The sequence below is a fragment of the Pseudomonas sp. NPDC089408 genome, assembly GCF_044749445.1.
Classification (GTDB): domain Bacteria; phylum Pseudomonadota; class Gammaproteobacteria; order Pseudomonadales; family Pseudomonadaceae; genus Aquipseudomonas.
The window spans coordinates 1-49,228 of the sequence record NZ_JBIVHY010000001.1; the positions used below are offsets into that span (position 1 = coordinate 1).

General features: G+C 62.1%; 46 protein-coding genes and 2 pseudogenes. 27 read left to right on the forward strand and 21 right to left on the reverse strand.

The window, feature by feature from the left end:
* Positions 1-232 precede the first annotated feature (232 nt).
* From ACIP02_RS00005 to ACIP02_RS00070, 14 genes are all read left to right on the forward strand, one after another.
* On the forward strand, positions 233-670 hold the full coding sequence (locus ACIP02_RS00005; protein WP_400612013.1) for an NfeD family protein: 438 nt from the start codon (positions 233-235) through the stop codon (positions 668-670).
* A 26-nt stretch (positions 671-696) separates the two neighbouring features.
* Positions 697-1,551 (forward strand): SPFH domain-containing protein, encoded by an 855-nt coding sequence (locus tag ACIP02_RS00010; protein ID WP_400612015.1) that lies wholly within the window; start codon positions 697-699, stop codon positions 1,549-1,551.
* Positions 1,552-1,774: 223 nt separating this feature from the next.
* Positions 1,775-2,164: a DUF2946 domain-containing protein gene (locus ACIP02_RS00015; protein ID WP_400612017.1), complete on the forward strand. Its 390-nt coding sequence runs from the start codon at positions 1,775-1,777 to the stop codon at positions 2,162-2,164.
* 46 nt (positions 2,165-2,210) lie between these two features.
* Positions 2,211-2,696: a copper chaperone PCu(A)C gene (locus tag ACIP02_RS00020; protein ID WP_400612019.1), complete on the forward strand. Its 486-nt coding sequence runs from the start codon at positions 2,211-2,213 to the stop codon at positions 2,694-2,696.
* Between the two features lie 22 nt (positions 2,697-2,718).
* The gene (locus ACIP02_RS00025; protein ID WP_400612021.1) at positions 2,719-3,150 is read left to right on the forward strand and encodes a DUF2946 domain-containing protein; all 432 of its coding nucleotides are present in this window, start codon (positions 2,719-2,721) and stop codon (positions 3,148-3,150) included.
* A 66-nt stretch (positions 3,151-3,216) separates the two neighbouring features.
* Positions 3,217-5,283 carry a TonB-dependent copper receptor gene (locus tag ACIP02_RS00030; RefSeq protein WP_400612023.1) on the forward strand — a complete coding sequence of 689 codons (2,067 nt, stop codon included), beginning with the start codon at positions 3,217-3,219 and terminating at the stop codon, positions 5,281-5,283.
* A gap of 58 nt (positions 5,284-5,341) precedes the next feature.
* The gene (locus ACIP02_RS00035; RefSeq protein ID WP_400612025.1) at positions 5,342-6,709 is read left to right on the forward strand and encodes a PepSY-associated TM helix domain-containing protein; all 1,368 of its coding nucleotides are present in this window, start codon (positions 5,342-5,344) and stop codon (positions 6,707-6,709) included.
* 217 nt (positions 6,710-6,926) lie between these two features.
* Complete coding sequence (gene cycA / locus ACIP02_RS00040; protein WP_400612027.1) at positions 6,927-8,333, forward strand: D-serine/D-alanine/glycine transporter; 1,407 nt, start codon at positions 6,927-6,929, stop codon at positions 8,331-8,333.
* Between the two features lie 287 nt (positions 8,334-8,620).
* The gene (gene urtA, locus ACIP02_RS00045) at positions 8,621-9,886 is read left to right on the forward strand and encodes an urea ABC transporter substrate-binding protein (protein WP_400612029.1); all 1,266 of its coding nucleotides are present in this window, start codon (positions 8,621-8,623) and stop codon (positions 9,884-9,886) included.
* A 140-nt stretch (positions 9,887-10,026) separates the two neighbouring features.
* Positions 10,027-11,514: an urea ABC transporter permease subunit UrtB gene (gene urtB, locus ACIP02_RS00050; RefSeq protein WP_400612031.1), complete on the forward strand. Its 1,488-nt coding sequence runs from the start codon at positions 10,027-10,029 to the stop codon at positions 11,512-11,514.
* The gene (gene urtC, locus ACIP02_RS00055) at positions 11,514-12,593 is read left to right on the forward strand and encodes an urea ABC transporter permease subunit UrtC (protein ID WP_400612033.1); all 1,080 of its coding nucleotides are present in this window, start codon (positions 11,514-11,516) and stop codon (positions 12,591-12,593) included. The genes urtB and urtC overlap by 1 nt, the downstream gene beginning before the upstream one ends.
* On the forward strand, positions 12,590-13,447 hold the full coding sequence (gene urtD / locus ACIP02_RS00060; RefSeq protein WP_400612035.1) for an urea ABC transporter ATP-binding protein UrtD: 858 nt from the start codon (positions 12,590-12,592) through the stop codon (positions 13,445-13,447). The genes urtC and urtD overlap by 4 nt, the downstream gene beginning before the upstream one ends.
* A gap of 146 nt (positions 13,448-13,593) precedes the next feature.
* Complete coding sequence (urtE, locus tag ACIP02_RS00065) at positions 13,594-14,292, forward strand: urea ABC transporter ATP-binding subunit UrtE (protein WP_400612037.1); 699 nt, start codon at positions 13,594-13,596, stop codon at positions 14,290-14,292.
* Between the two features lie 31 nt (positions 14,293-14,323).
* Entirely contained in the window at positions 14,324-14,839 is a 516-nt protein-coding gene (locus tag ACIP02_RS00070; RefSeq protein WP_400612039.1) for a GNAT family N-acetyltransferase, read from the forward strand.
* A 106-nt stretch (positions 14,840-14,945) separates the two neighbouring features.
* On the opposite strand, the gene ACIP02_RS00075 is transcribed toward ACIP02_RS00070, so the two are convergent.
* Positions 14,946-15,251 carry a chaperone modulator CbpM gene (locus tag ACIP02_RS00075; RefSeq protein ID WP_306379794.1) on the reverse strand — a complete coding sequence of 102 codons (306 nt, stop codon included), beginning with the start codon at positions 15,249-15,251 and terminating at the stop codon, positions 14,946-14,948.
* Positions 15,252-15,253: 2 nt separating this feature from the next.
* Positions 15,254-16,210: a curved DNA-binding protein gene (gene cbpA / locus ACIP02_RS00080; RefSeq protein ID WP_400612041.1), complete on the reverse strand. Its 957-nt coding sequence runs from the start codon at positions 16,208-16,210 to the stop codon at positions 15,254-15,256.
* A 176-nt stretch (positions 16,211-16,386) separates the two neighbouring features.
* Here cbpA and ACIP02_RS00085 point away from each other — a divergent pair, with 176 nt between their 5' ends.
* The gene (locus tag ACIP02_RS00085) at positions 16,387-17,658 is read left to right on the forward strand and encodes an Hsp70 family protein (protein WP_400612043.1); all 1,272 of its coding nucleotides are present in this window, start codon (positions 16,387-16,389) and stop codon (positions 17,656-17,658) included.
* Between the two features lie 137 nt (positions 17,659-17,795).
* Here ACIP02_RS00085 and ACIP02_RS00090 read toward each other — a convergent pair whose 3' ends face one another.
* From ACIP02_RS00090 to ACIP02_RS00100, 3 genes are all read right to left on the reverse strand, one after another.
* Positions 17,796-18,803 (reverse strand): AI-2E family transporter, encoded by a 1,008-nt coding sequence (locus ACIP02_RS00090; protein WP_400612045.1) that lies wholly within the window; start codon positions 18,801-18,803, stop codon positions 17,796-17,798.
* 70 nt (positions 18,804-18,873) lie between these two features.
* Entirely contained in the window at positions 18,874-19,161 is a 288-nt protein-coding gene (locus ACIP02_RS00095; RefSeq protein ID WP_400612047.1) for a PsiF family protein, read from the reverse strand.
* Between the two features lie 62 nt (positions 19,162-19,223).
* Complete coding sequence (locus tag ACIP02_RS00100; RefSeq protein ID WP_400612049.1) at positions 19,224-20,012, reverse strand: AraC family transcriptional regulator; 789 nt, start codon at positions 20,010-20,012, stop codon at positions 19,224-19,226.
* Positions 20,013-20,258: 246 nt separating this feature from the next.
* On the opposite strand from ACIP02_RS00100, the gene ACIP02_RS00105 reads away from it, so the two are divergent.
* On the forward strand, positions 20,259-21,131 hold the full coding sequence (locus tag ACIP02_RS00105) for a DMT family transporter (protein WP_400612051.1): 873 nt from the start codon (positions 20,259-20,261) through the stop codon (positions 21,129-21,131).
* Here ACIP02_RS00105 and ACIP02_RS00110 read toward each other — a convergent pair.
* Positions 21,128-22,018 (reverse strand): alpha/beta fold hydrolase, encoded by an 891-nt coding sequence (locus ACIP02_RS00110; protein ID WP_400612053.1) that lies wholly within the window; start codon positions 22,016-22,018, stop codon positions 21,128-21,130. The two genes, ACIP02_RS00105 and ACIP02_RS00110, sit on opposite strands and share 4 nt — an antisense overlap.
* Positions 22,019-22,155: 137 nt before the next feature.
* On the opposite strand from ACIP02_RS00110, the gene osmE reads away from it, so the two are divergent.
* Positions 22,156-22,497 carry an osmotically-inducible lipoprotein OsmE gene (gene osmE, locus ACIP02_RS00115; protein ID WP_400612055.1) on the forward strand — a complete coding sequence of 114 codons (342 nt, stop codon included), beginning with the start codon at positions 22,156-22,158 and terminating at the stop codon, positions 22,495-22,497.
* A gap of 47 nt (positions 22,498-22,544) precedes the next feature.
* On the forward strand, positions 22,545-23,075 hold the full coding sequence (locus ACIP02_RS00120; protein WP_400612057.1) for a bacterioferritin: 531 nt from the start codon (positions 22,545-22,547) through the stop codon (positions 23,073-23,075).
* A 30-nt stretch (positions 23,076-23,105) separates the two neighbouring features.
* On the opposite strand, the gene ACIP02_RS00125 is transcribed toward ACIP02_RS00120, so the two are convergent.
* Positions 23,106-25,172, reverse strand: coding sequence for an AsmA family protein (locus ACIP02_RS00125; protein ID WP_400612059.1), 2,067 nt, complete (start codon positions 25,170-25,172; stop codon positions 23,106-23,108).
* A gap of 340 nt (positions 25,173-25,512) precedes the next feature.
* Here ACIP02_RS00125 and ACIP02_RS00130 point away from each other — a divergent pair, with 340 nt between their 5' ends.
* The 3 genes from ACIP02_RS00130 to ACIP02_RS00140 all read left to right on the forward strand — a co-directional run bounded on the left by ACIP02_RS00130 (position 25,513) and on the right by ACIP02_RS00140 (position 27,976).
* Complete coding sequence (locus ACIP02_RS00130) at positions 25,513-25,965, forward strand: phage infection protein (RefSeq protein ID WP_400612061.1); 453 nt, start codon at positions 25,513-25,515, stop codon at positions 25,963-25,965.
* Positions 25,966-26,086: 121 nt separating this feature from the next.
* On the forward strand, positions 26,087-26,719 hold the full coding sequence (locus tag ACIP02_RS00135; RefSeq protein WP_400612063.1) for a TetR family transcriptional regulator: 633 nt from the start codon (positions 26,087-26,089) through the stop codon (positions 26,717-26,719).
* A 159-nt stretch (positions 26,720-26,878) separates the two neighbouring features.
* Positions 26,879-27,976 carry an AGE family epimerase/isomerase gene (locus ACIP02_RS00140; RefSeq protein ID WP_400612065.1) on the forward strand — a complete coding sequence of 366 codons (1,098 nt, stop codon included), beginning with the start codon at positions 26,879-26,881 and terminating at the stop codon, positions 27,974-27,976.
* Positions 27,977-28,177: 201 nt separating this feature from the next.
* On the opposite strand, the gene ACIP02_RS00145 is transcribed toward ACIP02_RS00140, so the two are convergent.
* The 6 genes from ACIP02_RS00145 to ACIP02_RS00170 all read right to left on the reverse strand — a co-directional run bounded on the left by ACIP02_RS00145 (position 28,178) and on the right by ACIP02_RS00170 (position 34,737).
* Positions 28,178-28,945 (reverse strand): SDR family oxidoreductase, encoded by a 768-nt coding sequence (locus ACIP02_RS00145; protein ID WP_400612067.1) that lies wholly within the window; start codon positions 28,943-28,945, stop codon positions 28,178-28,180.
* Between the two features lie 694 nt (positions 28,946-29,639).
* The gene (locus tag ACIP02_RS00150) at positions 29,640-30,356 is read right to left on the reverse strand and encodes an ABC transporter ATP-binding protein (RefSeq protein WP_400612069.1); all 717 of its coding nucleotides are present in this window, start codon (positions 30,354-30,356) and stop codon (positions 29,640-29,642) included.
* On the reverse strand, positions 30,353-31,228 hold the full coding sequence (locus ACIP02_RS00155; protein ID WP_400612071.1) for an ATP-binding cassette domain-containing protein: 876 nt from the start codon (positions 31,226-31,228) through the stop codon (positions 30,353-30,355). Before ACIP02_RS00155 ends, ACIP02_RS00150 begins: the two co-directional genes overlap by 4 nt.
* A complete protein-coding gene (gene livM, locus ACIP02_RS00160; RefSeq protein WP_400612073.1) occupies positions 31,225-32,529 on the reverse strand; it encodes a high-affinity branched-chain amino acid ABC transporter permease LivM in 1,305 nt (434 codons plus the stop codon). The genes ACIP02_RS00155 and livM overlap by 4 nt, the downstream gene beginning before the upstream one ends.
* Positions 32,530-32,531: 2 nt before the next feature.
* The gene (locus ACIP02_RS00165) at positions 32,532-33,446 is read right to left on the reverse strand and encodes an ABC transporter permease subunit (RefSeq protein WP_014592581.1); all 915 of its coding nucleotides are present in this window, start codon (positions 33,444-33,446) and stop codon (positions 32,532-32,534) included.
* A gap of 154 nt (positions 33,447-33,600) precedes the next feature.
* Complete coding sequence (locus ACIP02_RS00170; protein ID WP_400612076.1) at positions 33,601-34,737, reverse strand: branched-chain amino acid ABC transporter substrate-binding protein; 1,137 nt, start codon at positions 34,735-34,737, stop codon at positions 33,601-33,603.
* A 525-nt stretch (positions 34,738-35,262) separates the two neighbouring features.
* Between ACIP02_RS00170 and pncB the strand changes: the two genes are divergently transcribed.
* Positions 35,263-36,468 carry a nicotinate phosphoribosyltransferase gene (gene pncB, locus ACIP02_RS00175; RefSeq protein ID WP_400612078.1) on the forward strand — a complete coding sequence of 402 codons (1,206 nt, stop codon included), beginning with the start codon at positions 35,263-35,265 and terminating at the stop codon, positions 36,466-36,468.
* Positions 36,469-36,471: 3 nt separating this feature from the next.
* On the forward strand, positions 36,472-37,299 hold the full coding sequence (gene nadE / locus ACIP02_RS00180; protein ID WP_400612080.1) for an ammonia-dependent NAD(+) synthetase: 828 nt from the start codon (positions 36,472-36,474) through the stop codon (positions 37,297-37,299).
* A gap of 120 nt (positions 37,300-37,419) precedes the next feature.
* Here nadE and azu read toward each other — a convergent pair whose 3' ends face one another.
* The gene (azu, locus tag ACIP02_RS00185) at positions 37,420-37,869 is read right to left on the reverse strand and encodes an azurin (protein WP_025752457.1); all 450 of its coding nucleotides are present in this window, start codon (positions 37,867-37,869) and stop codon (positions 37,420-37,422) included.
* Between the two features lie 349 nt (positions 37,870-38,218).
* Between azu and ACIP02_RS00190 the strand changes: the two genes are divergently transcribed.
* Positions 38,219-38,806 (forward strand): TIGR00730 family Rossman fold protein, encoded by a 588-nt coding sequence (locus ACIP02_RS00190; RefSeq protein ID WP_400612082.1) that lies wholly within the window; start codon positions 38,219-38,221, stop codon positions 38,804-38,806.
* 153 nt (positions 38,807-38,959) lie between these two features.
* Here ACIP02_RS00190 and ACIP02_RS00195 read toward each other — a convergent pair whose 3' ends face one another.
* Together ACIP02_RS00195 and ACIP02_RS00200 are read right to left on the reverse strand one after the other, a co-directional pair.
* Complete coding sequence (locus ACIP02_RS00195) at positions 38,960-41,263, reverse strand: YgiQ family radical SAM protein (RefSeq protein WP_400612084.1); 2,304 nt, start codon at positions 41,261-41,263, stop codon at positions 38,960-38,962.
* A 238-nt stretch (positions 41,264-41,501) separates the two neighbouring features.
* Positions 41,502-41,681: pseudogene (locus tag ACIP02_RS00200) on the reverse strand (DUF3077 domain-containing protein); the annotation flags it as partial.
* Positions 41,682-42,693: 1,012 nt separating this feature from the next.
* Here ACIP02_RS00200 and ACIP02_RS00205 point away from each other — a divergent pair.
* Genes ACIP02_RS00205 through ACIP02_RS00215 form a run of 3 tightly spaced genes read left to right on the forward strand, consistent with a single transcriptional unit; the run spans position 42,694 to position 45,656 of the window.
* On the forward strand, positions 42,694-42,792 hold the full coding sequence (locus ACIP02_RS00205) for an alginate O-acetyltransferase (protein ID WP_400612086.1): 99 nt from the start codon (positions 42,694-42,696) through the stop codon (positions 42,790-42,792).
* A gap of 52 nt (positions 42,793-42,844) precedes the next feature.
* Complete coding sequence (locus tag ACIP02_RS00210; RefSeq protein WP_400612088.1) at positions 42,845-43,999, forward strand: YcaO-like family protein; 1,155 nt, start codon at positions 42,845-42,847, stop codon at positions 43,997-43,999.
* Between the two features lies 1 nt (position 44,000).
* Positions 44,001-45,656, forward strand: coding sequence for an ATP-binding cassette domain-containing protein (locus tag ACIP02_RS00215; protein WP_400612090.1), 1,656 nt, complete (start codon positions 44,001-44,003; stop codon positions 45,654-45,656).
* A gap of 133 nt (positions 45,657-45,789) precedes the next feature.
* On the opposite strand, the gene dnaB is transcribed toward ACIP02_RS00215, so the two are convergent.
* The 5 genes and pseudogenes from dnaB to ACIP02_RS00240 form a co-directional block, all read right to left on the reverse strand.
* A complete protein-coding gene (gene dnaB / locus ACIP02_RS00220) occupies positions 45,790-47,187 on the reverse strand; it encodes a replicative DNA helicase (protein ID WP_400612092.1) in 1,398 nt (465 codons plus the stop codon).
* A 113-nt stretch (positions 47,188-47,300) separates the two neighbouring features.
* A complete protein-coding gene (gene rplI, locus ACIP02_RS00225; RefSeq protein ID WP_400612094.1) occupies positions 47,301-47,747 on the reverse strand; it encodes a 50S ribosomal protein L9 in 447 nt (148 codons plus the stop codon).
* Between the two features lie 20 nt (positions 47,748-47,767).
* Complete coding sequence (locus ACIP02_RS00230; RefSeq protein WP_400612096.1) at positions 47,768-48,631, reverse strand: hypothetical protein; 864 nt, start codon at positions 48,629-48,631, stop codon at positions 47,768-47,770.
* Positions 48,632-48,664: 33 nt separating this feature from the next.
* Positions 48,665-48,895, reverse strand: a complete 231-nt coding sequence (gene rpsR, locus ACIP02_RS00235; protein WP_003249563.1) for a 30S ribosomal protein S18 — start codon at positions 48,893-48,895, stop codon at positions 48,665-48,667.
* 28 nt (positions 48,896-48,923) lie between these two features.
* Positions 48,924-49,163 (reverse strand): annotated as a pseudogene (locus ACIP02_RS00240) (30S ribosomal protein S6); the annotation flags it as partial.
* Between the last annotated feature and the right edge of the window lie 65 nt (positions 49,164-49,228).

Consider the following 49,228-nt stretch of genomic DNA (forward strand, 5'->3'; position numbering starts at 1 on the left):
CCCCCCCCCCCCCCCCCCCCCCCCCCCCCCCCCCCCCCCCCCCCCCCCCCCCCCCCCCCCCCCCCCCCCCCCCCCCCCCCCCCCGCTCCTACAGGAGACCGCGCCAGCCTTCAGAGAATGTGTCAGGCAGTCGCCCTACAACCCTTTCGGTTTTTTCTTTCAACCCGGCAAGTGGCCCCGTGCCGCTCCGCTGACATAAACTCAGATCCTCCCCCTGGAAGGCGCAACCCATATGGAAATGCAATGGTGGATCTGGCTGGTGTTCGGCATCGCGCTGATCCTGCTCGAACTGGTCCTGCCGACGTTCTTCATCCTCTGGTTCGGCATCGGTGCCGTGCTGGTCTCGCTCATTTCGCTGGCGGCCCCCAGCCTGCAGCTGGACATGCAGGTGCTGTTGTGGATGCTGCTGTCGTCGGCCACCACCGCGCTATGGTTCAAGCTGTTCCGGCGCAAGCAGCCAGATGTGCGCTGGACCGCTGACAGCGTGATCGGCGAAGTGGGCTTGCTGACCGCGGGCGTTTCGGAGTTCCAGAAAGGCCGTGTGCGTTTCCAGAAGCCGATCCTGGGCAACGAAGAATGGACCTGCGTCGCCGATAGCGAAATCCCGGCCGGCGAACGGGTGCGCCTCACCGCCATCGAGGGGAACACCGCCCGCGTCATCCGGGCCTGAATCCGCACTAAAAGGAATTTAGCACCATGACCAGCCTCATCGTCGTCGCCGCCATCGCCCTGTTCGTCCTGATCACCGTGTTCAAGGGGGTACGTATCGTGCCCCAGGGCGAAGAATGGATCGTGGAGCGCCTGGGCCGTTACAACACCACGCTCAAGCCCGGTTTGAACATCGTCATTCCTTACGTGGACGTGGTCGCCTATCGCCTGCCGACCAAGGACATCATCCTCGATGTGCAGCAGCAAGAGATCATCACCAAGGACAACGCGGTAATCGTCGCCAACGCCCTGTGTTTCGCCAAGGTGGTCGACCCGCAGAAGGCCTCGTATGGCGTGCAGAACTTCTCGTTCGCCGTCACCAGCCTGACCATGACCTCGCTGCGCGCCATCGTCGGTGCCATGGACCTCGACGAAGCACTGTCCAGCCGCGAGCAAATCAAGGCGCGCCTGCGCGAGGCGATGTCCGAGCAGACCGAAGACTGGGGCGTGACCGTACGCTCGGTGGAAATCCAGGACATCAAGCCCTCGGAGAACATGCAACTGGCCATGGAACGCCAGGCCGCCGCCGAGCGTGAGCGCAAGGCCGACGTGACCCGTGCCGAAGGCGCCAAGCAGGCGGCGATCCTGGAGGCAGAAGCGCGCCTGCAGGCGGCCAGGCTGGATGCCGAAGCGCAGATCAGCCTGGCCGAGGCTTCAGCGCGGGCGATTTCGCTGGTGAAGGAAGCGGTGGGTAACGAGACCGTGCCGGCCATGTATCTGCTGGGTGAGCGTTATATAGGCGCGATGGAGAACCTGGCCGGTAGCAACAATGCCAAGGTGGTGGTGTTGCCGGCGGACCTGCAGGAGACCGTGCGTGGCCTGATGGGGCGTGGCAAGGTTTGAGAATGCCGGGGGCGCTTTGCGCCCCTATCGCGACACAAGGCCGCTCCTACAAGGACCGCGCGTGCTGGCCATGATGCGATCCCCTGTAGGAGCGGCCTTGTGTCGCGATGGGCTGCGCAGCAGCCCCCAAACTCTGGCCACCTGCGTCACTTCACCGCACCCCGCCATTTTTACCTATACTCCGCCTTACAATACCCACCACGATTCCTGACCGGATCTCTCCATGCCCCCACGTCGGCACATTGCCTGGATAGCCTGCCTTGCAGTGCTGTTCAACCTGCTGGCCATGCCGCTGTCTTCTGCTGCGCCCAAAGGCCCGGCTGAACAGCTGCTGTGGGGGGCTTTCTGTTCCAGCATGGCCAACAAGGCCAAGGTCGATGTGCAGGCCCTGGCCAAGATCGACCTCGGCCCGCAAAGCGACGCCAGCGCCGGCATGATGAACTGCTGGTGCTGCTCGGGCGCCGCGCCGCTGCTGGCCCTGCCCGTCTACCCGCCACAGTTGCACAACCCGCCGACACTGCTCGCCGGGCTGTTGCCGCCACCTGCCGACTACCAACCCACGCCGCGCCAGCTCTGGCCTGCGTTAAACCCCCGTGCCTCTCCGCTGGCCTGAATGTTTCAAGCTGTCTGCCTGAACCTGAACAGAACGGAGATTCACCATGCTCAAGCATGCCCTCGTCATGGCCGCCCTGCTGCTGCCCGGCGCCTTTGCCAATGCCCACGAATACAGCGTGGGTGACCTGCACATTGCCCACCCCTGGTCGCTGCAACTGCCACCCAACGCGCCGAACGTAGCGGCGTATTTCGTGGTGCACAACAATGGCCAGGCCGATGACCGCTTGCTCAGCGTCGACAGCCCCATCACCGATGATGCACAGCTGCACGAACATGCCATGAGCGCCAGCGGCGCCATGAAGATGCAGCAGGTGCCCAGCGTGGTGGTGCCCGCCGGCAAGGACCTGACCTTCGCTCCCAGCGCCTACCACGTGATGCTGATGCAGCCCAAGGACCGCAGCCTGCTCGTCGACGGCAAGCGCTTCCCATTGACCCTGCACTTCGAAAAGGCCGGCGACATCACTGTCGACGTGGCCGTGCAGAAGCAGGCGCCAGCGGACCCGGCGCAAGCCCACGAACACGCGCACTGACACCCGCTGACAGGCACTCGCCATGAGCCTGCCGCGCACCAGCCGCCGCCGTACCACCCGCCCTGACCGCAGGCGCGCCGGTGGCGGATGGCTGAGCCTGTTCGCCATGTGGATGATCTTCATCGGCCCGCTGATTTCCCAGTCGATGCCGATGGACCACCACGCCGGCATGACTATGCCGATGGACATGCCGATGGCGGCTGCCCATCAGCATGGCGGCGACAGCCACCACGGCCACGGCGGCGATGGCCAACTGCACGTGATGTGGGAAAAGTGCGGTTATTGCAGCCTGTTGTTCAACTGCCCGGCCCTGCCCCAGGCCCTCAGCCCGCTCAGCGCCGGCAGCGTCGTCCCCACCAGCAACCTGTTTGCGCCAACGCACCAGGGCCATGCCCGGCAGGCAGTATTCCCCGGTGCGCGCAGCCGCGCCCCGCCTTGCTCGATCAACGTCTGAACACACAATTTGCGCACGAAGCCAGGAGGCTTCGGGCTGACTCATGACTGATCGACTGGAATCACTATGTCCGGCTGCACCCCTGTTTCTGCCTTGTCCCTGCGTGGGACCATCGCCGCCGTGTGCGGCTCGCTGCTCGCGCCCGTGGCGCTGGCCGCCGACCCTGGCCATGAAGGCCATGCGCACGACGCACCCGAGCTGAGCCCGACGGTGATCACCGCCGTGGCGCCGAGCTCGCCACTGACCGTGGTCACCAACCCGAAAGACCCGCGCCAGCCCGTACCGGCCAGCGACGGCGCCGACTACCTGAAGACCATCCCCGGCTTTTCGGCGATCCGCGCCGGTGGCACCAACGGTGACCCGGTCCTGCGCGGCATGTTCGGCTCACGCCTGAACATACTCACCAACGGCGGCCTGATGCTCGGCGCCTGCCCCAACCGCATGGACGCCCCGACCTCGTACATTTCCCCGGAAACCTACGACCGCCTGACCGTGATCAAAGGCCCGCAAAGCGTGGTCTGGGGCCCGGGCGGCTCGGCAGGCACCATTCTCTTCGAACGCGAACCGGAAAAGTTCGGCACCCTCGGCAGCCGGGTCAACGCCAGCCTGCTGGCGGGTTCCAACGGCCGCTTCGACAAGGTGCTGGACGCCGCTGCCGGCAACAGCCAAGCCTATGCGCGCTTTGTCGGCAACCAGTCGCGCTCGGATGACTACCACGATGGCAACAACGACACCGTGCCGTCCCGTTGGGACAAGTGGAACGGCGATGTCGCACTGGGCTGGACGCCCGACCAGGACACCCTGCTGGAACTGACCGCCGGCAAGGGCGATGGCGAGGCCCGCTACGCCGGGCGCGGCATGGACGGCTCGCAGTTCAAGCGCGAAAGCCTGGGCCTGCGCTTTGAAAAGTCCAACCTCGGCGAGGTGCTGGACAAGGTCGAGGCGCAGGTTTACTACAACTACGCCGACCACGTGATGGACAACTACAGCCTGCGCACGCCGTCAGGCAGCGGCATGATGGGCATGCCGATGGTCAGCAACGTCGACCGCCGCACGATGGGCGCACGCATCAAGGCCACCTGGCGCTGGGCCGACGTGCAGCTGGTCAGCGGCATCGACGCGCAAACCAACGAACATCGCCAGCGCGGCGGCATGGGCGTGGACGCACACAAGGGCCAGGCCTGGACCAAGGACGCCGACTTCCATAACTACGGCGCCTTCAGCGAACTGTCTTGGTACATGAGTGGCGAAGACCGGCTGATCAGCGGCGCCCGCCTGGACCGCGCCTCGGCCCGCGACTTTCGCCAAGGCAGCGCCACCGAAGGCGACACCCGCGCCGACACCCTGCCCAGCGGTTTCGTCCGCTACGAGCACGACCTGGCGGCCATCCCGGCCACCACCTACATTGGCCTGGGCCATGCCCAACGCTTCCCCGACTACTGGGAGCTGTTCTCGCCCAAGCTCGCGCCACCCGGTGCGGCCAATGCCTTCGAGGGCATCAAGCCAGAGAAGACCACCCAGCTCGACTTCGGCATCCAGTACCGCACCGAGCGCCTGGAAGCCTGGGCTTCGGGCTATGTCGGGCAGATCCGCGACTACATCCTGTTCGACTACCGCACCGGCATGATGGGCATGAGCACCTCGCAGGCGCAGAACATAGACGCCCGCATCATGGGTGGCGAACTGGGTGCGGCTTATAGGCTGACCGACCACTGGAAGGCCGACGCCACGCTGGCCTATGCCTGGGGCAAGAACAGCAGCGATGGCAAGGCCCTGCCGCAGATGCCTCCGCTGGAAAGCCGCCTGGGCCTGACCTACAGCCGCGACGTGTGGAGCGTCGGTGCCCTGTGGCGGCTGGTGGCGGCGCAGAACCGCATCGCCGAAAACCAGGGCAACGTGGTCGGCAAGGACTACGACAAGAGCGCCGGCTTTGGCGTGTTTTCGCTCAACGGTGCCTACAAGGTGAACAACAACCTCAAGCTCAGCGCAGGGGTCGACAACCTGTTCGACAAGACCTACGCCGAGCATTTGAACCTGGCCGGGAATGCCGGGTTCGGCTACCCGGCAACAGATCCACAGCCGGTCAATGAGCCAGGCAGGACCTTCTGGACCAAGGTCGATTTCAGCTTCTGACAATAACCAAAGGCGCCACTTCGGTGGCGCCCATCCGCTGGTCAAACAGGAGGTTCCCATGAGAGGAACACGCATCAATTTCTATAACCTGGCCTGGCGTTGGCACTTCTATGCGGGGCTGTTCGTGGCCCCGTTCATGATCCTGCTGGCAATTACCGGGATTATCTACCTGTTCAAGCCGCAGCTCGACCCGCTGCTGTACCGCGACCTGATGGTGGTCGAAACCGGCCACCACCGACAGGGCGCGGATGCGTTGCTGGCAGAAGTAAGGAAGGCCTACCCCAAAGGCCACGTCGGCCAGTACCTGCCGCCGCTGAACGCCGAGCGCAGTGCGCAGTTCGTGGTGCATGACGGCGGCCGTGAACTGAACGTGTTCGTCGACCCGTACAGCGGCAAGGTGCTCGGCGAGCAGGACGGCAAGCAGAACCTGCAGGCCATTGCCCGCGCCCTGCATGGCGAGCTGATGGTCGGTACGGTAGGCGACCGCCTGGTGGAGCTGGCTGCAGGCTGGGGCATCGTGCTGGTGGTGTCGGGCCTTTACCTGTGGTGGCCACGCGGGCGCAATGGCGCGGGTGTGTTGTGGCCACGGCTGTCGGCGCGCGGCCGGCTGCTGTGGCGCGACCTGCACGCGGTAACCGGCTTCTGGGGTTCGGCCTTGCTGTTACTGATGCTGGTCAGCGGCATGACCTGGACCGGCCTGTGGGGCAAGCAGTACGCCGATTTGTGGAACCGCTTCCCAGCGGCCATGTGGAACGACGTGCCCAAGTCGGACCAGCAGGCGGGCGAGCTGAACAGCGCACACCGCCAGACCGTGCCCTGGGCCCTGGAGAACACGCCGATGCCGCAGTCCGGCGCACACGCCGAACATGCCGGGCACCACATGATGTCGGCCGCGCCCGCAGCGCCGCAGGTGAGCCTGCAGCAGGTCGAGGACATCGCCACCTCGCGCCAGGTCGAGCCGGGCTACAGCATTACCCTGCCCACCACCGCAGACGGGGTGTTCACCATTGCCGTGTTCGCCGACGACCCGCGCAATGACGCCACCCTGCATGTCGACCAATATACCGGCAAGGTGCTGGCCGACGTGCGCTGGCAGGACTACAGCCCGGTCGCCCGCGCCACCGAACTGGGGGTGATGCTGCATGAAGGCAAGATGTTCGGCGCGTTCAACCAGATCATCATCCTGCTGGTGTGCCTGATGATTCTGCTGGGCTCGGTGAGCGGGCTGGTGATGTGGTGGAAGCGCCGGCCCGAGGGTGGCCTGGGCGTGCCGCCGCTGCGCCACGACCTGCCGCGCTGGAAGACGGCGGTGGGGGTGATGCTGGCGTTGGGGGTGTTGTTCCCGCTGGTGGGGGTGTCGATGGTGGTGATGTGGGTGGTGGATAGTTTGGTGGTGAGGCGCCGTCGGGTGCTGGCCAGCGCCTGAGTGTTTGCCTGTACCGGCCTCTTCGCGGGTGAACCCGCTCCTACAACGAACTGCGTTGCCTTTGTAGGAGCGGGTTCACCCGCGAATAGGCCGGCACAGGCGAAACACTGCTACCCAAATGTAGAGTCGATCTGTCGCGCCCCGAACTGGAACGCGCGTGTTAGCCTACCCGGCTACCTCTGACAAGAAGACTGACCTCTACAAGGGAATGCAGCCTATGACGCAAACCTCACCCACCACAGCAGATGAACCGCACCTGCAACGCAACCTGACCAACCGCCACATCCAGCTGATCGCCATCGGCGGCGCGATCGGCACCGGCCTGTTCATGGGCTCGGGCAAGACCATCAGCCTGGCCGGTCCCTCGATCATTTTCGTCTACATGATCATCGGCTTCATGCTGTTCTTCGTCATGCGTGCCATGGGCGAACTGCTGCTGTCGAACCTCAACTACAAGTCATTCATCGACTTCTCCGCCGACCTGCTCGGCCCGTGGGCCGGCTATTTCACCGGCTGGACCTACTGGTTTTGCTGGGTGGTCACCGGCATCGCCGACGTGGTCGCCATCGCTGCCTACACGCAGTTCTGGTTCCCCGACCTGCCGCAGTGGATACCGGCGCTGACCTGCGTAGGCCTGTTGCTGTCGCTGAACCTGGTGACGGTGAAAATGTTCGGCGAGATGGAATTCTGGTTCGCCCTGGTCAAGATCGTCGCCATCCTCGGCCTGGTCGCCACCGGCCTGTATATGGTCATCACCGGTTTCACCTCGCCCAGCGGGCGCACTGCGCAACTGGCCAACCTGTGGAATGACGGCGGCATGTTCCCCAACGGCTTGATGGGCTTCTTCGCCGGCTTCCAGATCGCGGTATTCGCCTTCGTCGGCATCGAGTTGGTGGGCACCACCGCCGCCGAAGCGAAAAACCCGGAGCGCACCCTGCCACGGGCGATCAACTCGATCCCGATCCGCATCATCGTGTTCTACGTATTGGCGCTGATCGCGATCATGGCGGTGACCCCTTGGCGCGACGTGGTACCGGGCAAGAGCCCGTTCGTGGAACTGTTCGTGCTGGCCGGCCTGCCGGCAGCGGCGAGCATCATCAACTTCGTGGTGCTGACCTCGGCGGCCTCGTCGGCCAACAGCGGCGTGTTCTCCACCAGCCGCATGCTCTACGGCCTGTCGCAGGAAGGTGACGCGCCCAAGGCGTTCGAGAAACTGTCAAGCCGCTCGGTGCCGGCCAACGGCCTGTACTTCTCCTGCACCTGCCTGCTGCTGGGTGCGGTGCTGATCTACCTGGTGCCGAACGTGGTCGAGGCGTTCACCCTGGTCACCACCGTTTCGGCGGTGCTGTTCATGTTTGTCTGGACGCTGATCCTGCTGTCGTACCTGAAGTACCGCAAGCACCGCGCGGCGCTGCACCAGGCGTCGAAGTACAAAATGCCGGGCGGGCGCTTCATGTGCTACGTGTGCCTGGTGTTCTTTGCCTTCATCCTGGTGCTGCTGAGCCTGGAAGCGGATACACGCTCGGCGCTTGTGGTGACGCCGATCTGGTTCCTGTTGCTGGCGGTGACCTACCAGTTCGTGCGTAGCCGCCGTCATCCACGCACGGCTGTGCGTAACGGCTGATTCTGCCGGGGCTGCTTTGCAGCCCTTTCGCGACACAAGGCCGCTCCTACAACGACCGCGTCGGTCAAAAATTGACGCGAACCACTGTAGGAGCGGCCTTGCGTCGCGATGGGCCGCGCAGCGGCCCCAATCCTGTGCACACAAATCCCACAAGCACCAACCTGGCCCGCCCAAACGCCCCATCACCTCGCACACCCCCTCTATCCCGCCACTTCCGCCACTAGGCACACCCCTTGCAACACCCCTCCCCGCTTGCCCAACACATAAAAACTCAGCGGAGAGAGCACATGAAGCGTCGCAGTCTGATCAAGGCCTTTACCCTTAGCGCATCGATTGCCGCAATGGGCCTGAGCTGGAGCATCCAGGCGGCCGAGACCATCAAGGTCGGCATCCTGCATTCGCTGTCGGGGACCATGGCGATTTCCGAAACCTCGCTCAAGGACATGGCGCTGATGACCATCGAGCAGATCAACGCCAAGGGCGGGGTGAACGGCAAGATGCTCGAACCGGTGGTGGTCGACCCGGCCTCCAACTGGCCACTGTTCGCTGAAAAGAGCCGCCAGCTGCTGACCCAGGACAAGGTCGCAGTGGTGTTTGGCTGCTGGACCTCGGTGTCGCGCAAGTCGGTGCTGCCGGTATTCGAAGAGCTCAACGGCCTGCTGTTCTACCCGGTACAGTACGAGGGTGAAGAGATGTCGCCGAACGTGTTCTACACCGGCGCCGCGCCCAATCAGCAGGCCATCCCGGCCGTGGAATACCTGATGAGCGAAGACGGCGGCAGCGCCAAGCGCTTCTTCCTGCTGGGCACCGACTACGTCTACCCGCGTACCACCAACAAGATCCTGCGTGCGTTCCTGCACAGCAAGGGCGTGGCCGACAAGGACATCGAAGAAGTCTATACGCCGTTCGGCCATGCCGATTACCAGACCATCGTCGCCAACATCAAGAAGTTCTCCGCTGGCGGCAAGACGGCGGTCATTTCCACAGTCAATGGCGACTCCAACGTGCCGTTCTACAAGGAACTGGCCAACCAGGGCCTGAAGGCTACCGACGTACCGGTGGTGGCGTTCTCGGTGGGTGAAGAAGAGCTGCGCGGTATCGACACCAAGCCGCTGGTGGGCCACCTGGCGGCGTGGAACTACTTCGAGTCGGTGGATAACCCGGTCAACCAGCAGTTCGTTGCCGACTGGAAGGCCTATGCCAAGGCCAAGGGCCTGCCGGGCGCCGACAAGGCGGTGACCAACGACCCGATGGAGGCCACCTACGTAGGCATCCACATGTGGGCGCAGGCGGTGGAAAAAGCCAAGTCCACCGATGTCGACAAGGTGCGTGAGGCGCTGGCCGGGCAGAGCTTCAAGGCGCCTTCGGGCTTTACCCTGACCATGGACAAGACCAACCACCACCTGCACAAGCCGGTGATGATCGGCGAGATCCAGGATGACGGGCAGTTCAGTGTGGTATGGGAAACCGAGCAGCCGCTGCGGGCGCAGCCTTGGAGCCCGTTCATTCCGGGGAATGACAAGCGGCCTGATTACGCCGTGAAAGGTAACTGAGTACGGGGGCCGCTGTGCGGCCCATTCGCGGGTGAACCCGCTCCTACAAAGGGACTGCGCAGGTTTCAAACCTTGCACCGGCCTGTGTAGGAGCGGGTTTACCCGCGAAGAATCCAACCCCGACTTCCAGGATTGCCCGCATGCTCAGACTGCTGCTCACCCTGCTCCTGCTACTACCCCTGGCCACCCAGGCCAGCGAGGGCGAATTCTTCCTCAGCGCCAAACCCGCCGAACAGGCGCGCCTGCTCGAAGGCTGGGCGGCGCAACCGGATGCCGCACGCCTGCCGCTGCTGGACAACCTGCGCCAGGGCCGCCTCGCCGCCGACGACACGCGCAAGCTGCGCCTGAACAACCGCCTGCGCGGCCTGATCGACAACGCCCTGGCCAGCCACCAGTTGCTCAGCGACAACAGTGACACCCGCCTGGTCGCGGCCCAGCAACTGCAAAAAAGCGCACAACCGGCGCAAATGGCCTTCCTCGACCGGCGCTTCGCTATCGAAGTGGACCCCGCCGTACACGCCGCCCTCGGCCTGGCCCTGGCCAACCTGCAACTGGGCGCCAGCGAGCCGGCCGTGCGCCTGGCCGCCGTGCGCCTGCTGGGCGAAACCGGTGACCCACTGGCCCGCACGCGTCTCGAAGCCCTGCTACAACCCGACGCTGAAACCGATGCCGGCGTGCGCACCGCCGCCGAAACCAGCCTGGCCCAGGTGCAGCGCAAGCTGCTGGTCGGCGAGCTGCTCGGCCAGGCCTTCAGCGGCCTGTCGCTGGGTTCGATCCTGCTGCTGGCGGCGCTCGGCCTGGCGATCACCTTCGGCCTGCTCGGGGTGATCAACATGGCCCATGGCGAGATGCTGATGCTCGGCGCCTACAGCACCTACATGGTTCAGGTGCTGCTGCAGCGCTACGCGCCCGGCGCCATCGAGTTCTACCCGCTGATCGCCTTGCCGGTAGCCTTCGTTGTCAGTGCCGGGGTCGGCATGGCGCTGGAGCGCACGGTCATTCGTCACCTGTACGGCCGGCCGCTGGAAACCCTGCTGGCCACCTGGGGCATCAGCTTGATCCTGATCCAGGCCATCCGCCTGCTGTTCGGCGCGCAGAACGTCGAGGTCAGCAACCCGGCGTGGCTGTCGGGTGGCATCCAACTGCTGCCCAACCTGGTGCTGCCGTACAACCGCCTGGTCATCATCGGCTTCGCCCTGGCCGTGGTGCTGCTCACCTGGCTGCTGCTCAACCGCACGCGGCTGGGCCTGAACGTGCGTGCGGTCACCCAGAACCGCAACATGGCTGCCTGTTGCGGGGTCTCCACCGGGCGCGTCGACATGCTTGCCTTCGGCCTCGGCTCGGGCATCGCCGGGTTGGGTGGTGTGGCCCTGAGCCAAGTCGGCAACGTCGGCCCGGACCTGGGCCAGAGCTACATCATCGACTCGTTCCTGGTGGTGGTGCTCGGCGGTGTCGGCCAGCTGGCCGGCAGCCTTTGGGCGGCATTCGGCCTTGGCATCGCCAACAAACTGCTGGAGCCGCAGATCGGCGCCGTGCTCGGCAAGATCCTCATCCTTGCGTTGATCATTCTGTTCATCCAGAAGCGCCCGCAAGGCCTGTTCGCCCTCAAGGGACGGGTAATCGACTGATGAACCAGCCACTGCTTGTCACTGCTACGCAAAAGGCCGGGCCACGCCTGACGCTGGCCATCGGCGCCGTCGTCGTCCTGCTGCTGGTGGCCCTGCCGCTGCTGTCGCTGCTGCCGGCGGACCATGCCCTGCAGGTGTCGGCCTACACCCTGACCCTGGTTGGCAAGATCCTTTGCTACGCCATTGTTGCCCTGGCCCTGGACCTGGTCTGGGGCTATGCCGGGTTGCTGTCGCTGGGCCACGGCCTGTTCTTCGCCCTGGGCGGCTACGCCATGGGCATGTACCTGATGCGCCAGGCGGCCGGTGACGGCCTGCCGGGGTTCATGACCTTCCTGTCGTGGACCGAGCTGCCGTGGTACTGGGCCGGTACCCAGCATTTTGCCTGGGCCTTGTGCCTGGTGGTGCTGGCGCCCGGGCTGCTGGCGCTGGTATTCGGCTGGTTCGCCTTCCGTTCGCGGATCAAGGGCGTGTACTTCTCGATCATGACCCAGGCCCTGACCTTCGCCGGCATGCTGCTGTTTTTCCGCAACGAAACCGGCTTCGGCGGCAACAACGGCTTCACCAACTTCCGCACCATCCTTGGCTTCGACATTACCGCGCAAGGGACCCGGGCGGTGTTGTTCCTGCTCACCGTCGGCCTGCTGCTGGCCAGCCTGTACCTGTGCTGGCGCCTGACCCGCAGCAAGTTCGGCCGGCTGTTGACGGCGGTGCGCGACGCCGAGAACCGCCTGATGTTCTGCGGTTACGACCCGCGCGGCTTCAAGCTGCTGGTGTGGGTGCTGAGCGCTGTGTTGTGCGGCCTGGCCGGGGCGCTGTACGTGCCTCAGGTGGGCATCATCAACCCCAGCGAGATGTCGCCGACCAATTCCATCGAAGCCGCCGTGTGGGTAGCCCTGGGCGGGCGCGGCACACTGATCGGCCCGCTGCTCGGTGCCGGCCTGGTCAATGGCATGAAAAGCTGGTTCACCGTGGCCTTCCCGGAGTTCTGGCTGTTCTTCCTCGGCGCGCTGTTCATACTCGTGACCCTGTACCTGCCCAAGGGCGTGGTCGGCCTGTTGAAGAAAAGGAACCAGCCATGAGAGGCGTGCCCCCAGTCCACCCGGAATTCATGCTTGAGCCGGTGTTCGACCAACTCGGCGCCGGCCGCGATGCCATCGGCCTGGGCCACCGCCGCAAGGCTGGCCTGGACACCCGCCACGGCACGGTGCTGAGCCTGGAAGACATCAGTGTCAGTTTCGATGGTTTCAAGGCGCTGAACGCGCTGAACCTGTACATCGGCGTAGGCGAGTTGCGCTGCATCATCGGCCCCAACGGCGCCGGCAAGACCACCCTGATGGACGTAATCACCGGCAAGACCCGGCCCGACAGCGGCACGGCTTATTTCGGCGACACCCTCGACCTGACCCGCATGAGCGAATACCAGATCGCCCAGGCCGGCATCGGCCGCAAGTTCCAGAAGCCCACGGTGTTCGAGGCCCTGACGGTGTTCGAGAACCTGGAGCTGGCACTGAAGGCCGACAAGTCGGTGTGGGCCAGCCTGGCAGCGCGGCTGGGCGGTGTGCAGCGCCAGCGCATCGAGCAAGTGCTGACCACCTTGCGCCTGCTACCCCTGGCCCAGCGCCCGGCCGGGCTGCTGTCGCACGGTCAGAAGCAGTTTCTGGAGATCGGCATGCTGCTGGTGCAGGAGCCGCAATTGCTGTTGCTGGATGAACCGGTGGCGGGCATGACCGATGCCGAGACCGAGTTTACCGCCGAGCTGTTCAAGGGCCTGGCCGGCACGCATTCGCTGATGGTGGTGGAGCATGACATGGGCTTTGTCGGCAGTATTGCCGACCATGTGACCGTGCTGCACCAGGGCAGTGTGCTGGCGGAAGGGTCGCTGGAGCAGGTGCAGGCGGATGAGCGGGTGGTCGAGGTGTATCTGGGCCGCTAGACAGGGATACCTGTGCCGGCCTATTCGCGGGTAAACCCGCTCCTACAAAGGAAAGCCCCGCCCGTGACACTCCGCGGTCGATGTAGAAGCGGGTTCACCCGCAAAAGGGCCGGCACAGGCAAAGCAACAACTTCAGGAACACCAACATGCTCAAGATCGACACCCTGCACCAATACTACGGCGGCAGCCACATTCTCCGGGGCCTGTCCTTCGAAGCCAAAGTCGGCGAAGTCACCTGCCTGCTGGGCCGCAACGGCGTGGGCAAGACCACCCTGCTGCGCTGCCTGATGGGCCTGGTGCCGGCCCGCGACGGCAGCATCGAATGGGAAGGCAAGCCGATCACCACACTCAAACCCCAGCAACGGGTGCATGCCGGCATCGCCTACGTGCCCCAGGGCCGCGAGATCTTCCCGCGCCTGACCGTCGAAGAAAACCTGCTGATGGGCCTGTCACGCTTCCCGGCCCGCGAGGCCCGCGAAGTACCCGCCTTCATCTACGAACTGTTCCCGGTACTGGAACAGATGAAGCAACGCCGCGGCGGCGACCTGTCCGGTGGCCAGCAGCAACAACTGGCCATCGGCCGCGCCCTGGCCAGCCGCCCGCGCCTGCTGATCCTCGACGAGCCGACCGAAGGCATCCAGCCCTCGGTCATCAAGGAAATCGGTGCCGTCATCCGCCACCTGGCCGAACGCGGCGACATGGCCATCCTGTTGGTAGAGCAGTTCTACGACTTTGCCGAAGCGCTGGCCGACCAGTACCTGGTCATGGCCCGTGGCGAAATCGTCCAGCGCGGCCGCGGCGAAAACATGCAGGCCGAAGGTGTGCGCGGTCTGGTAACCATTTAATCTGCAAACAACGACCTTGCGAGACGCTGTCATGAGTTACGAAATCCGCGACGCCCTACCCGCCGACGTGCCGGGCATCCTCGACATCTACAACGACGCCGTGCGCAACACCACGGCGATCTGGAACGAAACGCCTGTCGACCTGGGCAACCGCCAAGCCTGGTTCGAGGCTCGGGCGCAGCAGGGCTACCCGATCCTGGTGGCGGTGGATGAGACCGGTGTGCTGGGTTATGCCTCGTTTGGCGACTGGCGGCCGTTCGAAGGCTTTCGCCTGACCGTGGAGCATTCGGTGTATGTGCGGGGTGACCAGCGTGGCAAGGGGCTGGGGCCGGTGTTGATGGCGGCGCTGATCGAGCGAGCGCGGGAATGCGGCAAGCACGTGATGGTGGCGGCCATCGAAAGTGGCAATGCGGCGTCGGTGCGCATCCATGAGCGTCTGGGCTTTGTGGTGACCGGGCAGATGCCGCAGGTGGGGGTGAAGTTTGGCCGCTGGCTGGATTTGACCTTCATGCAGCTGGTGTTGGATCCGGGGGCTGAGCCAAGCTGAATTTGATGTTTGCAGGCCTGGCCTCTTCGCGGGTAAACCCGCTCCTACAGGAAACGCGATCCATGTAGGAGCGGGTTTACCCGCGAAGAGGCCAGGCCTGCAAACTTTACATCTGGGTAAACCTGCCCAACCGCTGCCTCAACATACTGTTCTCACTGCGCAACTGCTGCACCTCCTGCAACAGCTCCAGCGCCAGCGCCACCCCTTCCCACTCCAGCTCCAATTCCTGATGCAGCTTCACCGCGCGTTTGGCCAATAACGGCGCCTGATCGTCAAACAGCCAGTCCTCCGGCGTTCGTCCGGAAGGTTCGACAATGCCGTGCTCGACGATTTCGATCACGCAGTCCGCCGTGACATCGGCTTCCTGACACAAGGTACGCATGTCCAGTTGAACGATCAGGGTGCTGCTCATGATCACTTACTCCATTGTGTCCTCGGGTCGAACGCAGCCTTCTCGGAAAGCTTTGTCCACAGTTCGCGGGCAGACTCGTCGGATGCCGGTGGCATGACCACTTTCAATTGCGCGTACAGGTTGCCGCGCTCGCCGTTCTTGTTGGCCAGGCCCATGCCCGGTACCCGCAGGCGCTGGCCGCTCTGGCTGTCGGGGCGGATGGTCAGGTTGATCTTGCCGGTCAGGGTCGGCACCGCCACCTTGGTGCCCAGCGCAGCCTCCCACGGTGCCAGTGGCACGGTGATGATCAGGTCATGACCTTCGACATCGAACAGCGGGTGCGGTGCCATGCGGATGGTCAGGAACAGGTCGCCATTGGCCCCACCGCCACTGCCCGGCGCGCCCTGGCCCTTGAGGCGGATGCGCTCGCCATCGGTCACCCCGGCCGGAATCTTCACATTCAGGGTCTTGGTGGTGAAGCCGGTGCGCTGGCCCATGGCATTGGTTTGCGGCACCTGGAAGCTGATCTGCTTGGACTCCTTGCTCAGGGTCTCTTCAAGGAATATTGCCAGTTCAAGCTCCACGTCCTGCCCCCGCCTGCCGGCACTGCGTTGCTGCTGCCGGGCGCCACCGAAGGGGTTGCCGCCGCGGTTGCCAAAGATCGAGCTGAAAAAGTCGGAAAAATCGCCGCCCTCGAAACCGCCACCCGCACCGCCACGGCTTTCCCAGCCCGGTGGCGCCTGGAATGGCCGGCCATGCTGGCCGCCATACTTGCGAATCTCGTCGAATTCGGCACGTTTCTGCGCGTCGCCCAGCACCTCGTAGGCCTCGTTGGCCTCTTTGAATTTGTCCTCGGCGTCGCGCTCCTTGCTGACATCGGGGTGATACTTGCGCGCCAGTTTGCGGTACGCGGCCTTGATCGCCTTATCGTCCGCCGTGGGCTCTACGCCAAGTATCTTGTAGTAGTCTTTGAAGTCCATCTGTGGATCACCAATGTGAATGTGCGCGTTGCAACTGAAGATGCAACTAAAGATAGGGGTCAAGCATAGCCTTTCAAGAGGGCCTTGGCTTTGCTCCATCGCAGACGACCGGTCTTGATTCTGTAGCCAACTGGCATACACTGCGCGGCCGTTTTGCCTCCGGAAGCTTTTTCCCCATGTCTGACGTATCCCCGGCCCGCGCCCTGGGCATCGACTTTGGCACCTCCAACTCCACGGTCGGCTGGCACCGCCCTGGCACGGAGTCGCTGATTGCCTTGGAAGACGGCAAGATCACCTTGCCTTCGGTGGTGTTCTTCAATATCGAGGAGCGGCGCCCGGTATATGGCCGCCTGGCCCTGCACGAGTACCTGGAAGGCTACGAAGGCCGCCTGATGCGCTCGCTGAAAAGCCTGCTGGGCTCCAAGCTGATCAAGCACGACACCAGCGTGCTGGGCAGCGCCCTGCCGTTCAAGGACTTGCTGGGCATGTTCATCGGCGAGCTGAAGAAACGCGCCGAGGCCGCCGCGGGTCGTGAATTCGACCAGGTGGTGCTGGGCCGCCCAGTGTTCTTTGTCGACGAAGACGCGGCCGCCGACCAGGAGGCCGAAGACACCCTGGCCGACGTGGCGCGCAAGATCGGCTTCAAGGACGTGTCGTTCCAGTACGAGCCGATTGCCGCTGCATTCGACTACGAGTCGGGCATCAGCCGCGAGGAGCTGGTACTGATCGTCGACATCGGCGGTGGTACCTCGGACTTCACACTGATCCGCCTGTCGCCCGAGCGCCACCTGGTCGCCGAGCGCCAGAGCGACATCCTCGCCACCGGTGGCGTGCACATCGGCGGGACCGACTTCGACAAACAGTTGAGCCTGCAGGGCGTGATGCCGCTGTTCGGCTACGGCAGCCGCATGAAGAGCGGCGCGCTGATGCCGACCAGCTACCACCTCAACCTGGCCACCTGGCACACCATCAACGCCCTGTACTCGCAGAAGTCGCAACTGGCGCTGGGCAGCATGCGTTACGACATCGAGGACAGCTTCGGTATCGACCGCCTGTTCAAACTGATCGAACAGCGCGCCGGGCACTGGTTGGCGATGGAAGTGGAAGCCAGCAAGATCGAGCTGACCGAGCAAGAGAGCCGCCGTATCGACCTGCGCCGGGTCGAGCCGGAGCTGACGGCAGAACTAACCCGTGTGCTGTTCGAAGAAGCGATCGAAGGGCTGCTGGAGCGTGTGCGCGGTAGCGTGACCGAGCTGCTGGCCAAGGCCGGGGTGAGCGAAAGCCAGGTCGACACGGTGTTCTTCACCGGCGGTTCCAGCGGGATTCCGGCGCTGCGCAACAGCGTGTCGGCGATGCTGCCGAATGCGCGGCATGTGGAAGGTAATATTTTTGGCAGCATTGGTAGCGGGTTGGCCATTGAGGCGCGCAAGCGGTACGGCGTGGCCTGATCTATTTTGGGGCTGCTTTGCAGCCCATCGCGACACAAGGCCGCTCCTACAGGGGACCGCGCAATCTTGGGTTTACGCGGTCGTCTGTAGGAGCGGCCTTGTGTCGCGATGGGCCGCAAAGCGGCCCCAGCAATCTGTCAGACCAGCTCCGCCCGCTTAAGCTCACTCTTCAGGTAGGCATAGTAGACCGGCCCCGCCACCACCCCAGGCAGCCCGAACGCCGCCTCGAACACCAGCATCGCCAGCAACAGCTCCCACGCCTTGGCACTGATCTGCCCGCCCACGATCTTCGCGTTGAGGAAATACTCGACCTTGTGGATGACGATCAGGTAACCCAGCGCCGCCGCCGCCACCCAGATCGACAGCGACAAACCGACGATGGTGATCAGCGTGTTGGACATCAGGTTGCCGATCACCGGCAGCAGGCCCAGCAGGAAGGTCAGCACGATCAGTGTCTTGGTCAGCGGCAGGTGCACGTCGAACAGCGGCAACACCACGGCCAGGAAGATGCCGGTGAAGGCGGTGTTGAGCAGCGAAATCTTGATCTGCGCAAAGACGATGTTGCGAAACGCCTTCACCAACAGGTTCAGCCGTTCGAACAGCGCCGCTGCCAGCGGTTTGCGCCGGGAAATGTCGGGGATGCGCTGCAGGGCGATGATGGCGCCGAGGATCATGCCGATCAACAGCGTCACGAACATGTGCGCCATGCCCTTGCCCACCAGTTGCAGGTCGCTGAGGTGGCTCTTGATCCAGTCACCGATGGCGACCTTGAACTCGGCAGCACTGGCCGGCAGATAGCCTTCGATAAACGGCGGCAGCTGGCCACGGGCGCGCTCCACCAGGGCCATGAACTTGTCCAGCGAGGCCCCGGGGTTTTCTGCCTCGTGCAGCAGAAAGCTGAAGGCGCCGGCAATCAGCAGGGCCAAGGTGGTCACCACCAGCGTGCCCAGCAGCGCCACAGCCAGCCAGCGGGCACGCTGACCGGCAATCAGCGGTTGCAAACGCGGGGTCAGCATGTTGACCAGTTCGAACACCAGCAGGCCGGCGAGCAGGCTGGGCAGCAACTTCAGGGGCAAAGCCAGCAGCAGCCCGGCCATGACGATGATCAGACTGGCCAGGGTGATTTGGCGGGGGGTGAAAGTCATACAGCCTCGACGGCAGACAGCAGGAATGCCCGCAGTCTGCCAGCCTTGGGCCTGCAGGCATAGGCGCAGGTCATTTCTTCTTCAGGCAGTCGCTCATGTACGCCTTGCGCTCGTCACCCTTCAGGGCTTTGGTGGTGGCATCGGCGTTGCAAGTTTTCATCTTTTCTTGCTGGGTTTGTGGCACCTCTTTCTTCAGGCAGGTGCTCATGAAGGCTTTGCGCTCATCGCCCTTGAGGGCCTTGGTGGTAGCGTCGGCATTGCAGGTTTTCATTTTTTCCTGCTGCGCGGTGTTGGCGGCGAAACCTTGGGCGCTGAAGAGTACCGCCAGCGCCAGTAAGGGGATTTGCAGCACTTTCATGGAGTGGTCTCCTTGTCGCCGCGCCCGATGCACGGGATCGAGCTGAGTGTAGCCAAGAATTTTCAACGCCCTGCCCGCGCCTGCCGGCGGTACTGCTCGGGTGTGCACTGGGCCTGGCGCTGGAACATGGCGATGAACGCCGACGCGCTGCTGTAGCCGAGGTCGAAGGCAATGGCCTGGATCGGCAGGCCGGCTTCCAGCGCTTCGATGGCATGCAGAAAACGCAGGCGCAGCCGCCATTCGCCAAAGCTGATGCCCAGCTCGCGCAGGAACTGGCGGGCCAGGGTGCGTTCGCTGACGTGCACGCGGGCGGCCCACTCGGCCAGCGGGCGGTTGTCGCCAGGTTCGGCACTGAGCGCGTCGAGCACCTGGCGCAGGCCTTCGCTGTGGGCGAACGGCAGGTAGCAGGCCTGGGTGGGCGCCAGCAGCAGCTGATCGAGCAACACCTGCACAAGGCGCTGGTCGCGCTCGCTTTCGGCCACCTTCAGGTCACGCCGGGCGAAGTCGGCGAGGACGGCCTTGAGGATGTCGCTGATCATCAAGCTGCACGGTTGCTGCGGCAGCGCGGCGCAGAGGCTGCGATCGAGGTAGATCGAGCGGTAGACGATGGCCTGCGGGTTGTAGCAGCCATGCGCGGTGTCGGGCGGCACCCACACCGCGTAGTGCGGCGGTGACAGGAAGCGCTGGCCGGCGGCCTCCAGGTGCATCACGCCGTGGGCGGTGTAGTTGAGCTGGCCCCAGGCATGCTGGTGCAGGGCGCTGTGGGTGTCGGCGCCGAACTCGTCATGGCGGAAGTACACCGGGGCCGGGAGTTGGCTGAATTGAGGGATGTCGAGGTATTTGCGCTGCATGCTGACTGTTTGGCGGGGTGGGTTGTCTGGATAGGAGTATAGGCTTGTGGACGGACAAACGATAATACGGGCCTATCGAGGGCCTGCTTTGCAGGCCTTCGCGGGTAAACCCGCTCCTACAACGGTCAGTATTGCCATGGGAAAGATCCGCGTTCCACCGGACTTGCGCGGTCCTTTGTAGGAGCGGGTTTACCCGCGAAGGGCTGCAAAGCAGCCCCAATCAGCCCAAAACGAGTACCCTGCTACATGAACTACCTGTTCCCCCTCACCGCCATCCTCATCTGGGCCGGCAACACCGTGGTCACCAAGATGTCCGCCGGTGCCATCCACCCCGCCGAGATCGGCTTCTACCGCTGGCTGCTGGCCGGGCTGCTGTTCACCCCGTTCCTGCTGCCCGCCGTGTGGCGCAACCGTGCCGCCATCCGCCCGCAGCTGGCCAAGGTGTTCGTGCTCGGCGTGCTGGGCATGGCGCTGTATCAAAGCCTGGCCTACTTCGCCGCCAGCATCACCAGTGCCACCAACATGGGCATCATCCTTTCGCTGATGCCGCTGATGTCACTGGCGCTGTCCATCGCCTGGCTGGGCCAGCGCCTGAGCTACGGTGCCCTGCTGGGCGCAGTGGTGTCGTTTTTCGGCGTGCTGGAAGTGGTCAGTGCCGGCCACCCCGCCAGCCTGCTGCAGCAAGGCCTGAACAGCGGTGACCTGCTGATGCTGGTGGCTACCCTGGCCTACGCGCTGTACAGCTTCCTGCTGAAGAGATGGCAGCTGCGCTTGCCGCCGATGCAGCTGCTGTACCTCCAGGTGCTGGTGGCCATCATCGTCTTGCTGCCGCTGTTTCTGCTTTCGGACAAGACCGGCCTGAACAGCCACAACATCGGCCTGGTGCTGTATGCCTGCGTGCTGGCCTCGATGATCGCACCGCTGGTATGGATGCAGGCCGTGCACCGCCTGGGCCCAAGCCGTACCACGCTGTTTTTCAACCTGCTGCCGCTGGTTACCGCGCTGATCGCCGCCGTGGTGCTCGACGAGCAACTGGCCAGCTACCACCTGGTCGGCGGCCTGCTGACCCTGGCCGGTGTGGTACTGGCCGAGCGCTGGACCACGCCGATCCGCCGCTAGAGCCCGGCTGCCTTTAGCCGCGCGGCATGTTCGGTGAACAGCCGCACCGGCTCGGCGCCTTTGCCAACGGCGCCCAGTGACTGGTTGACGATATCCAGATGATCCAGCGGGTAATCGTCGCCGATCACCTGCCCCAAGTGCGAACTGAAACGCCCGACCATGCCGTCGCAATGGCCCTTTTCCTTGACGAAACTGCGCGCGAACAGGCGGCAGAAGCGGTTGCTGCCGTCAAAGCGGTTGCGCCCCTGGTCGGTTAGGCCGGGCTGCAAGGTGCCGGACCACGAGTAGTAGCGCACGCCATTGACCTCATAGGCCCCTTCCCCGCCCCAGGTGTCTGGCAAGCCCTGTGGATAAGCCTGGTTGAACAGCGCCACGCCGGCACTGGTCAGCGACTGGTGCGAGGCATGCACATCCACCGGCAGCGGGTCACGCCGCCAGCCGGTTTCCAGCCACACCAGCAGCACTGCAAAGCCATGCAGCACGGCCTTGAGAATGCGCCCCTGGGGCGAATCGCCCGGTGCCGTGCGTTCCAGGTGGTCGGCCAGTTCCGAACCCTGGTTGGGCCCTGCCACCGAAGTGACCGACGCCACCCGCCCGGGCCGCTTGGCTGCGGCATAGCGCGCGCTCAGGGCACCTTGGCTGTGGCCGATGAGGTTGACCTTTGCTGCGCCGGTGCGCTGGCAGATGTCTTCGATGATCACCAATAACTGCTCGCCGCGCACCTCGCTGGAATGCAGCGGCGACACCTGCACCGGGAACACCTGCGCGCCGCCCTTGCGCAAGGCCGGAACAATGCCGAACCAGTAGGGGTAGAGCACTGCCCGGACAAAGCCGAGCATGCCGGGTACCAGCACCAACGGGTATCGCGTCGCAAGGTCCTGGCTCATCTGCGCTGCTCCTTAGCCGTATGCCTGCACAGACACTAGCGTGCAGACCCCATGCGGGCCAATGGCTATCGCAATCGAACTCCTGACGCGTCGTGCGGTTCCAATCGTGAACATAACCCTGTGCAAGGAGCGGGACCATGTACAAGCAGACCCTGGCAATCCTTCTGGCAAGCGCGACCCTGGCCGCCTGCGGCAGCCGCCCGGAAAACCCGGTCGACTACGTTACCTACCGCGACGAGCCGCTGGTCAAGCAGGTGGAGAACGGCATGACCATGCAGAAGGTCATTGCCATTGGCGGCAGCCCGTCCAATGTGATCGACCTGCCCCACGGTGGCACCTGCAACGATTACATCCTCAACCGCGATGGCAAGCAGCAGCCTTATTACGTGCGTTTCGACGCAACCGGGCATGTTGACGCCAAGGGCTTCAAAACCTGCAAACAACGCGAAGAAGACAGCAAGGCCGTACCTGGCGCGTAAGTCTTCCGCTTTACACCATGACCACCCTGATGCTTTCGGAGATGAACATGAACGCAACTGAACTGACCGACGTCCAGACCCTGCGCCAACGTGCCCGCCAGCACGTGGAAAACGGTGCAGTGACCGAGGGCTACCACGCCGACCGTGAGCGCATCATCAGCCTGCTGAACGAAGCCTTGGCCACCGAACTGGTGTGCACGCTGCGCTACAAGCGCCATTACTTCATGGCCTCTGGGGTCAAGGCCAGCGTGGCGGCCGAGGAGTTTCTCGAACACGCCAACCAGGAAGCCGAGCACGCCGACAAGCTGGCCGAGCGCATCGTGCAACTGGGCGGCGAGCCGGACTTCAACCCGGACAACCTGAGCAAGAACTCGCATGCGCAGTACGTGGCGGGTGCAACACTGAAGGAAATGGTGCTGGAGGATCTGGTGGCCGAGCGCATTGCCATCGACAGCTACCGTGAAATCATTCAGTACATTGGCGATAAAGACCCTACTACCCGGCGCATCTTCGAAGATATCCTGGCGCAGGAAGAAGAACATGCGGACGACATGTCCGACCTGTTGCAAGGGCTGTAAACGCAGGGGGCTGCTTTGCAGCCCCCTTTCTCATTTCTTGCCTTTCACCGCCGCTGGCGCCTTGCCCGCTTTCATCTGCTGCAACAACGGCGTGCACTGGTTGGGGTCATCCCCGCTGCTCGGTGCAATCAGCGCCAGCAACCCCGCAGCCGGCCCGGCGACCACCCCCAGCGCCACCATCCCAGCCCCACGCAGCGCCAGCGGCACCGCCTGTACACCCGCACTCGGCTTGGCAAACGGCCCCCGCACATACAGCGGCGAACGCAGCGAGAACAGCCGCAGCCCTTTTGATTCCGGGGTGATCTTCAGGTCCAGCTGCTCGCTGGCAAAATTGGCCGTGCCGTTGATGTAGATGATCGCGTTCTCGGTATCGAAGATGAACAGCCGGGTCGTAGCCAGGCCGTTCTTGATCCCCACATCGGCTGCCGCGCAGTTGATCTTCACGTCCTCATCGCCGAACAGCTTGCCGACCACATAGTTGCCCACGTTCAACCCGGCAATTTCCATCAGGCTGCGACTGATGGCGCCATCGTTGACCAACATGCGCAAGTCGCCATTTGCCGTACCCAACAAGGCCGCCACCGAATTGCCCCGGCCAGTGATGTCGGCATCGCCGTTCAGCTCACCAAAGCTGGTCTGCATTGGCGCAAAGGTGGGGAACAGTTGCTTGAGCTTGAAACCGCGCGCCGTCAACCGGGCACGGCCTTGCAGCGGCACGCTTCGACCATCCAGGCGGATATTGGAGGCAAGGCTGCCACCCGCCACACCAAACCGCAGGGGGTCGAGCCGCAACAGGCCGTCTTCGAGGATCACGTGGGCCGACAGGTCGTTGAACGGCAGTTGCTCACTGTGCACGATGCGTTTGCCGGCAAAGGTGACGTCGGCGTCCATCGCGCGCCAGCGCTCGGTACGGAACTCTTCCACCGGCAGTACCTTGCCGGCCGGCTGCTTGCTGGCGCCCCCACGGGCTTTTTGCTCGGTATTGGAATCGGCACCGATCAGCGGCGCCAGGTCCTTGAACAGCAACTGGTTGGACACCAGGTTGCCGGACAGCTTGGGCCGTGGCTGGCTGGCGACGAAGGCCAGGTCGCCGTGGATATCACTGTCGCCGATCTTGCCGTTGAAGCCTTGGTAATTGAACGTCGCCCCTTGCGCCGCGTGCAGGTTGGCGCTGAGGCGGCCGTCGGTGGAATAGGCCGGGGTGTCGGGCAGGGTAACCCCGGTCAGTGGGTACAAGTTGCCCAGGCTGGCACCCGACAGGCGCAGGCGCAGGTCGAGGGCGCCGAGGTTGCGTGGGTCGGTCAGGGTACCGGCAAGCACCACGTGGGTGTCGGCGATGCGCACGTCGGCCTGCAGCGGGAACGGCTGGGTGGCGTCCTGCAGGGCTAGCAGGCCGCCGATCTTGCCAGTGCCGGAAACCGGCTGGCCCTTGTAGCGGCCTTGGGCCTTGAAGCCAAAGGCGTAGTCCTGCGCACCGCCGGCTTTCTCGGCGCTGGCCTTGCCGACAATTTCGCTGAACGGGATTGGCTTGCCCAATGGGTCGACCTGCACCTTCATGCTGGTTTTCAGGGTTTGGTCGTCGAAGCTGACATTGCCTTGGTCAAAACCGATCGCACCAATGTCCAGCACCCACTTGGACGGCGCTGCGTTTTCATCCTTCGGCCCGAAGTCGAACGCCCAGTTGGCGCGGCCATCCGCCAGACGGGTCAGGCTGGCCGTGGGTTTGGTCAGGTTGATGCGCGGGATGCTGATCTGCTGGAACAACAATGGCAGCGGTGCCAGGCGAAACTCCACGCGCTCCAGGCCGACCATCTTCGGCTCCTTGAGCCAATCGGGGTTGCCCAGGGTCAGGTCTTCGGCAATGAAGTGTGGCCAAGGCACCCAGGCACGCCAGCCGCCCTCTTCGGGCTCGGTACGCCAGTGCACGGCGAGGTTGCCATTGATCGCGAATGGCCGGTGCAAGGCCTCGGAGACCTTCTCGTTAAGCAGCGGCTTGACCCGGTTCCAGTCGAAGGTGGCGATCACTACCACCAGTATTGCCAGAACTGTCAGCAGCGTGGCTAGGGTCCAGACGAGGATTCTGGCGGGGCGCGTCATTGCGTGTTTCTCCTTGCGATATGGCACAGAACAGGCGCCGCGATGGCACTTAGTATCTGGGACTGATGAAAACCCGTGGGGTTTTATCGATGGCGCCATGATAGCGAAGTTTTTCCTGGCCTTTTGCTCAGCAATTCGTCGCGCCGGGCCACCCGTATCACTCGCGACCAACGCCTTCGAATTGCCATCACCGACCATGAAACCAGCTACCTAGAGCAGTTGCCAGCCTCTATCAATACGGTCGATTGTTACCATTACCCGTATGAACTTCTCTCTGGCGTTACCCGGCGTAGCATTGGCTTCGTACCCACTTTCCAGCCCCCGAGAGGAGCACCCCATCATGAAACGCCACCTGCTGACCCTGACCCTGTCCATTCTGGCTGCCAACGCTTTTGCCTTGCCAGCCGCCGAACAACACCTGACCGCCGAATCGCGCTCCAGCGCCATCGAGATCGCCCAGCCGCTGAAAACCGTTGCTGAAGGTGGTTCGGATCGCCTGATCGAAAAATCGGGTCGCGTGGCCGAAGGCGGTTCCGATCGCCTGATCGAACAATCCGGCCGTGTAGCCGAAGGTGGTTCCGATCGCCTGATCGAACAATCCGGCCGTGTAGCCGAAGGTGGTTCCGATCGCCTGATCGAACAGTCTGGCCGTGTAGCCGAAGGTGGTTCCGATCGCCTGATCGAACAGTCTGGCCGTGTAGCCGAAGGTGGCTCCGATCGCCTGATCGAACAATCCGGCCGTGTAGCCGAAGGTGGCTCGGATCGCCTGGTTGAACTCAGCCGTGTGAGCTGATCACCATGGTCGAAAAGAACAACCTTTGTCACAACGCATGCTCCCCTCCAGGCCCGGTCATTGACCGGGCTTTGTTTTTTTAACTAGAGTGCCCAGCCTTACCGTCACAGAAGCCCGCACCATGCTGCCGCGCGCCGAACAGAAGCTACAGACCCGCCAGGCCCTGCTCGATGCCGCCTGCCAGCTGATGGAGAGTGGCCGTGGTTTCGGCAGTATCAGCCTGCGTGAAGTGGCGAAGACGGCCGGCATCGTGCCTACAGGCTTCTACCGGCACTTTTCCGACATGGATGCCCTGGGCCTGGCCCTGGTAGCCGAAATCGACACCACTTTCCGCCAGACCATTCGCCTGGTGCGCCACAACGAATTCGAACTGGGCGGTATTACCGACGCCTCGGTGCGCATTTTCCTCGACGTAGTTGCCGCTCACCGCGCACAGTTCCTGTTCCTGGCCCGCGAGCAGTACGGCGGCTCGCAGCCCGTACGCCAGGCCATTGCCCGCCTGCGCCAGGACATCAGCGACGACCTGGCCACTGACCTTGCGCGCATGAAACGCTGGCAGCACCTGGACAGCGCCGCGCTGGCGGTAATGGCCGACCTGGTAGTGAAGACTGTTTTTGCGACCCTGCCTGAACTTATCGACAGCCCGGAGGCGGGTTATCCACAGGCGCCGACGCCGCAGGAAAAGATCACCCAGCAGCTGCGTTTCATCTTTGTCGGGGCGCGGCATTGGCAGGGGTTAGGCAACCCGGGTTGATGGGTGGCCTGTTCTGGCCTCTTCGCGGGTAAACCCGCTCCTACAGGGGTTTCGTGGTCCGTTGTAGGAGCGGGTTTACCCGCGAAGAGGCCCGCACAGGCTACTGAAAACCCCACTTCTGCTACCATGGCGCCCTGCCCGACAGCGACGAGCGCCGAAATGTCCGACCCCCGCCCCACCCTGCCCGAACTGGCCCGCTTCAACCAGCACTTCGCCGAGCGCATCGTGCCAATGTGGCAAGGCCCGGGCTGGAACGCCGACATGGCCCTGCCCTACGAAGCCCTCGACGCCCAGCACCAGCCCTTGCCGGTGCAGCGCTACCGGGCCATGGCCTGCGCACGCCAACTGTACCTGTTCAGCAGCCGCATTGAACAACCGGGCGCGGCCGAACGGGCGGCGGCCCTGTTCCGCTCGCTGCAAAAGCACTTCCACGACGCCGAACACGGCGGCTGGTTCTACAGCATCGATGCCCAAGGCAAGCCGCTGGACCGACGCAAGGACCTGTACACCCACGCATTCATCGTCTTTGCCTGCGCGCACTACTGGGGCAAGGTGCGCGAAAGCCTGGTGGCGTCCACCTTGAATGCCGCGCTGGATATCATCGAGCAGCAGTTCGCCCGTGACGATGGCCTGTACGAGGCCAGCCTGGGCGAAGACTGGGCGGACCTGGGCAGCGGCCCGCTGCAGAACCCGCAGATGCACCTGGCCGAAGCCTTTCTGCAGGTGCTGACCGTGCGCGACGACGAGCACGTTCAGCAATCGCTGCTGCAACTGTGCGAAGCACTGCAAACGCACTTTATCGAACCGGCCCACGGCCTGATGCTGGAGAAGCCGCGAGGCGCTGTGGATAACTGGTTTGAGCCAGGGCACCAGTTCGAGTGGTTCTATCTGCTGCACACTTCGCCGCTGCTGCGTGATACACCACTGCATGCGTCGATTGACCAGGCATTCGGCTTTGCCGAGCAGCATGGGGTGAAGGAGGGTGCAGTGCTGGCGATGCTGGCTGTAGATGGCCAAGTGCTGGATGCCACGCAGCGGGTCTGGGCGCAGGCGGAGTACCTGCGGGCACTGGTGTTGCGTGCTGGCGGGGAGGCGAAATTGCCAGAGCAGTTGCAGGTGCTGGAAGCGCGCTTCTTGCGTGACGCGGGCTGGTATGAGTGCCGGGATGGGGAAGGCAATGTCAGCCGGCATGATATGCCTTCGACGACGCCCTACCATTTGGCGACTTGCCTGGAAGGGTTGCAGCGCCTGGGCTGACGCAATCGCTGGCACGCCCGCTTCCATCCAGGCGGTCAACGCGATCCCTTGTAGGAGCGGCCTTGTGTCGCGAAAGGGCTGCGAAGCAGCCCCGGCTATTTGTGCATTTGTGCAGAAACCCCTGGGGCTGCTCCGCAGCCCTTTCGCGACACAAGGCCGCTCCTACACGGTCGGCGCACAACTCTGGATCGAACCTTCGGATCAGCCCTTGACCGAGCGGTCGATCGAGAGCCCGGCGAAGTCCTGGCGCACCGGCATCAGCTCCAGGCTGTTGATATTGATGTGCGCCGGCTGGTTGAGGATCCAGAAGATGGTCTCGGCAATGTCCTGCGGCTGGATCGGCTCGGCCCCGGCATAGGTCGCGTCGTACTTGGCCTGGTCACCGCTGTTGCGTACCAGCGAGAATTCGCTCTCGCACAGGCCCGGCTCGATGTTGCTCACACGTACGCCGGTGCCGCGCAGGTCGCAGCGCAGGCTCAGCGAGAACTGGCCGACGAAGGCCTTGGTCCCGCCATACACGTTACTGCCCGGGTACGGGTAGTTGCCCGCCACTGAACCGACGTTGAGGATCGACGCGCCGCGGCCATAGGCGATCAGGCGTGGCAGCAACAGGTGGGTGGTGTACATCAGGCCCTTGATGTTGGTGTCGACCATGGTGTCCCAGTCGTCCAGGCTGCAGTTCTGCGCCCCGTCCACACCCAGCGCCAGGCCGGCGTTGTTGACCAGGCCGCGCAGCTTGTCGAAACCGGCAGGCAGGCTCGCGATGGCCTGCTCCATGGCTTTGCGATCACGCACATCGACAGCCAGGCCGTGCACTTCGGTCTTGGCCGACAGTTCGGCGCACAGGGCATCCAGGCGCTCCTTGCGCCGGCCGGTGAGCACCAGCTTCCAGCCGGCTTCGGCAAAACGGCGGGCAGTCGCCTCGCCGAAACCGGAAGTGGCGCCAGTAATGAATACGGTGGACGTCATGCTCTGTTCCTCGCGGTAGGTTGTCATGGCAGCGTTGCAGCATGCCCGCGCCGGGCGCTGGCAGCAAGCCGTGCAAGTCGCTGTTCATTTTTTGTTCATATGCACCAAACCCCTGTGGCAGAGGGCTTGGAGCCAGCTATCCGCATGTTATCCACAAGGCTTTCCCCATGGATTGGGGGCAACTTGTCCACTGTGCGGAACCCTTTCAGCGATACGTGGTCGGTGAATATCTTTACGGTGATGGCGCAAAGCTTTCAAACATGCCGCTTGTAGCGGTCTGTCCAAGGTTTTTACACAGAGTTATCCACAGACTCATTGCAGTATTTCAAGTACATGCAGGGCGTTGAAAAGCTTGGGAAAATCATCCACAACGTGGGCATGATCAAAAAATGATCAAGCCTCTGAAGGGCTTGATATTAAAGGGCTTGAGGGAGATGCCACCATGTTTTCCACAGGCGGCTCCACATTATCCGTGGAAAAGATCTGGCCTGTGGAAACAAGGGCTTGTGTGTGGATGGTGATGTGTATGGAGATGGGTGCGCGACAAGTTGTCCACATCGGGAATGGGGCTGCTTTGCAGCCCATCGCGACGCAAGGCCGCTCCTACAGGGGACCGCGATAAGGCATGGAATTGCGATCCCTGTAGGAGCGGCCTTGCGTCGCGATGGGCCGCAAAGCGGCCCCCGAATACAACTTAATGCCCGCCAAGATAGGCGTTACGCACTTCCTCGTTGACCAACAACTCCTGCCCGGTCCCGGTCATGCGGATCTGCCCGTTGACCATCACATAGGCCCGGTCCGACAGCTTCAGCGCATGGTTGGCATTCTGCTCCACCAAGAAGATGGTCATACCCGTCTTGGCCAGCTCACGCAGCGTCGAGAAGATCTGCTTGACCACGATCGGCGCCAGCCCCAGCGACGGCTCGTCCAGCAACAACAGCTTCGGCCGGCTCATCAGCGCCCGGGCAATCGCCAGCATCTGCTGCTCGCCACCGGACATGGTCATGGCCCGCTGGTTACGCCGCTCCTTCAGCCGCGGAAACAGTTCGTACATGCGCTGCATGTCTTCGTCGGCATGCTTGTCGCCGATGGGGATAGTGCCCATCATCAGGTTTTCCTCGACGGTCATGTCGGGGAACACCCGGCGCCCTTCCGGCGACTGGGCGATGCCGTTGGAAGCAATGTAGTGCGACGACTTGCGGGTGATGTCGGTGCCGCGGTACACGATCTGCCCGGAGGCTGCCCGCGGCTGGCCGAAGATCGACATCAGCAGGGTCGACTTGCCGGCACCGTTGGCGCCTATCAGGCTCACCGTCTCGCCTTCGTTGATGTGCATCGAGACCTTTTTCAGCGCCTGGATCGGGCCGTAGAACACGTCCAGGTCCTTCAGCTCGAGAATGGGTGCAGTCATACCAGTTCCTCTTCGTCGGCACCCAGGTAGGCGGCAATCACCGTCGGGTTGTGGCGGATGTCCTGCGGCGCACCTTCGGCAATCACGTTGCCGTGGTCCAGCACCACGATATGGTCGGAAATGCTCATGACCATGCCCATGTCGTGTTCGATCAGCACCACGGTGATGTCGTGTTCGTCACGCAGCACGCGGATCATGCGGCTAAGCGCCTCGGTTTCCTGCGGGTTCAGGCCCGCTGCCGGTTCGTCCAGGCAGATGATCTTCGGCCGCGTGCACATGGCCCGGGCGATTTCCAGGCGCCGCTGCTGGCCGTACGACAGCTCGCCGGCCAGGCGGTTGGCACAGTCAACCAGGTCGACCACTTCCAACCAGTAGAAGGCGTGGTCCAGCGCATCGCTTTCGGCCTTGCGGTAGGCCTTGGTATTCAGCACCCCGGCCAGCAGGTTGCGGTTGACCCACATGTGCTGAGCCACCAGCAGGTTTTCCACCACCGACATTTCCTTGAACAGGCGAATGTTCTGGAAGGTGCGCGCCAGGCCAGCGCGGTTGACCAGGTGGGTACCACCGAACATCTTGTAATACATGCGGTTGGCAAAGCGTGCCGGCGACACGAAGTCGGCCGCCTGGAACCGTTCGCCGAGCAGCTGGATGACATTGGTGTGGCTGCCGCGCACGTTCAGTTCAATGCGCCCGCCACTGGCCTTGTAGAAGCCGGTCAGGCAGTTGAACACCGTGGTCTTGCCAGCGCCGTTGGGGCCGATCAGAGCAAAGATCTGGTTGCGCTTGACCTTCAGGCTGACGTCGCTCAATGCCTTGATGCCGCCAAACTGCATCATCAGGTTATCGACCGAAAGAATGATTTCGTCGCTCATGGCGCCACTCCTTTACGCGGGGTCACACCGGTACGGCTGATGCGGATCAACCCACGCGGTCGCCAGATCATCATCAGCACCATCAGCACGCCGAACAGCAGCACGCGGTACTCGGAGAAGCTGCGCAGCAGCTCTGGCGCCACGGTCAGCACGAACGCCGCGATGACCACGCCCACGGTCGAGCCCATGCCACCCAGCACGACGATGGCGAGGATCAGCGCCGACTCGAAGAAGGTGAACGACGATGGGTTGACGAAGCCTTGGTAAGTGGCGAAGAACACCCCGGCCAGACCTGCGGTGGAGGCACCCAGGGTAAACGCCGAGAGCTTGACCAGTACGTGGTTCAGGCCCATCGAACGGCAGGCGATCTCGTCTTCGCGCAGCGCTTCCCAGGCACGCCCGACCGGCATGCGGGTCAGGCGGTGCTTGATGTACAGCACTGCCAGCACGACCAGGAACAGCACCGCGTAGATGAACACGAACTTGAGGTTGGCGTTGTATTCAAAACCGAAGAACTCATGGATCGGCACCCCGCCGTCCTTGGCCCGGCGGCCGAATTCCAGGCCGAAGAAGGTTGGCGAAGGCGCCGGCATGCCGTTGGGGCCACCGGTGAACGACAACCAGTTGTTCAGCACCAGGCGAATGATTTCGCCAAAGCCCAGGGTCACGATCGCCAGGTAGTCACCGTGCATTCGCAACACCGGGAAGCCGAGGATGCACCCCGCCAGCGCCGCGGCGATGGCCGCCAGCGGCAGCACGCTCCAGAAACCCAGGCCAAGGTACTGGTAACCCAGCGCCAGGCCGTACGCGCCAATGGCATAGAACGCCACGTAGCCCAGGTCGAGCAGGCCGGCCAGGCCGACCACGATGTTCAAGCCCAGGCCCAGCAGCACGTAGATCAGGCCGAGGATGACCACGGTCAGCAGGTACTTGTTGGCGAAGATCGGGAAGACGATGGCGACCACCACCAGCGCCGGGATGATGTAGCGCAGGCGCGACACGTAGTTCGGCGCACGCACGTGCACGCCCGAGCCGCCGCTATCGAAGCCTTCCAGCATGCGCCGCCCGGCGGCTGTCTGCAGGTACAGGCTGAGCAGGAAGCGCCCGAGCATTACCCCGCCGACCAGCCACGCCACACGCCGCGGCTCGGCATTGAAGGTGTAGCCGTCGAGCACCACGCCGACGACCGGGCCAAACACGATGAGTGCCAGCAGGCCGGCGACGATGGTCTCCAGCAAGCTGCGTTTAAGGTCGAAACCCTTGTGGGTTTCGCTTACAGCGGCAGTTTTGGCAATGGACATGTTCACACCTTAGCCACGAGCGGGCGACCCAGCAGGCCTTGTGGGCGGAAGATAAGGATCATCACCAGCAGCGAGAAGCTGAATACGTCCTTGTAGTCGGAGTTGATCAGGCCAGAGAACAGCGACTCGGAAATGCCCAGGATGATCCCGCCGAGCATGGCGCCAGGCAGCGAGCCGATACCGCCAAGCACCGCAGCGGTGAACGCCTTGATACCGATGATGAAGCCTGCGTAGAAGTCGAAGGTGCCGTAGTTCATGGTGATCAGCACGCCGGCCAGGGCAGCCATTACCGCCCCGATGACGAACACGTAGGAGATAACCCGGTCGGTGTTGATGCCCAGGATCGAGGCCATCTTGCGGTCTTGCTGGGTAGCACGGCACATACGGCCGAGCTTGGTGTACTTGATCACATAGGTCAGCAGGCCCATGCCGACGAAGGCTGCCACGAGGATGAAGATCTTGGTGTAGGTCAGTTGCACGAAGCCGGTGCCGACCTCGACGCGCATGGCGCCTTCAAGCAGGGTTGGCACGCCTTGCTGGCGGGCGCCCTGGCTGATTTGCGCGTAGTTCTGCAGGATCAGCGAAATGCCGATGGCACTGATCAGCGGTGCCAGGCGGGTGGAGTTACGCAGGGGCTTGTAGGCGATGCGCTCGATGGTGAAGCCGTACACGCCGGTGACGACGATGGTGAACAACAGAGTGCCCAGCATCAGCAGGGGGAACGACTCGACGCCAAAATAGGCCAGCAATGCCAGGCTGATCGCCGCAAGGTATGCAGAGATCATATACACCTCGCCGTGCGCGAAGTTGATCATGCCGATGATGCCATAGACCATTGTGTAGCCGATGGCGATCAGGCCATAGACCGACCCGAGGGTCAGGCCATTGACCAGTTGCTGCAGGAAAATACCATCCATAACGCAATCTCACCTGATTGAGATTGCACGAGCGCCGACCACGGAGCGGGCCACCGGAGCGGGGCCCTCGCAGCGCAGAACTGTGCAGATCTACGAATAAAGACAGGTACAGCGGGGCTTAGGCCCGGGTATCAGCCCGGGCCGCGGGCCGTTATTATTTTTGTTTTTCCAGCTGGTGGTATTTACCGTCCTTGTCCCACTGGTAGACCACGTAGTCGGACACCGTCAGGTCGCCTTTGCTGTCCCACTTCTTCTCGCCCATGACGGTCTGCACCGGGTTAGCCTTCAACCACTTGGCAGCGTCTTCGCCTTTGTTCGACTTGGCGCCGTTGAAGCCAGCGGCCAGGGCCTGTAGCGAGGCGTAGGCGTACAGGGTGTAACCTTCAGGCTCGGTACCGTTCTTGCGGAACTCCTCCACCACCGCTTTGCTGTCTGGCAGCAGGCGTGGGTCGGCGCCGAAGGTCATGTACACGCCGTCGACGTACTGCTTGCCGCCGGCAGTGGACACCAGTTCGTCGGTGACGATGCCGTCATCAGACATGAACTTGACGTCCTTCAGGCCCTGCTCGCGCAGCTGGCGCACCAGCGGGCCGGCTTCCGGGTGCAGGCCGCCAAAGTAGACCACATCGGCACCGGTGGAACGGATCTTGGTAACCACGGCGCTGAAGTCTTTCTCGCCACGGGTCAGGCCTTCGTACAGCACCGGCTTCACGCCACGTTTTTCCAGCTGCGCCTTGGTGGCGTCGGCCAGGCCCTGGCCGTAGGTGTCCTTGTCGTGGAGCACCGCGACCTTCTTACCCTTGAGCACGTCGACGATGTAGTCGCCGGCGACGATGCCCTGCTGGTCGTCACGGCCGCACATGCGGAACATGGCGCTCAGCCCACGCTCGGTAACCTGCGGGTTGGTGGAGCCCGGGGTGATGGCGATGACGCCCGCCTCGTCATATACCTCGGACGCCGGGATGGTGTTGGAGGAACAGAAGTGACCGACCACACCGATCACCTTGTCCTGGTCGACCAGGCGGTTGGCCACGGCCACGGCCTGCTTGGGTTCGCAGGCGTCATCGCCTTTGACCAGGACGATCTTCTCGCCATTCACGCCACCGGCGGCGTTGATCTTGTCGGCCGCTGCCTGCGCACCTTTCATGTACTGCTCGCCAAACGCTGCGTTGGCCCCGGTCATGGGGCCCGCTACACCGATCTTGACGTCGGCCTGAACATACGAAGAAACACCCAGTGCCGTAGCTACGGCCAGAGCCAGGAAACCTTTCTTGTAAAACGTCTGCGACATGAGGTGGTGCTCCTAGAGTTTTTTTTTGGTTGGCACTACAACTTCTCAGCCCTGTGCTCAGAGCAAGGGCCGTGCCATAGGTTTTGTCTTCCGGGAAAACACACTCGGACGGGCACCAGCAGGCGACCGGCGGCCTTTTCTTTATTGAGCGTGCAACCGTCTGCCACGCGGCAGGCGCCACCACACGTACAGACAAGGAGCAACCGTCAAGTGCCATCATTGCAACCCTGGCAAGTGTTTACGTGCAACCGCCCTGTAACAGCCGACGTCACCGAACTGCACACCGTTGGTGCGCGACTGCTACAGGCAGCACTGTTTCAAGGCTAGCTGGTGCGCGGAAAAACACGTGGATTTGGCAGTTCCGGCCTCTTCGCGGGTAAACCCGCTCTTACAAGGCCCCCACTGAGCTCAAGTGCGGTGCAGACCTGTAGGAGCGGGTTTACCCGCTAAGAGGCCAGCCCAGACACAACAAGGTCGAAAAGGCTGGCACAATGTCCGCCATTCGCCGCTTCCGGAGCCCCCTTGATGAGCGAGAGCGCATTCGCCGAGCGCATCGTGCACAACCTGCTCGACACCGACTTCTACAAACTCACCATGATGCAGGGCGTGCTGCACAACTACCCGGACGCCGACGTCGAATGGGAATTCCGCTGCCGCAACGGCGAGGACCTGCGCCCCTACCTCGGCGAGATCCGCAACCAGCTCGAACTGCTCAGCGACCTCACCCTCGATGATGGGCAGTTGGGTTTTCTTGAGCGCATCAGCTTCCTCAAGCCCGACTTCCTGCGCTTTCTGCGGTTGTTCCGCTTCAACCTGCGCTACGTGCGCATCGGCATCGAGAACGAACAACTGTTCCTGCGCCTGAAAGGCCCCTGGCTGCATGTGATCCTGTTCGAAGTGCCACTGCTGGCGATCATCAGCGAAGTGCGCAACCGCCAACTGCACCCGCATATGCGTTTGGCCGAGGCGCGCGACCAGCTGTACCGCAAGTTCGACTGGCTGCGCGCGCATGCCAGCGACGATGAGCTGGCCGAACTACAGGTGGCCGACTTCGGCACCCGCCGGCGTTTTTCCAGCCGCGTGCAGGAAGAGGTGGTGCGGGTGCTGCGCGACGACTTCCCGGGCCGCTTCGTCGGCACCAGCAACGTCGACTTGGCATGGAAACTGGATATCAAGCCGCTGGGCACCATGGCTCATGAATGGATCATGGCCCACCAACAGCTCGGCCCGCGGCTGATCGACAGCCAGATTGCCGCGCTGGACTGCTGGGTGCGCGAGTACCGCGGCCTGCTCGGCATCGCCCTGACCGACTGCATTACCATGGATGCCTTCCTCGGCGATTTCGACCTGTACTTCGCCAAGCTGTTCGACGGCCTGCGCCACGACTCGGGCGAGCCGGTGGCGTGGGCGGAGAAGGCCATCGCCCATTACCAGAAACTGGGTATCGACCCGATGACCAAGACGCTGGTGTTTTCCGATGGCCTGAACCTGACCCGCTCGCTGGAAATCTTCCGAGCCCTGCGCGGTCGCATCAATGTCAGCTTTGGTATCGGCACCAACCTCACCTGCGACATCCCAGGTGTGGCACCGATGAGCATCGTGCTTAAAATGACCGACTGCAACGGCGCACCGGTGGCCAAGATTTCCGACGAAGCCGCCAAGACCCAGTGCCGCGACGAGAATTTCGTTGCCTACATGCGTCATGTATTCAAAGTCCCCAGCAAGGAGTAACCCATGCAAGCGGTTCAGCAAGAGATTGCCCAGGCGCTGAAGGTTCAGCCGCCGTTCGCCGACGCTGCAGCGCTAGAGGCCGAAGTCGCCCGGCGCGTGGCGTTCATCAAGGGCTGCCTGGCCAACGCCCGGCTCAAGACCCTGGTGCTGGGCATCAGCGGCGGCGTCGACTCGCTGACCGCCGCCCTGCTCGCCCAGCGCGCCGTCAACGAATTGCGCGCCGAAACCGGCGACCAGGCCTACACGTTCATTGCCGTGCGCCTGCCTTATCACGTGCAGCATGATGAGCATGATGCCCAAGCCTGCCTGGACGTCATCAAGGCTGATGAAGTGCACACCATCGACATTGCCCCGGCAGTTAAAGCGCTGGCGGCTGAGACCCAGGCATTGAAGGGTGGCTCGCCCGGCTTGGTGGACTTCGTGGTGGGTAACGTGAAGGCGCGCATGCGCATGGTCGCCCAGTACACCATCGCCGGCGCCCGTGCAGGGCTGGTGATCGGCACCGACCACGCCGCAGAGGCAGTGATGGGCTTTTATACCAAATTCGGTGACGGCGCGTGCGACCTGGCACCGCTTAGCGGGCTGGTGAAGAACCAGGTACGGGCCATTGCGCGCAGCTTTGGCGCGCCGGAGTCGCTGGTAGAGAAGGTCCCGACCGCGGACCTGGAAGACCTGGAACCGGGCAAGCCGGACGAAGCGTCGCATGGCGTGACTTACCAGCAGATCGATGCGTTTCTGCACGGGTTGCCGGTCGATAAGGCAGCCTTCGACACCATCGTCGCCACCTACCGCAAGACCCAGCACAAGCGCGAACTGCCGTTCGCCCCTTGATCAGGCTATCAAGGCAGTAGAAAAACCTGTGGGAGCGGGTTTACCCGCGAATGCGATGGCGAATCCACCGACGCATTCGCGGGTGAACCCGCTCCCACAGAGTACGGCGTCAGGCTTCGATTACTTGACGACAACCTTGCCCTTCATCATCGAGATGTGGCCCGGGAAGGTGCAGAAGAAGCTGTAGTCGCCACCGGCTTCCAGCTTGGTAGCGTCAAACTTCACTTCGGTTTCTTTCTCTGGCGCGCCGATCATTTTGGTGTGGGCGATGATCGCGGCGTTGTCAGCCTTGATGTAATCCTTGTCCAGACCCTGGCTCATGCCTTCGGTGGCAATGCCCTGCATGTCGGCAGTCTTGCTGATCACCAGGTTGTGGCCCATGACGTTTTTCGGCAGGTTGCCGGAGTGGGTCAGTTTGACGGTGAATTCCTTGCAGCTCTTGTCGACAGTGATTTCCTTGGTATTGAAGGACATCTGGTCGGTCGAGTCGACGGTGACCGAGCACTCGGCGGCGAAGACAGAAGCGCTGGCGAGGGTCAGCAGGGATACCGCTACAGCTTTCGCAAACATCATGAATCTCCTTGGCAGGGTTTTATCAATTGCGAGACTGCCTGAAACAGTTCAGCCCCTTGCTGATATGGGTCAAGGGGGTGTCAAGTGGCCAGCCAGTTGAATTGTTCAATGGATTGTATACAACCAATCTAAGGGCACATCATGCCCTTTTATTAGACGATGGGACAACCTCTCATTTAGGAGCAATACCAAATGCCCATCTCCCGTTTTCTCAACAGCCTGCTCGCCGCCTACGCTCACGGCGCCACGGGCGCCATCTGCGAATTCTCCCGCCCGGAATGAACGCGGCCTTGGAAGCGACCGGCAGGCACCGTACCCTGTTCACCTGAGTGACAGGAGAGCAGCAATGCCCGTACGTTCCGTTTGTGTGTTCTGTGGTGCTAGCATCGGCAGCAACCCCGCCTACCGTGAAGCGGCCGTCGCGCTTGGCCAGGCGATTGCACACCGGGGTTTGACCCTGGTGTATGGCGGTGGCGCGGTCGGCTTGATGGGCGTGGTGGCCGACGCGGCCATGGCAGCCGGTGGCGAAGTGGTCGGGGTTATCCCGCAGAGCCTGCTGGACGCCGAAGTCGGCCACAAAGGCCTGACGCGCCTGGAAGTGGTAGATGGCATGCATGCACGCAAGGCCCGCATGGCCGAGCTGAGCGACGCGTTCATCGCCCTGCCGGGTGGGCTGGGTACGCTGGAAGAGCTGTTCGAAGTGTGGACCTGGGGGCAGCTGGGTTATCACGCCAAGCCGCTGGGGCTGCTCGATGTGAATGGCTTTTACGACAAGCTGGGCGGGTTCCTCGACCATATCGTCGAAGCGGGCTTCGTGCGGCCGCAGCACCGGGCGATGTTGCTGCTGGAGCAGCAGCCGGATCAGCTGCTGGACGGGATGGACCGCTTTATTGCGCCAGTGGCGCCGAAGTGGGTCGACAAAAAGCCTGATTGAGGCTGGGATTTTTGGGACCGCTTTGCGGTCCATCGCGACGCAAGGCCGCTCCTACACCGACCGCGATCACACGGAATAGTCGGGTTTGCACGGTCAGTGTAGGAGCGGCCTTGTGTCGCGATGGGCTGCACAGCAGCCCCAAAAATCGCCCAGTTAGCGCGGAATAACTGGCTGACGCGGCTTCTTGCCCTTGCCGCCACCGCCCTTGGCCGCTTCCTTGCGCTCCTTGGCTGCCTGCTGGTTACGCGCAAACGCATCCGCCTTGGCCTTTTCACGCTTGTCCCACGGTTTGCTGCCATCGCTCGCACGCGGTGGCAGGCCGGTGTGCTGGGTCAGGATCTTCTGCTCCTTGCCCACCTTGTGGCTACCCGCCGGTGTCGAGTTCTTGCGACGCGCGCTCTGGTAGGTATCGGTCTGCGGCTGGTGCAGCGGGATCAACTGGTGCTTGCCCGGCCCAATCAGGTCGGCACGCCCCATACGCTCCAGCGCCTCACGCAGCATCGGCCAGCCCTTCGGGTCGTGGTAACGCAAGAAAGCCTTGTGCAGGCGCCGCTGCTCTTCGCTCTTGACGATCTCCACCCCTTCGCTCTTGTAGGTCACCTTGCGCAGCGGGTTCTTGCCCGAATGATACATGGCCGTGGCCGAGGCCATCGGCGACGGGTAGAACGCCTGCACCTGGTCGGCACGGAAGCCGTTGCCCTTCAGCCACAGGGCCAGGTTCATCATGTCTTCGTCGGTGGTGCCCGGGTGCGCCGCGATGAAGTACGGGATCAGGTACTGCTCCTTGCCCGCCTCTTTCGAGAACTTCTCGAACATGCGCTTGAAGCGGTCGTAGGTACCGATACCCGGCTTCATCATCTTGTCCAGCGGGCCACGCTCGGTATGCTCCGGGGCAATTTTCAGGTAACCGCCAACGTGGTGGGTAACCAGCTCCTTGACGTACTCCGGCGATTCCACTGCCAGGTCGTAGCGCAGGCCCGAGGCGATCAGGATCTTCTTCACACCCGGCAAGGCACGGGCCTTGCGGTACAGCTCGATCAGCGAACTGTGGTCGGTGTTGAGGTTTTCACAGATGCCCGGGAACACGCACGACGGCTTGCGGCAGTGCTTCTCGATCTCGTGGCTCTTGCAAGCGATGCGGTACATGTTGGCGGTCGGCCCGCCAAGGTCGGAAACCACGCCGGTGAAGCCCGGCACCTTGTCACGCATCTCTTCGATTTCGTGCAGGATCGACTCGTGCGAGCGGTTCTGGATGATGCGGCCTTCGTGCTCAGTGATCGAACAGAAGGTACAGCCGCCAAAGCAGCCACGCATGATGTTCACCGAGAAACGGATCATCTCGTAGGCCGGGATGCGCTCCTTGCCATAGGCCGGGTGCGGAACACGCGCGTACGGCATGCCGAACACGTAGTCCATTTCCTCGGTAGTCATGGGAATGGGTGGCGGGTTGAACCACACGTCCACTTCGCCATGCTTCTGCACCAGCGCACGGGCGTTGCCCGGGTTGGTTTCCAGGTGCAGCACGCGGTTGGCGTGGGCGTAGAGCACCGGGTCGTTACGCACCTTTTCGAACGACGGCAGGCGGATGACCGACTTGTCGCGGGTCATGCGCGGGCTGTCGAGAATCTGCACCACCTTGGCTTCGTTCGGGTCTTCCTGGTCGCCCTTGGCCTGCTCGATGGCGCAGGCCTGGGTGTCCTGGGTGTTCACGTACGGGTTGATGATCTTGTCGACGCGACCAGGGCGGTCGATGCGGGTGGAGTCGATCTCGAACCAGTCCGCGGGGGTGTCACGGCGAATGAACGCGGTGCCACGCACATCGGTAATGTGTTCGATTTTCTCGCCCTGGGACATGCGCTGGGCCACTTCGACGATGGCCCGCTCGGCGTTGCCGTACAGCAGGATATCGGCGCTGGCGTCGATCAGGATCGAATGGCGGACCTTGTCCTGCCAGTAATCATAGTGGGCGATGCGGCGCAGCGAAGCCTCGATACCACCCAGCACGATCGGAACGTGCTTGTAGGCTTCCTTGCAGCGCTGGCTGTACACCAGGCTGGCACGGTCCGGGCGCTTGCCGGCCAGGCCACCCGGGGTATAGGCGTCGTCGGAGCGGATTTTCTTGTCCGCGGTATAGCGGTTGATCATCGAGTCCATGTTGCCCGCGGCCACACCGAAGAACAGGTTCGGCTCGCCGAGCTTCATGAAGTCGTCTTTGGACTGCCAGTTCGGCTGGGCGATGATGCCCACGCGGAAGCCCTGGGCTTCCAGCAGGCGGCCGATGATGGCCATGCCGAACGACGCGTGGTCGACGTAGGCGTCCCCGGTCACGATGATGATGTCGCAGGAATCCCAGCCGAGCAGATCCATCTCCTCCCTGCTCATTGGCAGGAAAGGTGCTGGCCCGAAGCATTCGGCCCAGTACTTGGGATAGTCGTAGAGTGGTTTGGCTGCTTGCATGTCAGTGACCGGTTCTGGTGTACAGGGAAATCGCGGGCGCGGAATATAGCACAAATTTTGACCAAATCCGACTGGATTCGTGGGGATTGGTGGGTGGGGCGATGGTTGGTGGGTGGGCTGCCAGGTGGTTGGCTTGGGGGTTGTGGTGGGGTTGGCAGGTGTTCGACACAGCATATGCAGCGCCTGTGAGATCGAGCACCGCCCGCGCGGCGCTTCGCGGCTAAAGCCGCTCCTACGTCTTCTCATCCATCAACCCGGTAATGGTCAGTTCGCGCACATACCCCATCAACTCCGAAGACTGCTCGCGGGCGTCCCGGCACGGGATACCGGGTTCGATGCGGAATAGCGGGTGGGTACCGTTTCCGCCTTGGTAGAACGTGGTCTTGCCGACGGTGAATTGGGCGTCTTCTGTTGTCATTGTTCAATCCCCCTCAGATTTCTCTATTGCCTGACCGGGCCTCTTCGCGGGTGAACCCGCTCCTACAATAACCACCGCAGGCCCTGGCATGTGATGCCCGTTGTAGGAGCGGGTTCACCCGCGAAAGAGCCAGCCCAGGCGACATATCACTGACGCCTTACAGCAGGCATCCGCCCTGCATCGGGCTGTCTTCAATAAAAGGGGGATCGTTGGGCGGATCGGGGACAATCTTGATCATGGCGTAATCTCGTCTGATTCCGAAAAGACCGCCACGACATCACTTGCATTTGATGGGTGGCGGCTACGTACGGGTCTGCAAGACCGGACAGACGATAAAACCGGCAGATCCGAGGATCTCCCGTACGCAGCCACCATTGACCGAAATTGCCGACTGGCAGCATTCCGGATAGCGGTAGTAATCGTCTGCGGGCTTGAAGGCCCGGTCGCTGCTTGGGCAACGACAGAGCCAGACTAGGCCGCCCGGAAAACCGCCGCAATGGCGCAAAGGCGGTTGGAAGCTATTTCAGAAACGGCCTACGCGCAACGGGAAAAAGCTGATTATTTCTTGGTAATCACCTCAACAAGCGTAGCGTGCCCTGTGACGGTTTCGCCTTAATACCAACCATTGGCCGACGGGTATATGACGACAGTTTAGTTGCCCCTATGAGATTCAGGCAGGCCTCAAAAGCAAGGAAGATTGCCCACAGGAAAACCTGAGCTTGCTTGGGCTCACGATGACAGCGCTGCCCCTGCTGAGCGATCGCAATCCCGTGAGATTTTTACTGGATGTTTAGCCTATCCAACCCTCAGAAAAGGCTAACCGGCTAATTATTAGTGCTTTTCTCTTTATTTCTTAAGAATTGTAGGAATCGACCTCCAAAACTTAGTAAAAAATCCTACTTCAAATTTCCCCAAGAAATCACAAGCAGATCTTGAACGAAGAAAAAAACAAGTGATACAACAGTGACGCGCTGAAAGGCGCACTCAAATCAACTTTATAGGAGCACTAGCCATGGGACGTCGTCGTTCTGAAATCAACACTCTGCAGATCCCTCGCGTGATGAACTATGCATTCACCGAGTCCGAAGTTGAGTTCCTCAACCTGCTGTAAGCGATAAACCAGAAGGGGCTTAGCCCCTTCTGGCCCTACCAAGGAGCAGAAAATGATTACCGAACGCGAGTTGAATATAGAAGAGGCTTACAATCGCCTGACAAAGCTGCATCATCACCTAGGGCTTCATTCGAAAACAAAGCTATCAAAAAATAACAGCTTGGTCGCCACTTGCCACTTATACGACAAGGCCTACAAAGAAGTTTCTTGCGGAGCAGGAAAAGGGGAGCATTGCGAGCTAGGAGCCCTGGCCGAGAGCCTAGAGCACTACTTCGTCGACAAGAGCACTCCACCGCTCATCGAAAGCGACGAGATCTTGCAGTCGATAGCCCCATTTGACGATTGGCTCCTTAAATCCATACCCCCTGACTGCCGAATACCTTGTTTCAGTCTTCAGGCATTGAACAGCTACCACGAAGTAGCTATCCCCGCGATATTGATAGCCCCCTCCTCCAGAAACATTGATGAGATCGAAAAAACCGCAGCAGGCTTTCTTTCCAAATATGCGACCAACTCTGGTACAGCACTTGGTTTTACGGAGAACGAGGCTCTTCTCCATGCCATCAATGAAACTATTGAACGCCACGCCCTCTCTATGTACTACCTATCACTTTGCGGCCTGACTTCCCCACCCAAACTCTACCAGCCCACGAACTCCTTCCTGGAAGAAACATTCGCCCATGATACCGAGCTTCTCCGCCGGACAAAGAAACTAGAAATATACCTGACTCACGACTTCTACGAAGTTCCATTTTGCATAGCTGTTTCTCGTAGTAAAAAAGAAGGCTCACTCAGCAGCATAGGTTCCGGTAGCTCCATCAACCCTTCCATTGCAATGTACCGTGCCGTAACGGAGCAGATTCAGTGCGAGCAGCTTTCTGGCGCCACAGAAAAACAAGAAGATCTCGCTGCTGAAAAAATGCTAGCTCACTCAACCCGCCTTTCGGCACTGCTGCACCCATGTCCCACATATGCTGTACCCGCTTTCCACCCTCCGCGTACCGATCTCAGCGTGCGCGGGCAAGTCAAGCGGACACTGATCAACCTGGAGAAACAAAATAAGGTCGCATTCTATCGCACACTTTATGAACACCCGAATCTCGCCACGGTGGTTCAGGTGTTCATACCCGGACTGGAACGCTTCCACCTGATCAGATCAGGCATTCCAGTCGCGCCACAGAGTGCACTCAAAGGCATAAGGCAATGACATGCATAACTATCGAGGAATCCTCGCCGCCCTAAGCGCGACACTAATCCTGAAAATCGCGACCGTCGTACCCGCTCTAGTCTTGGCCGACATCATTGACAACTTGTCCACCTCGACCGCGTCTTCCCAGCTTCTGCTCGGAGCCTTCATATGCCTTGTCGCATTACAAGCCTCAATGACCCCTTTGCAAGCCTGGTGCCTGGCGCGGCTCTGCCAGGAACGCGTGAAGCAACTTTCCATCCGCTGGTGCCGCGCATTGCTGGACAAGCGCTTCGAGGCCTATGGACAACTCCATGGCGGAACACTGGTAAAAGTGCTGGATAGGGGCATTACCGCACAAGAGCGGTGGCTAGGCTTTCTGATTGGCTCGGCATGGCCGGTGCTGGCCGAAGCTGCAGTGCTGATAACGCTCTTTGCATATCTGGGGGCTACTTCGGTATTGATCGGCCTCATCCCTTTGAGCCTGGCCTACCTGTGGGCCAATGATCGCCTGGTGCGCTGGCGCCGGCCACACATCGAGACAGTGAACGCGCGCGAGGATGAACTGGCGGAACAATGGGTGGATACCTTCGCCAGCGCGGCAACGGTCAAACTGGAAAAGGCCGAGGATGCGGCGATGCTCCCGGTCAACCAGACACTTTCGCACTATGCCGACTCAGCAGTGCGGGTAGCTCACAGTGGGGGTTGGATTCAGGGCCTGCGCACTCTGTTCATAGGCCTGGGCAGTGGCGGCCTGCTCATGTGGGGTATCCATGATCAGGCTCTGGTAACACCGCAGTTGAGCCTGGGCGAACTCGTTGCTCTCTTCACCTTGGTGAGCGGATTGCTGGCAGGGGTTGCGCAACTGGCTGAGGCCTGGCGATTGCTAGACCAGTTTCGGCTAGACAAACGCAAACTCGAGCACTGGCTTCAGCTCCCCTCGTTCGGCCCGTCATGCACTACTGAGACGAAGTCCCACGACAACGACGCAGGACTGAGCATCGCCCCGTGCCAGTTGAGCGCTCGAGGTACTGTACAACTGCAAATCGAGGAACCTTTGGTACTGCTCAAAGGAGAACGGGTCGCGCTGATCGGACCAAGCGGATGTGGTAAATCGACACTTCTGCATGCACTGGCAGGAACGGTGTTCCAATTGCGCAAGCATGTTCGCCTGCACGGAAGGAGCCTGGCAGGGCTCGAAGCTTATGAGCAGTTCAGTCGTTTACGGCTCTGCCCTCAAGATGCGCACTTCATACCGGGTCCACTACCACGCGCGGTGCTGTTTGAGCATGCGCATGAAAGGGCTCAAGTTGAAGGATGGCTTGAGCGATTGAGCCTGAGCAAAGACTGGTACGAACTTGATCTGGATGCACGCGCAGAATCGATTTCCGGCGGCGAAGCACGCAGACTGACGCTGCTACGCCTTCTTAATCAGCCTGGGGAATTCAATTTCTTTGACGAACCCACAGCCGGGCTCGATGCCGCATCGGCTGAGCGTATCTGGGACCTGTTGTTCGAAGCATTTAAAGGGCGAGGGCTTATTTGCGTGACGCATGATAAGAGCGCACTGTCGCGGTTTGACCGGGTGATCACCCTGAGCGAGGGGCAGATCATCAGCCAAGAGCAAACGAACATCGCTCAGAACCCCGAGCTAGCAGGCGCACCGCACACCTTGTAGGAGCGGCCTTGCGTCGCGATGGGCTGCGCAGCAGCCCCAGCACTTTCTGCATCTGCGCTGAAATCCTGGGGCTGCTCTGCAGCCCATCGCGACGCAAGGCCGCTCCTACAGGGGGCCCTGCTAGCTCAGTGAGTTATTCATCATCATCGAAGTTGTACATGCCCGGCGCCAAGTTCTCGAAGCGGGTGTACTTGCCGATAAACGCCAGGCGCACGAAACCGATGGGGCCGTTACGCTGTTTACCGATGATGATTTCCGCCACGCCCTTGTGCTCGGTCTCGGGGTGGTACACCTCGTCGCGGTACACGAACATGATCACGTCGGCGTCCTGCTCGATTGCACCGGATTCACGCAAGTCGGAGTTGACCGGGCGTTTGTTCGGCCGCTGTTCCAGGGAGCGGTTCAGCTGGGACAGGGCGATGACCGGGCAGTTGAATTCCTTGGCCAGGGCCTTGAGCGAGCGGGAGATCTCGGAAATTTCGTTGGTCCGGTTGTCACCGGCCGAGCCCGGGATCTGCATCAGCTGCAGGTAGTCGACCATGATCATGCCGATTTCACCGTGCTCACGCGCCAGGCGACGGGTACGCGCACGCATTTCCGACGGGCTGATGCCGGCGGTATCGTCGATGAACAGCTTGCGGTCGTTGAGCAGGTTTACCGCCGAGGTCAGGCGCGGCCAGTCATCGTCATCCAGCTGGCCGGAACGCACCTTGGTCTGGTCGATACGGCCCAGCGACGAAAGCATACGCATGATCAGCGATTCACCTGGCATCTCGAGGGAGAACACCAGCACCGCCTTTTCGCTGCGCAGTACGGCGTTTTCCACCAGGTTCATGGCGAAGGTGGTCTTACCCATCGACGGACGGCCGGCGACGATGATCAAGTCGGCCGCCTGCAGGCCGCTGGTCTTCTCGTCCAGGTCGGTGTAACCGGTTGAAATACCGGTAATGTCGCTGTCGGAGTTGAACAGCGTGTCGATGCGGTCGATGGCCATGGTCAACAGGTCGTTGACCCCTACCGGGCCACCGGTTTTTGGCCGGGCCTCGGCGATCTGGAAGATCTGCCGCTCGGCATCATCGAGAATTTCTGCAGCGTTGCGCCCTTGTGGGTTAAAGGCGTTGTCGGCGATGTCGGTACTGATGCTGATCAGCTGGCGCAACGTGGCCCGCTCGCGAATGATCGCGGCGTAGGCCTTGATGTTGGCCACCGACGGGGTGTTCTTGGCTAGCTCGGCCAGGTACGCCAGGCCGCCGATTTGCGACGACAGGCCTTCCTTGTCCAGTTGCTCGTGCAGGGTCACCACGTCGAATGGCTGGTTGGCGTCGGCCAACTTGTGCACGGCACGGAAGATCAGGCGGTGGTCATGCCGGTAAAAATCGCCATCCGACACCTGATCCAGCACCCGCTCCCAGGCGTTGTTGTCCAGCATCAGGCCACCGAGTACGGCCTGTTCGGCCTCGATGGAATGCGGCGGCACCTTCAGGGCTGCGGTTTGCAGGTCAAGCTGTTCGGAATGGGTAATCTCGTTCATGGCCACGAAAGAATTCTGGAGGACGAAAAAAACAAAGGGCACGGCCTGTAGAAAACAGGACCGTGCCCGATGTTAACCGCCTGGCCCGCAAGGAGCCAGCCAGTCAGCGCAGCTTAGGCAGCTACGACGACCACACGTACGGTGGCTTCAACGTCGCTGTGCAGGTGCACGGCTACGTCGTATTCGCCAACCTGACGGATGGTGCCATTCGGCAGACGAACTTCAGCCTTGGCCACTTCAACGCCGGAGGCGGTCAGGGCGTCAGCGATGTCGTGAGTGCCGATCGAACCGAACAGCTTGCCTTCGTCGCCAGCGGTGGCAGTGATGGTCACTTCCAGCTCGGCCAGTTGGACAGCGCGGCTTTCAGCCGACGATTTACGGTCTGCAGCTGCTTTTTCCAGCTCGGCGCGACGCTCTTCGAACGCAGCCAGGTTGGCGGCGTTGGCAACGGTGGCCTTGCCGAATGGCAGCAGGAAGTTACGGCCGTAACCAGCCTTAACTTTTACTTTGTCGCCCAGGTTGCCCAGGTTAGCGACTTTTTCCAGCAGGATCAGTTCCATTTGGTAAAACCTCTTAACTTTTAACCTTCACCGTTCGCGGAGTCATTCCCCTTGGGGGACTTGCGACCGCGAAAATCAATCAGGCTGTCGACAATGGCCAAAACCACCAGCAACGGATAAATCAGCTGCATGATCAGCGGCAACGTCACGTACATGCCCACCAGCCAGAAACCGGCCAGTCGGCCCTGTGCCACCAGCCCGTGCATCAAGGCGATGCCGGCCAGCACCAGTACCAGGCTGGAAGCCGATGCCAGGATGATGAACTGCGGGCCGATAAACGGCGCCACCACCATCACTGCCACCAAGACCGCCGTGGTCTGTTTCGGCAACTTCAGTTCGCGAAACTCGCGACCGAAGCCTCCAGGGTTGTACAACGCTGCCTGCCAGTAGCGCCCCAGCATCAAAGCCAGAACGCTGAACAATTGCACCGTCACTGCTGTGGAAGCGACCAGCACAGGGCGGATCAGCTCACCGGAGAGCACCGGTTGCCCGTCGACCTTCGGCATGGCTTCGGCAAACGCCTTGGCCAGCACATCGAAGGTTTGCGCCAGCGCCAGATCAAGCACGAGGCTGAAAGCCACGGCGAACACGGCACTGGCGAGCAACACCCGGCTCCAGGGATGCTCGGCACGCAACATGGCGGCCAGGGCCAGGGCACCCGCAATCACCATAAAGGTGATGGGATCGCCCATGACCCACACGGCCAACCCGGCCAGCAAGCCGCCGGCGATGACCGATGTAGCATCCTTGAACCCGCGCCGCAGCAGCACAAGGCTGCCGGCAGCGGCACTCAACCAGAACAGCAGCGGCAGTACCGCGCTGATGACCACCACGAGGGTGGCCTGCACACGACCGCGCATGATGAAACTTGCTAACGCTCGCATGCTAATCCCTTACTGCTTGTCGACGACCCGGTCTCAGCGGCCGTGGCTGTCGGTGTAGGGCAGCAGGGCCAGGAAGCGGGCGCGCTTGATAGCGGTAGCCAGCTGACGCTGATAACGAGCTTTGGTACCGGTGATACGGCTTGGAACGATCTTGCCGGTTTCGGATACGTAAGCTTTCAGGGTGTTGAGATCTTTGAAGTCGATCTCTTTCACGTCTTCAGCAGTGAAGCGGCAGAATTTACGACGACGGAAGAAACGTGCCATTTAATAGGCTCCTCTAAAGGTCCGTGGATTACTCGTCAGCGTTATCGCTGGAGTCGCTGTCATTGCTGTCATCGCCTTCGGCGGAGTCAGCATGCTCAGGACGCTCGCGACGCTCACGGCGCTCGCTGCGGTTCTCTTCAGCCTTCAGCATCTCGGACTGACCGGTAACGGCTTCGTCGCGACGGATGACAAGGTTACGGATAACGGCATCGTTGTAGCGGAAGTTGTCTTCCAGCTCGGCCAGGGCCTTGCCGGTGCACTCAACGTTATTATTCAGGTAGTGATCATTGTGTAAATTGTTTATTTATTTGGGATGTTGTATACGGTAACATT

Bases quoted from the DNA above. Each gene is read 5' to 3' on its own strand.
- ACIP02_RS00005 (WP_400612013.1), top strand. From the start codon at position 233: ATGGAAATGCAATGGTGGATCTGGCTGGTGTTCGGCATCGCGCTGATC.
- ACIP02_RS00010 (WP_400612015.1), top strand. From the start codon at position 697: ATGACCAGCCTCATCGTCGTCGCCGCCATCGCCCTGTTCGTCCTGATC.
- ACIP02_RS00015 (WP_400612017.1), top strand. From the start codon at position 1,775: ATGCCCCCACGTCGGCACATTGCCTGGATAGCCTGCCTTGCAGTGCTG.
- ACIP02_RS00020 (WP_400612019.1), top strand. From the start codon at position 2,211: ATGCTCAAGCATGCCCTCGTCATGGCCGCCCTGCTGCTGCCCGGCGCC.
- ACIP02_RS00025 (WP_400612021.1), top strand. From the start codon at position 2,719: ATGAGCCTGCCGCGCACCAGCCGCCGCCGTACCACCCGCCCTGACCGC.
- ACIP02_RS00030 (WP_400612023.1), top strand. From the start codon at position 3,217: ATGTCCGGCTGCACCCCTGTTTCTGCCTTGTCCCTGCGTGGGACCATC.
- ACIP02_RS00035 (WP_400612025.1), top strand. From the start codon at position 5,342: ATGAGAGGAACACGCATCAATTTCTATAACCTGGCCTGGCGTTGGCAC.
- cycA (WP_400612027.1), top strand. From the start codon at position 6,927: ATGACGCAAACCTCACCCACCACAGCAGATGAACCGCACCTGCAACGC.
- urtA (WP_400612029.1), top strand. From the start codon at position 8,621: ATGAAGCGTCGCAGTCTGATCAAGGCCTTTACCCTTAGCGCATCGATT.
- urtB (WP_400612031.1), top strand. From the start codon at position 10,027: ATGCTCAGACTGCTGCTCACCCTGCTCCTGCTACTACCCCTGGCCACC.
- urtC (WP_400612033.1), top strand. From the start codon at position 11,514: ATGAACCAGCCACTGCTTGTCACTGCTACGCAAAAGGCCGGGCCACGC.
- urtD (WP_400612035.1), top strand. From the start codon at position 12,590: ATGAGAGGCGTGCCCCCAGTCCACCCGGAATTCATGCTTGAGCCGGTG.
- urtE (WP_400612037.1), top strand. From the start codon at position 13,594: ATGCTCAAGATCGACACCCTGCACCAATACTACGGCGGCAGCCACATT.
- ACIP02_RS00070 (WP_400612039.1), top strand. From the start codon at position 14,324: ATGAGTTACGAAATCCGCGACGCCCTACCCGCCGACGTGCCGGGCATC.
- ACIP02_RS00075 (WP_306379794.1), bottom strand. From the start codon at position 15,251: ATGAGCAGCACCCTGATCGTTCAACTGGACATGCGTACCTTGTGTCAG.
- cbpA (WP_400612041.1), bottom strand. From the start codon at position 16,210: ATGGACTTCAAAGACTACTACAAGATACTTGGCGTAGAGCCCACGGCG.
- ACIP02_RS00085 (WP_400612043.1), top strand. From the start codon at position 16,387: ATGTCTGACGTATCCCCGGCCCGCGCCCTGGGCATCGACTTTGGCACC.
- ACIP02_RS00090 (WP_400612045.1), bottom strand. From the start codon at position 18,803: ATGACTTTCACCCCCCGCCAAATCACCCTGGCCAGTCTGATCATCGTC.
- ACIP02_RS00095 (WP_400612047.1), bottom strand. From the start codon at position 19,161: ATGAAAGTGCTGCAAATCCCCTTACTGGCGCTGGCGGTACTCTTCAGC.
- ACIP02_RS00100 (WP_400612049.1), bottom strand. From the start codon at position 20,012: ATGCAGCGCAAATACCTCGACATCCCTCAATTCAGCCAACTCCCGGCC.
- ACIP02_RS00105 (WP_400612051.1), top strand. From the start codon at position 20,259: ATGAACTACCTGTTCCCCCTCACCGCCATCCTCATCTGGGCCGGCAAC.
- ACIP02_RS00110 (WP_400612053.1), bottom strand. From the start codon at position 22,018: ATGAGCCAGGACCTTGCGACGCGATACCCGTTGGTGCTGGTACCCGGC.
- osmE (WP_400612055.1), top strand. From the start codon at position 22,156: ATGTACAAGCAGACCCTGGCAATCCTTCTGGCAAGCGCGACCCTGGCC.
- ACIP02_RS00120 (WP_400612057.1), top strand. From the start codon at position 22,545: ATGAACGCAACTGAACTGACCGACGTCCAGACCCTGCGCCAACGTGCC.
- ACIP02_RS00125 (WP_400612059.1), bottom strand. From the start codon at position 25,172: ATGACGCGCCCCGCCAGAATCCTCGTCTGGACCCTAGCCACGCTGCTG.
- ACIP02_RS00130 (WP_400612061.1), top strand. From the start codon at position 25,513: ATGAAACGCCACCTGCTGACCCTGACCCTGTCCATTCTGGCTGCCAAC.
- ACIP02_RS00135 (WP_400612063.1), top strand. From the start codon at position 26,087: ATGCTGCCGCGCGCCGAACAGAAGCTACAGACCCGCCAGGCCCTGCTC.
- ACIP02_RS00140 (WP_400612065.1), top strand. From the start codon at position 26,879: ATGTCCGACCCCCGCCCCACCCTGCCCGAACTGGCCCGCTTCAACCAG.
- ACIP02_RS00145 (WP_400612067.1), bottom strand. From the start codon at position 28,945: ATGACGTCCACCGTATTCATTACTGGCGCCACTTCCGGTTTCGGCGAG.
- ACIP02_RS00150 (WP_400612069.1), bottom strand. From the start codon at position 30,356: ATGACTGCACCCATTCTCGAGCTGAAGGACCTGGACGTGTTCTACGGC.
- ACIP02_RS00155 (WP_400612071.1), bottom strand. From the start codon at position 31,228: ATGAGCGACGAAATCATTCTTTCGGTCGATAACCTGATGATGCAGTTT.
- livM (WP_400612073.1), bottom strand. From the start codon at position 32,529: ATGTCCATTGCCAAAACTGCCGCTGTAAGCGAAACCCACAAGGGTTTC.
- ACIP02_RS00165 (WP_014592581.1), bottom strand. From the start codon at position 33,446: ATGGATGGTATTTTCCTGCAGCAACTGGTCAATGGCCTGACCCTCGGG.
- ACIP02_RS00170 (WP_400612076.1), bottom strand. From the start codon at position 34,737: ATGTCGCAGACGTTTTACAAGAAAGGTTTCCTGGCTCTGGCCGTAGCT.
- pncB (WP_400612078.1), top strand. From the start codon at position 35,263: ATGAGCGAGAGCGCATTCGCCGAGCGCATCGTGCACAACCTGCTCGAC.
- nadE (WP_400612080.1), top strand. From the start codon at position 36,472: ATGCAAGCGGTTCAGCAAGAGATTGCCCAGGCGCTGAAGGTTCAGCCG.
- azu (WP_025752457.1), bottom strand. From the start codon at position 37,869: ATGTTTGCGAAAGCTGTAGCGGTATCCCTGCTGACCCTCGCCAGCGCT.
- ACIP02_RS00190 (WP_400612082.1), top strand. From the start codon at position 38,219: ATGCCCGTACGTTCCGTTTGTGTGTTCTGTGGTGCTAGCATCGGCAGC.
- ACIP02_RS00195 (WP_400612084.1), bottom strand. From the start codon at position 41,263: ATGCAAGCAGCCAAACCACTCTACGACTATCCCAAGTACTGGGCCGAA.
- ACIP02_RS00205 (WP_400612086.1), top strand. From the start codon at position 42,694: ATGGGACGTCGTCGTTCTGAAATCAACACTCTGCAGATCCCTCGCGTG.
- ACIP02_RS00210 (WP_400612088.1), top strand. From the start codon at position 42,845: ATGATTACCGAACGCGAGTTGAATATAGAAGAGGCTTACAATCGCCTG.
- ACIP02_RS00215 (WP_400612090.1), top strand. From the start codon at position 44,001: ATGCATAACTATCGAGGAATCCTCGCCGCCCTAAGCGCGACACTAATC.
- dnaB (WP_400612092.1), bottom strand. From the start codon at position 47,187: ATGAACGAGATTACCCATTCCGAACAGCTTGACCTGCAAACCGCAGCC.
- rplI (WP_400612094.1), bottom strand. From the start codon at position 47,747: ATGGAACTGATCCTGCTGGAAAAAGTCGCTAACCTGGGCAACCTGGGC.
- ACIP02_RS00230 (WP_400612096.1), bottom strand. From the start codon at position 48,631: ATGCGAGCGTTAGCAAGTTTCATCATGCGCGGTCGTGTGCAGGCCACC.
- rpsR (WP_003249563.1), bottom strand. From the start codon at position 48,895: ATGGCACGTTTCTTCCGTCGTCGTAAATTCTGCCGCTTCACTGCTGAA.